This is a genomic window from Cohnella luojiensis (assembly GCF_004564235.1).
In the GTDB taxonomy this organism is placed as follows: Bacteria; Bacillota; Bacilli; order Paenibacillales; family Paenibacillaceae; genus Cohnella; species Cohnella luojiensis.
The window spans coordinates 57,672-115,342 of record NZ_SOMN01000012.1 but is presented as its reverse complement, the minus strand read 5'-3'; the positions used below and the strand labels follow the sequence as shown (position 1 = coordinate 115,342).

The following is a 57,671-nucleotide window of genomic DNA, read 5'->3' as shown; positions in this document are numbered from 1 at the left end:
GATTTTGACCGAGAGCGAGCAGATGAAATTATTCGCAAGGGTATATCGGATGCAGAAAAGCATGCGATGACTTTTTAATCACGATGTCGATTTCGACCCCCAGCTCGTGGTACTGTTTCCGAGTGCGGAGCACTGTTCGTCGTCGTCGGCCAGAAGGGATTTTTCGAACGGGAAATGGTAAATGCCCCTGCTTTGCACGACGGAGCCGGTCTCGCTGCCATTAGATGATCTCAGTCCGGATGCTCCTCATGGTGTTGTGTTCGGATACATGCTGTTCGGATTTAAGGCGATTGTTCAGCTTCATATACCGACTCCGGCGTTAAATTGATGGGCGATGTTATTTTGCTGCGGGAAACCCATATCTTTACATAAGGCACTACCCGAAAAAATAACATTCGTAATGTGAAATATTTCGCAGAAGGATTCGTCTCATTCCGGTTAAGATAAGCTCATGAAACATACATCACAACAATAAGGAGTGTCCAAGCATGAAAAAAGTAGCTATTATCGTACACGCCACGGAGAATGAAGGGGGAAGAGTGTCTCATGCCCTGCTGTATGGCAAAGAGCTGCACGAGGCTAACTTCGATGTCAAAATTTATTTCGACGGCCAAGGTACGACCTGGGTAAAAACGCTAGAGGATCCATCCCACATGTTCAATCCTCTTTACAAAGCCGCTAAAGAGCTGGGCCTCATCGCCGGAGTTTGCAATTTCTGCGCGAACGTTTTCGGCGTGACCGAGGATGCCAAATCCGCCGGCCTCCCGACATTCGCGGATGTGGAAGGACACCTCAGCATTTCGAAATTGATTACGGACGATTACCAAATCATCACCCTTTAATTTCGAGCGCCGTAAACACCGTTTGACAACAGGAAGATGGGCTGGTCAAGACACCTTGATCAGCCTGTTTTCGCTTTCGCTTGACTCTCTCCCGTTTCGGCCATCATACCGCAGGAGTTGTTTAAAATTTGCTCCTTACCGACTAAATAGTTAGAATACAGTCATGGAGAGCAGAAAAAATCAAATCATTTCGTTGGCGTTCAAGCTGATTCAAGAAAAAGGCTTTGTTGCCATGAGCTTACGACGATTTATCGAAGCCGCTCGGCGTGACCAAAGCGAGCATTCATTACCATTTCGAAAAAAAGAAGGACTTAGGAGCCGCAATCCTGGAGCGAATGATGGAGCGCTTGGAACAGCTGTTGCTTCGTATCGCTTCATTACCGCCCGAAGAGAGGCTGGAGCATTATTTTTCCGATCGATTGTCTCGCTTCGGAATGCAGGATATATGTCCCCTATCTTCCCTGCAAGCGGATTTCGAATCGCTGCCTGAGGCGCTGCAGCACAAAGTAAAAGAAGTGAGCGAAAAGGAACTCTTTATCCTGATCCAAATTCTTAAAGCGATTCAGGAAGAAGGCGGCATCGACTCTGCAGCGGAAATCGAACCGCTTGCGATCATGATATTGGCAGGCGGTAAAGGAATTTTGCAATATCAGCGAGTATTCGGAAGGAAAGGAAATTATCCCCTGTTTTTTTCAAACAAATCAATCGCCTTATTCAATACCCGGCCGTGACTGGCCGGTTCTTATGACCTCAGCGGGAGCAAGGGGGAGATGGAAATGAAGAATGTCGTATTGTACGGAGCCGATCATTGCGCCGCATGCACCGAAACCATAAAGTTCTTTCAACAGGAAGGAATTCCTTACCAATACAAGGACGTCGGAACCGACAAGGAGGCTTTCACCGAAATGCTTCGTCTCGGCGGTATCGCGACGCCGTTCATCGTAGCCGGTACGCACGTACTTCATTCGTTTGACCGCCAGAAATTGAAGGAGGCATTAAAACCGCATGGATAAGCTTTGGTATTTATCGAGAATCAGCATTTTTGACTCTCTCTCTCCGGAGGATTTTAAGGAAATCGATATGATGGCTCCGATGACCCATTTTAATGCAGTTCCCAAAGGCACGCTTATCCAAACTCCTGAACATCATCGTGACGGCTTGTTTTTCGTAAAAACAGGCAAGCTCCGGATGTACAAAGTGAACGCCGAAGGCAAGCAGTTTACGACTGCTATCCTGGGGAGCGGCAATATGTTCGGCGAAATCGACTCCTTATCGTTCGGAACGCACGACATGTACATCGAAACTATCGAAGAGACCTTGATCTGCTCCGTTCTGCGCGAGCATTTCGAAAAGTTCCTCCTGAAAAGACCGAAGCTGGCCATGCGATTTCTGAAGGTTTTAAGCAATCAGCTGAAGGAGAAAGAGGAGCTACTTGAAAAGCTGGCCATCGGTAATATCGAAGATCGCGTACTGCATTTGCTGCTTAAATTATCCGAGCAGTTCGGCACGGAAAACGACGACTTCGTCAAAATCGATTTTCCTTTGACCCACCAAGAAATTGCCAATATGATCGGCATAACGCGCGAATCGGTGACCACGATTTTGAAGGACTTGTCCAAAAAAGGCATCCTTCGAACCGGTCGAATGCAGATCTCGGTTCATTCGCAAAAAATCAAAGCATACTTGAATCATGCTGAGTTTTAACAATAACGAGCGATTACAGGCAAAACGAAACAGCCTCAATCCCATGGAATTCAGGACAAAGGCCGTTTAACCGCATTTTATTTTTCTACTGTCTACTTGGCGGGGGCAGTTTAAAACTTTGCATTGCAAGATAAATACAGTGAATTTCATCCAGGTTTTTTATTAAATGGTTTTGATAAAGATGGTAAAAAAGTGTTTCATTTTGAGTGAAATTGCCCGAGCAGTGTAATTGAGCTAACGGAGAACGATAGTTCAATTAACCGCCTAATCCGGTGGTCTTGGCCAGCAGGTTTTTTGTTGAACAGTCGTATTGATCACTCAAACAGTTGAGTACTATTAGGGTTAAAAAACATCGAAACCATTTGGTTATGATTTATGAGGATGATTTTACGTGGCTTTTAGTCATACACTGGAAGACGTCGGCGGCGTCGATCTTGTTTTCTACGTGATCGGAGGCGACATCGGGAAGCGGTCGGCAGGGCTGGTTCGGGCCGGTGGAATGCTGGTGACCATCGCCGGCCCGCCCGAGGCACAGCCGGCCGAGGGCCTGGCGGTTGATTTCGTCGTCGAGGCCGATCGCGCACAACTTGGTGAGGTCGTCCAGCGGTTCCGGGATGGTCGGCTGCGGACAAATATCGGCCAAATCGCGAACCTCGACAATGCCGTCGCTGCTTTCAACCCGACCGAGCGGATCAAGGGAAGGACGATCATCCGATTTCGTCCGTAAGGACTCAGGGATAGTGACCGGGCCTCGTGGATCATCGTCAGCAGTGAGACCCGGTCATTTCCGGTTTCGGACATGGGAACTAAATCCTTAAAGTAAAAGAAATGACCACCGGAAATCCGGTGGTCTTTGCATATCAATGTGTAGAGTTTCGAGGAATATTTTCTTCAAGTATTGTAACAGCAAGTTGAACAGACAGGCGTGATGTCTTAACTACGTTCTCCTTGGCAAGCTCGCTCATCACGCCACTAACCGCTTCGCGGCTAGCACCGAGCATATTGGCAATCTCTTGATGTGAAAGAGGCAGATCGATCAGCGTATATCCGTCTTGAATGACGCCGAATTTTCCGCTCAGTGTGGAAAGGAGATGGAGCAAGCGTTTTTTTAGACCATGAAGCGCAAGCTGTTCCAATTGTTCCTCCCGCTCATTTAACCGGTCACTAAGTGCTTTAAGAAATTTGAGCGCAAGCTGAGGCCGTTTGATCATCAGTCGTTCGAACTGAGGCTCGGACATGGTGCAAAGAAGCGACGATTCCATCGTTTCAATATAAACCCTCCTGGTTCCGAACGAGAATGAATTTAACTCTCCGAATATATTTCCTCTTGTGAGAATACCAAGCGTGAACTGTTTTCCGCTGTCGTTTAGTTTATAGAGTCTAAGCTTGCCCTCCTTGACGAAATAGAGTCCCTCGAGAGCGGACTCCGCGGTTTGGACCAATGTGTTTTTTGTGATCCAATTGAAGTGATGGATAGTATCTAGCTGATCGATCTCTCTAATTTCTTCTCGCGACATTTCTTCAAAAATGCTGATTTGCGATAAATACCAGAGCTTGTTCATTGAATATCGAGCCTCCAAATGGGTGTTAGCCAACGGGATACGGATCCTTGATAAGTTGCCATGCTTTCCTGGACCATACCGGCAATCGACTTCCAAATCGGCGAAAACGCAAACCCGGTAGACGCTGCTCTGGCATTCGACAGCTTCCATGTATAAGGCATGGCATAAGGGGACAAGTTTTGTTCCTCGCGCGATCCAACATGAAACAGCGGTTCCGTATTTAGGCATTCCCCAATATGACGACCGAGTTCCTGGATGCTCAGACTACTTCCGTTTGACGCATTGATTGGTCCGACAAAATCGGATTTTGTTCCTATAAAATGAAGAAATTCGCTTTTTGATAAATCTGGATAATCCCCCGTTCAAAGCCAATATGTTTGCCGAGTCGAATGGATAGCGGCGAAAGAAAGCCCATGCAAAGAACCGGGATAGAGGTTAATAAACTGGCTGCAAATGCATTCATGCCCAGATCTCTTCGAATGACCTCTAGTATAGGCGCGATTGAACTAATCGTAGGCCTCAGATTCAGAGATGTCATAAAGAGGGCGGCGATCGGAAGCCAGTCGGCCGCCTTCGACGGTATTCCCTGAGGCTGTGAGTTTGCTTCACTGTTTCGAACATTCCGTTCACGGGTCCGAATAAACAAGGTTCGAAGGTTCATCGGTTTCATCTTCTATCTGAAACTTTGTATTGGCAATATCCACCTTAGCATGTAAAATTGGATTCCATCAGATCCACTTTTATTTGAAAATCAGCATACCACTTATTTGAAATGAAGGAGGCTTGCTTTATGCCCCGACGCACGTTGTCTGCTACAATTGAATCGAAAACCAAACAAATCTATTCCTTACTGCGCGAACAGATATTTCAAGGTGTCTATGCAGCCGGTGTTAAGCTCCCATCGACGCGGGATTTGGCAAACGAATTCGGAGTATCGCGGGCACTCATCGTGGACGTGTTTGAACAGCTAATCGCCGAAGGGTACTTGGAGGGCCGTCAAGGCTCTGGCAGCTATGTCGTTGATTTGGGCGGAAGTAAACGACAATTCCCTTCTCAGCTCCAAGAAATCGATTCTTCCGGTGAAGCGACTGTTGCGGAACCCCCGGCTCGCTTCCAAGGCATTGATTTTCGTCCAAGTTTTCCGGCTTTGGAGCACATCCCTTTCAAGAAATGGAAAGAAACCGCCATTGCCGCATATGCAAATACTCATTCAGGAGAATTTGGCTGCTATGACGATGATCCTGCAGGCCATTGGCAGCTTCGCACGAATATTTGTCGGCTTTTGCTGCATACCAAGGGGATTCGGTGTCTGCCTTCACAGGTGATCATAACCGCCGGAGCGACTCAAGCCATAGCCATGCTGTCCCGGCTTTTATTAAAACCGGGGGACTCAGTAGTCATAGAAGATCCTAGCGCCACCTTCATTCAACATATTTTTGCATCGACAGGTGCTGATATTATACCGGTTCCCGTAGATGAACATGGCCTGCGCGTTGACGACATGCCGACTCATCGGCACCCCAAATGCGTGTTCGTCACTCCTTCACATCAATTTCCTTTAGGCAGCATTCTTTCCATTGGGCGGCGCATTCAGCTTATAGATTACGCCCGACAAACCGGATGTTATATTATCGAAGATGATTACGACAGCGAATTCCGTTATACAGGAATGCCGGTACATGCCCTAAGAGAGCTCGACTCGGAACGTATCGTCTATGTCGGGACTTTCAGTAAAAACTTGTTTCCTGCGTTGCGTATTGGTTATATGGTAGTTCCGCATGAGCTGCTAACTCCGCTTCTTCGTTTAAAGCAGCTGACAGACATGCACTGTCCGATCTTGCCGCAAATCTCTTTGGCGAGATTTATCACCGAACGCCACCTGGAACACCACATCGCCCGTATGAAGCGCATTTACAGCAAAAGACGAAAATGTCTCATCGCCGGTTTGTCCAACATTTTCGGCAGCAGAGTGAAAATATCCGGGGATGCCGCAGGCCTGCATTTGGTTGCGGAAATGGCCGGAAGCCTATACGACTCCCAAGTAGTCGCTCAACTTGAGGAACTTCATATTAAAGTATATCCAGCAGAAAGATACACCATCGCTAAAGGAAGGTACGAAGATCGACTTATTATGGGATTTGGCAATGTGGAAGAAATCAACATTTTAGAGGGAATCAAGGCGATTGCGAGTGTCTTAAGACATATGTCGTAAACGTATGTATTATTGCCGATGGCAAACTGCTCCCCGTTAATGTAACATCTAATTTTTAAATTGCTGTTTAAATACCGGTTCAGCTATCTGACACTTTCTCAAATCCTTAGGGATTTGAACAGTCTCTATAACAGCCTAATTGATTATCCACATGATGATATGACCAAACCGCTAAACAATCTTAAACAGACCGAAATCGATAAACTTATTCAATTAAGAAAGGCACTACGAGATGTAGAATGGGGGATTGGGTTTTCGAATTCAGGGAATTGGGAATCTATTATTGAGAAGGTAAAGAAGTTATTACCTCTTTTCTGCTTCTTTGCAAAAAGACGAGATAGCGGGGCTCGATGTGACGCCAATGGAACGGTCAACAAAAAATCCCCTCGAGGGGGATTTTTCGCGTCCGGCGCGTTACCAGGACGCGGCAAGTTGACGGCCCGTTCCATTGCTGCCCGGACGATCTCTTTCGCGCGCTCCGGTTAAAAATCATGGCCTTCCACGTACAGCGCTTGTATGTCGCGAATCCCGACGATCCCGAGCGAGAACGGCGATATGACTTCGTCCCAGGGTCAAATAACTCTGCGCGTCCCGGCCGTAATTTACCCCTCTCGTGAGCACCATGCGAAAGCCGTTTTCGGTCTCTTAGGGTTTTTAAAAGGGATGATCCTGGGTGTTGATGATTTTGCAATCAAGAAAGGACACAAGTATAACACTGGCATTCACAATCTGTGTGGCGAAACGATGCCGGATATGCTCCCCGGCCGTAAGTTGGACGAATTGCGGGCCTATGAATCGCAACATCCGGATTTCCGGCAACTCGCACCCTATGCGGTAGTGATGGATTTGGCCCCGACCGACCGGCTGACCGCTGCTGAGGGCGGTTGCCCTCTGTTGCGTGGCTCCGGGCAAATGATATCGATAAGTTTTTGTCCTTTCGGCTAACGATATGCAAGTTTTTGTCCAGCGCATTGGACATAAACTTGTATCGTGAAAATGAAAAAATCCGCGGTTTACGCGGATCTGCCCCTTCCTGCCTTGAGATACGGGAGCGCAGCCTTCGTCATGTAAAGATGAGGAAACACATTTGTATGATAGATATCCAACAATTGTAAGACTAAATAGACTCCCGGATGCTCTTAGGAAGGCTTTTAACAACCAAATCGTAAGAGTGGTCAATCATTGCAAAGATATCCGACTCTGGCAAAGAACCCTCGAGAATAATCGTATTCCAGTGCTGTTTGTTCATATGATAACCCGGTCGAACATCCTTATGCTGCTCTCTCAAGTTTTCCGCAATCACGGGGTCGCATTTTAGGATCAAGTACCCTTTTTCCTCATAAAAATGAGCGAATATTTTACCTGCTATTTTTATCGCGAGTGGATCGGTTCCCAAGGGATAATCCTTAATCGCTCCTTTTTTGTTTAGACAGTATTCGATGAAATTATTTTTCAAACCGGCTCATCTCCTTCGTAAATGACATCGTATAGTCCACGCCGTTAATCTAAACCGTCGGCAAGCATCTTCAGTTTCTTTATATTTAAAATATAACGCTTAACGCGAACGCCAAACGCTTCCACGGCGATTTTGGCGTCTTGAGGATTAAAGCAGATTTGATCGTATACGATACGATATCATAATGACAGTTGGCAAACGCTAATATCATTGCTTCCCGATATTCGTTCGGTCCGCTTTTATTCGGGTCACGGCGTCGCCAAAGTCATCCGGTGTCTGACCTCTTGTTGCAATGGTCACATCATGACCTTCCGCGAGCAATAGACGAACCAACCGGCGACCGAAAAACGCTGTTCCTCCCAAAACGAGTATCTACATCCGTATTCTCCTTTCACGTTTGCATTTTTATTTTTTAATTGGGGAATTTTCTCCCGCCAGGAAAAAAAGATGCGGTTAATTGATAACCCTTTGTCCATGGCTGGCTTCCTGATACTTGCAGATTAACATGCCAGCCGAATCGGTGTCTGTAATCTAATTTACATTGTTCTTCCGTATTTCGTATTTCAAAATATGATGGAGAACTGTAATTTGCATTACAGAACTCCAATTTTTTTAGAAATATAATAAAGCTATCCTTTCCATATTGGAGGTTTCAGAACGATGAGCAATCAAAAATTAACTGAACAGCTGGAAGCGGCCACACAGGAGTTTAAGGCCAATTCACCGAGCTTTGGCGGCGCTAATAGCTTCCGGACAGACGTGCCGTGCAGGCGAAGACTATACAGGGAGGTGTCCAAATGAAAGCGATTGTGGTGACGGACGAGGCCGCGGGAACGGCCGGGATGAAGCTGGTGGAGCGGCCGGAGCCGGACGCGGCGAGGCTCGCCAGCCTCTCGGGCGCGAGCATCGCAATGACGGGCCTGACCGCCTGGCAAGGTCTGTTCGAGCACGGCCACCTCCGGGCGGGGCAGAGCGTCCTCGTGCACGGTGCGGCCGGCGCAGTCGGATCGATGGCGGCACAGCTCGCACGTCAGGCCGGCGCCTACGTCATCGGCACCGGACGCGCTGCCCACCGTCAGACCGCGCTCGACTTCGGCGCGCAGGAGTTCGTCGACCTTGAGAACGACTCGCTGGAAGACGTCGGCGGCGTCGATCTGGTTTTCGATGTCTTCGGCGGCGACATCGGGAAGCGGTCAGCGGGTCTGGTTCGAGCCGGAGGAACGCTGGTGACCGTCGCCGGGCCGCCTGAGGCGCGGCCCGCCGACGGCCTGGCGGTCGACTTCGTTGTCGTATCCGATCGCGCCCAACTGAGTGAGATCGCCCAGCGAGTGCGTGACGGACGGCTGCGGACGAACATCGGCCAAATCGCGACCCTTGACGATGCCGTCGCCGCCTTCAACCCGACCGAGCGGGTCAAGGGGAAGACGATCATCCGTGTTCGTCCGTGAGGGTTCTGAGAACCAAACCCGCCCGGGCACAGCCGGCCGAGGGCTTGGCGGTCGACTTCGTTGTCGTATCCGATCGCGCCCAACTGAGTGAGATCGCCCAGCGAGTGCGTGACGGACGGCTGCGGACGAACATCGGCCAAATCGCGACCCTTGACGATGCCGTCGCCGCCTTCAACCCGACTGAGCGGATCCAAGGGAAAGACGATCATCCGCGTTCGTCCGTAAGGGCTTAGGGACAATGACCGGGTCTCGTGAATCATCGTCAGCCGCGAGGCCTGGTCATTTGGGGTAGTACCAGCGTAGCTGTCACCAAGGGCAAAGTATATGTTATTAAATGGTGAATTTACAGAAGGAACGAGCTGAAGGCTTCGCAAATCATGCAGGACCAGGCCCGCAATAACGGCAAAATCGGGTGGCGCTGGACCGGACCACGCTGGAGGTTCTCTCGGGTGAGCGCGGCGTCACCGGTTTGAAGGTGCGGAACAACGAGACTGGTGAGGCGGAAGTGATCGAGACCGACGGCATATTTGTCGCCATCGGCCATCATCCGAATACCGACTTTCTAGCGGCCAGTTGGAGACCGACCGGCAGGGCTACCTGATCGTGAAGCCGGGAACGGCGGCAACGAGCATTCCGGGGGTATTTGCCTGCGGTGACGTGCAGGACCCCGTCTACCGTCAAGCGATCACATCGGCAGGGAGCGGAGCGATCGCAGGGTTGGACACCGAACGGTTTTTGGAAGAGCTTCCGCTGCCGGCTGCGGTGGAAGCCGTGTAAGCAAGTGGAAGTGGAAGGCCATCCAATAATCATATAAAAATCACTAAGGAGAGGATACAAATGGAACGAATACTTACGGAAGAGCAATACCAACAATTGATCAACAGAGATCAGTACACTGTCGTGAAGTTTGACGCAACCTGGTGCCCCGATTGCAAAAACCTGGATCGGTTCATCGGCGGCATCATCACGGAGAACCCGGATAAGAATTTCTATGCGATCGATGTGGAGCAGCTTCAGTCGGTTGCGGAGGCGAATCAGGTTCTCGGCATTCCGAGCTTGCTCGTCTACAAAAACGGAGCGAAGCTGGCGCACCTGCACAGCAAAAATGCCAAGACGCCGGCTCAGGTGCGGGAATATCTCCAATCCATATCCTGAAGCGGAGCTCGGGCGTCCCACACGGAGGGTTTTATTCAAATTCAAAATAAATTCATATTCAAAGGAGAGGTTTGAAATGGCAGTTAAAGAACAAAATAACAAACTTACTATCGCTAATGGCGGAGGAGGAAACGTTCATGTTCAAATTATTTGAAGCTTTCGGTCAAAAAATTGAGATCATCGGAACAAAGGGTTTGTTTATTGCACTGGCCATCGTTTATATTTGGATTGGCGCGATGAAATTCACGGCCTACGAAGCGAAGGGGATTGCCCCCCTTGTAAGCAACAGCCCAGTACTTGGATGGCTTTACAACTATTTTTCAATTCATACGTTTTCTTCTCTATTGGGCATATTAGAATTATTAGTCGGCCTACTCATTCTCAGCCGCTTTGTGTCTGCAAAGCTGTCAGCTGTTGGAGCGTTTCTTTCCTGCATTCTATTTCTGACGACACTGAGTTTCATGGTCTCCACCCCGGGTGTCTTTGAGCCGAGCCTCGGTTTCCCCGCCCTTTCTGTGGCGCCAGGTCAATTTCTGTTGAAGGATCTCGTCTTGCTGGGCGCTTCTGTGTTTGCCTTGGGCGAGTCACTGAAGGCGGCTAGCCGTTGAACGTTTCATAAAACCCGGGATTTGGAAGAAAGGAGGACAACATCATGAACGTTCTATTTACAGAAAGAGCAATGGAAAGACTTAGTCAGGAGCCCGCACAGGCGTATCAGTTAAATCCTAGCCTGGGTGGATGCTCCATTGGAGCAGATTGGGTAACGTTTGTTGGGATAAAGGAACTGAGTGCAGAAATAAACGAACAATTCCTTTCAACCAACTTTAAACCAGTCCTACTGGGACATAAGTCAGACCATTTATTTGATGAAGATCTAAAAGTGGACTATAATCCAAATACATCCACGTTTATTCTAAAAAGCAACAGTCAAATTTATACGGCGTACATGAAGCTAGAATATAAAAATGAAGGATGATACAAATCAGGCATCTTGTAATCGATTTGCCCTCATTTGTATTTTTTTTTTTTGAGGTGATGAGAATTGGATACCGTAACATTTGGAATGGGTTGCTTTTGGGGGCCTGAGACGCGTTTTGGGTACCATTCAGGGATTCTTAGAACGAGAGTCGGGTACGCAGGTGGAAAAGAAGGTCAACCGACCTCGAAAAACACGTTTGACTACACGGAGGTTTTACAAGTCCAGTTTAACGCAGAGCTTTTAAGCTTAGAGCAAATCGTAAATCAATTTTTTAAGCAACATAATACAACCAGAGCACCTCGTTCCATGAAGTATCGATCTTTATTGTTGTTTGAAAACGAAGAGCAGAAGAGTGAAATGCTTCAAAAACTAGAAGAGATTAAGCATATCCATGGGAACAGCTATACCTCTGTAGAGCCCCTACATTCATTTTACGAAGCAGACCTTCATCATCAAAAGTATTACCTTCAGAGGTGGAAACCGGTCTATGAGAAGTGGCAGGAGCTACATGTGGAAAAGGAGTCACTAGTTGAATCAACCTTAGCTGCTAGGCTAAATGGTCTTTCAAAGGGTTGTGGTTCACTAGAAGAACTGATGCAAGAGTTTCCGGATTCAGCCTACGATTCCCTTTGGTCGGTAATCCGAGAAGTGAGGGAGAATTCGAAAGAGCAGTCAGAGGATATGTGTAGGTTAGATTAATAGAAAAAAATGAAAAGCAGCCCTGTTAATAGGGCTGCTATAACTTATAGGTTACTTAAAATGTCCCCGCCTACATGGTTTTTCAAAGTGAAATCCTTGGCTTTCTCACCTTCTCTTGTACCTGTGAATAAACCTGACGACGGTCACACTTTAATCCAACCCGAACATGCCGTGGTACCCAGCGGCCAAGCTCCACGTTCCACGGGCATCACGTGAGTCCGCGCCGCCCGCACTGCTCTTCACTGTTAAAGTGAGTACGGGACACGCTGGCGAATGCTCTCTCAGGTTTCCATCTACTTTGCCCCTGGTGACAGCTACGCTGGTACTCCCCCCATTTCCGGCTTCGGAAATGGGAACTAAATGGCAATTTTCGACATATGTCCTTAAAGTAAAAGCAAAGACCACCGGAAATCCGGTGGTCTTTGCTTATCAATGTGTAGAGTTTCGAGGAATATTTTCTTCAAGTATTGTAACAGCAAGTTGAACAGACAGGCGTGATGTCTTAACGACGCCCTCCTTGGCAAGCTCGCTCATCACGCCACTGATCGCTTCGCGGCTAGCGCCGATCATATTGGCAATCTCTTGATGGGAAAGCGGCAGATCGATCAACGCATATCCGTCTTGAATGACGCCGAATTTGGCGCTCAGTGTGGAAAGGAGATGGAGCACGCGTTTTCTAAGACCATGAAGCGCAAACTGTTCCAATTGATCCTCCCGCTTCTTTAACCGGTCACTGAGTGCTTTAAGAAATTTGAGCGCGAGCTGAGGCCGATTGATCATCAGCCGTTCGAACTGAGGCTCGGACATGGTGCAAAGAAGCGACGATTCCATCGTTTCAATATAAAACCTCCTGGTTCCGAACGAGAATGAATTTAACTCTCCGAATATATTTCCTCTTGTGAGAATGCCAAGGGTGAACTGTTTTCCGCTGTCGTTCAGTTTATAGAGTCTAAGCTTGCCCTCCTTGACGAAATAGAGTCCCTCGCGCGTGGACTCCGGTGTTTGGACCAATGTGTTTTTTGTGATCCAATTGAAATGATGGATGGTATCTAACTGATCGATCTCTCTTATCTCTTCTCGCGACATTTCTTCAAAAATGCTGATTTGCGATAAATACCAGAGTTTGTTCATTGAATATCGATCCTCCAAATGGTATTAGCCAACGGGATACGGATTCTTGATAAGTTGCGATGCTTCTCCCTTGGCTGTTTCGTAAATATTTGAATGTTGCAGCCATTTATTTTTCAGTGCCCAGTCGCGCCATGCTTTTCTGGACCATACCGACAATCGACTTCAGAATCGGCGAAACCGCAAACCCGGCAGACGCCGCTCTGGCATTCGACAGCTTCCATGTATAAGGCATGGCATAAGGGGACAAGTTTTGTTCCTCGCGCGATCGCACATGAAACAGCGGTTCCGTGACGTCACATAAGTAATAGGGTGCTCGACTTCCAACACGCCGATAGATTTATGTTCAGCAACATGCTTCACATAGTAATCAAAACGGCCTGTATAATCGTCGGTTCCCGATACAACCATGGCTACGCGAACCGCAACGACGGGAAATGTCGCTTTCCGGAAGAAATAGGCTTCGGCCTGACGTTTTCCTTCGGCATAATCATATTTCTCAACTTCTAAATCGTAGACGTATTGTTCCGGCGTGAAATCGTCTTCGGTGATTTCGGTATCTTTACTATTATAAACCGCCATGCTCGAGGTTAAAATATATCGCTTAACGCGGAGGGCAAACGCTTCCACGGCGATTTTGGCGTCTTGAGGATTAAAGCAGATTTGTCGTATACGATATCATATTGACAGTTGGCAAACGCTAATATCATTGATTCCCGATTCGTCCGGTCCGATATAATTCGGGTCACGTCATCGCCAAAGTCATCCGGTGTCTGACCTCTTGTTGTAATGGTCCATGACCTTCCGCGAGCAATAGACGAACCAACCGGCGACCAAAAAAACGTTGTTCCTCCTAAACCGATTATCTACATCCGTATTCTCCTTTCACGTTTGCATTCTTATTTTTTAATTAGAGAATTTTCTCCCGCCAGGAAAAAAAGATGCGGTTAATTGATAACCCATTGTCCATGGCAGGCTGCCTGATTCTTGCAGAATAACATGCCGGTCGAATCGGTGTCTGTAATTTACATTACATTGTTCTTCCGTATTTCGTATTTCAAAATATGATGGAGAACTGTAATTTACTTCACAGAACTCCGCTTTAATTTGAATTTATAATCAAGCTATCATTCGATATTGGAGGTTTCAGAACGATGAGCAACCAAAATTTAACCGAACAGCTGGAAGCGGCCACACAGCAGTTTATGGCCAATTCACCGATTGAAGCGCAGATCAAGATCGGTCAAATGATTGAGGAACTTCAGAAATCGGGGATCGCTTCCGGGAAGCAACCAGGCGAAAAGGCGGTGGACTTTAAATTAACAAACGCACTAGGCCGAGATGTAATTTTATTTGAAGAGCTCGCGAAAGGGCCGGTTGTGCTGGTCTTCTATCGCGGCGGATGGTGTCCTTTTTGCAATATGCAATTAAGGGCTTACCAGCAGATATTACCGGAAATCCAGGCGACGGGAGCGCAGCTTATAGCGATTAGCCCGCAAAAGCCGGATCATTCGTTATCCCTTCAGGAAAAGGAAGGATTGGAATTTCAAGTCCTTAGCGATCCGAACGGCTTGGTAACGGCCAAGTACAATCTGCTTTTCGATGTTCCGCCGGGAGTAAGGGAAGTCATGGAAGGTATCGGACTCGATCTTGCGGAGTACAACAATACCTCGAAATGGGTTATGCCGGTTCCGGCTACTTTCATGATTGATGAGAGCGCCATTATTCGCTCCTCCTATGTCAATCCGAATTTCATGCAGCGTCAAAGCCCGGAGGAAATTTTGCGAGAGCTAAAAAAGCTGTAACGTTCGTCATTGGCTGGGTGCTATGAAGTTCCGATTCACGGTTGCCATTTCCGGAACAGCGAGCGATTTTGCTTCATTTGATGCCGGTTACGGCGTCAGGACGCCGATCGAAATTGTATGTCACATATCGCAATTGTTACAAAACTGCTGTTCAACGATTGCCGGTTCGCCGCGCGTACGACTTGAATCTAAAGGCTGGTATGAAGAAGCGGCGCGATATTATGAAATAGTCGAACAATTGGATCAAGCCGTCTTGCAATTTATACCGGAACAAAGCGTTGTCGAAAACCTTGTTCAGGGACCGTTAGCGGACGCGACCAGCCATATCGGCCAATTGACGCTGCTTCGCAGATTGGCAGGAAGTCCGGTTGCGTACATCAATTATTCGCAAGCAACGACTTAAAGGATGGATGGCTAAGGCAGACGGACATAGATTCCTGTGTTGGCTCTGAAAAAGCGTATACGATTCCGTGAAGCCTATAACAAAACGGCTTGAAGAGGTCAATGCGTGAGCGGAGCGGCTGAAGCGGATTAATGAGGCAGACGCAGGCGGCTATCGACCGCGTAATGGCCGTGATTGACTCCGGAGAGATTGCCCATTTTTGGGCAAAGTAATGATAGAGGACCGTTACGGCGAATGCCATCCGTTCCTGAGTAAAAAGAGAGCAATAAAATCATCATCCAATAAAAACGAGGTCGTTCTCTATGAAAAAAATGTTATGGGTCATCCTCATGATGTCAACTGGAACTTCCTTTACGTCGCCTTTATTTCCGCTTTATCAGGAGCAATACCGATTAAGCAGTCTGCAAATCACCGTTTTATTCGCTGTGTATGCGGTCTTTCTACTGCCCACTTTGCTTATTGTCGGCTCCAGAGGAAGCGGTTGGGGGCTGAAGCGGGTTCTTCGCATCAGCATCCTGTTGTCGATCCTGGCCACCCTTCTCTTTATGGCAAGCCAGCAGGCCTGGCTCGTTTACGGGGCGAGAATGCTGGTAGGAATCGCTTATGGAATCTTTACGGGCACCGCAGTCGCGTTCTTGCTGAAGCAAACGTCCAAAGAGAAAGCGGGCAAAGCGATTCTGTTATCGGGTATGGCCGTTTCCATTGGTTTCGGTCTAGGACCTGCCTTGGCCGGTTTGATCATCGAGTATCTGCATCTGATGCCGCTGCGCGCGCCGTTTTGGCTTTTGACCGTTCTGTTGCTGAGCGCTTGGGTCGGTCTGGAAACGTTGCAGGACGAGGATTTTCAAGCCCGGAAGGAACGCCGTCAAGCGGCTTCGGCACCGATCTCGCTCGGGGTGTCTACGGACATTAAGCCTCATTTCTGGTCGTTCAGTGCGCTGCCCGTTTTCACGCTGTTTACCTTGAACGGAATCGTTCTCTCCTTGATTCCTTCATTCGTGAAAAACGTGATTCACACTTCCAACCTTGCCGTGTCCGGTCTCCTGATTCTACTGCTTATGGGGGGCGGCACGATGATGCAAATGCTGCCTTGGTTCAAACAGCCGGTCGTACGCCTTCGGATCGGTATCGCTTTATTGGCTTGCGGAGCCTGGCTTGTCGTTCTCTCCGGGACATCGGAAAGCATAAGCCTAATGTGGATCGGGGTGCTCGTTCAGGCGCTGGGCAGCGGTTGGACGTTCCAGATCAGCCTGCGACTGGCCGGCGAGCTTCCAAATGCATCGGAGCGGCCGAAGGTAATAACGACTTTCTACTTTGCGGGTTACATCGGATTTATTGTTCCCATCGTGGGAGTTGGTCTCCTAAGCTACTTATTTGACTTGTACGTGTCTCTGATCGTCCTGAATGTTCTCGCTTCCCTGGTAGTTCTCTACATGTTGGGTTATTCTGTAAAGTTTGCGCGGTACTATGCTGTAAGAAACGGAACGCAAGTTCAGGCGGAAGGTGTCCCATGGAGCGTGACGCCGCAGCATGAGCAGAGCTGATCCGTTTCACTGAGTTAGGTCACGGTCACAATCGGCACGCCCACGTAAATGATACGTGAAAGGAGGGATGAAGGTGGAGGAAGTGCTTACTCCGAAGAATTATCTTTGTTTTTCGCTATATGCCTGTTCCCGAGCTATTATTGGATCTGGATTCCGGGACATTGACTCCACTGCTCAAACGGATGGAAATAAATAAGCTAATTCGTCGGGAACGTTCGAAGGAAGATGAAAGAGTAGTTGTGATCAAGCTTACAAACACAGGTGCAGCATTGAAGGAAAAAGCGTTAGTATTCCCTCGTCACTGCTCTCTGCCAGCGGCATGTCGACAGATGAACTGAGAACATTGAACGAAACCATCAATCATTCATCGGACAATGTTATTCGTGTTACCGGTAAATAAAGGTGTATTTGTTTCCCAAGTTCAAATTTATGCTACTTTTATATTTTTCACCCGAATAGATTGCTCACAATATTATTTTACATCATCTAAATAAGGAGTTGCTTAACATGTACAAAGCGATTGTAATCGGTACTGGCCCAGCCGGATTAACTGCAGCGATCTACCTGGCAAGGGCGAATTTGGAGCCTCTTGTTATCGAAGGTACCCAGCCCGGCGGACAACTGACTACCACAACCGAAGTTGAAAACTTCCCCGGCTTTCCAGACGGCATTTTGGGAACGGATCTGATGGATAATATGCGAAAACAAGCGGAGAGATTCGGCGCCAAGTTTAAATCGGGTCGGGTGAGCCGAGTCGATCTGCAGAGCCGTCCGTTTCGTTTGTTCTTGGAAGGTGGTGAGACGCTGATCTCCGAGAGCGTCATCCTCTCGACAGGGGCTTCCGCGAATTTACTTCACATACCGAACGAGCATGATTATATCGGAAGAGGCGTGAGCACTTGCGCTACTTGCGACGGCTTTTTCTTTCGAGGCAAAAAGGTAATCGTTGTAGGCGGAGGCGATTCCGCGATGGAAGAATCGCATTTCTTGACGAGGTTCGCCAAAGAAGTCCGTGTCGTTCACAGAAGAAACCAACTGAAAGCTTCTCAAATCATGCAGGACCGAGCACGGCATAATGAAAAAATCGAATGGAGTTTAGATCGGACACCTCTCGAGGTTATCCCGGGCGAGAAAGGTGTGTCTGGACTTAAGGTGCGTGATAACCAAACCGGCGACGAAGAAATCTTCGAAGCGGATGGAATTTTCGTAGCGATTGGCCATCATCCGAATACCGAGTTTCTTGACGGACAGCTTCTGACCGATAGACAAGGATACTTGATTGTAAAGCCCAGAACATCGGAAACCAGTATTCCAGGAGTATTTGCTTGTGGTGACGTACAGGATCCTCATTACCGGCAAGCGATTACTTCGGCCGGCAGCGGAGCAATTGCTGCGATGGATTGCGAACGGTTTTTGGAAGAAACATCCGATAAGTTAATCAGGAAAAAGACGAATATTATGTATTGATACTCTATGATAATTAAATAAGTAAAAATGAAATCACTTTATAAGGAGCGACTAATAATGGAAAGACTACAATCGGCAGAACGTTTTCACGACTTGGTTAATCGGGATCAATATACAGTAATTAAATTCGACGCAACCTGGTGCCCCGATTGTAAAAACATGGACCGGTTTATTGGTGAGATTATAGCGGAAAATAGAGATAAGGATTTCTATGCAATCGATGTGGAACAATTTCAGACGGTTGCGGAAGAAAACGCGGTTATGGGAATTCCAATTTTACTCGTTTATAAAAACGGAGTAAAATTGGGACATTTGCACAGTAAGTATGCAAAGACACCTGTTCGGGTGAGGGAGTATCTGGAATCTCTGTAGGAAGGATACGGGGAATATCTTCACTTGTAAAATAATTCTTCGAAGGACTAAGATTTATGAGATCCGCAGTCCGCAATATCTCAAAAATATTGAAGAGGGTGCATGAAGAAATGGAAGCACGATTGAACTTAACACACAAAATCGGTCAAGGGATTTCACCTCAACAGTTCATGGATGACATGCAGATTCGGTCGATGGAAATCAGTAATATCCCGAATACCAAAGAGCAGTTGATCTCCGTTTACGAGAATTTCACATGGACGCAAGAAGATCAGAAAGTATTCTTTACCGCTTTAAACAATCGCTCCGACCTGCACTGTTTGATTCTATGCACGGATTGGTGCCCGGACGTCATCTGGAACGTCCCCTTACTGTTTCGAGTGATGGAGCAGAGCCGCATTTCGACTGAAGTGTTGCTCATGGAAGAGCATCTGGAAACCATGGATCTCTTTCTCACAGATGGCGGGCGAAATCAGCCGATCGCGGTTTTCTTGAATGCGTCCGGAGATGTTCTAGGTAGATGGGGAGCGCGTCCAGCCTATATTCAGGCCGTGATGGATCGGTTTAAAAAGAACAATCCAGATAAACAGGAAGCCGATTATAAGGAGAAATTGAACCAAACATATCGAGAGATCGGCGAGCTCTATCAAGCTAGTAACGAATATCAGGAAGTTATCCTTCATGAATTAAGAGATTTGTTTACTACCTTTCCTTCGTGAATTTTCGATCTATCTGGAAGCAGGGATGACCGAACAGCAGTCATTTCACAATTATTGATTGTTGTCCGTATCAAACCACTCGCATTCACCAGATCAACTTTATACATCAGCAATGACTGAATGGAATCCCTTGATAATATAGGATTTTTCAGTGTCCAACTTTAATGTCCACGGGCAGCGGATAGTGAAGCCGATTCTCGATCTTCGTTGCAGAAGCAGAATTAAACCTCGCGAAGGTTAAGCGATTCGTTTCGAGCCTAACGAAGAAAAAATTGTCAGAGATATCACGGAACTGCTGAACGTTAAAGAGAAGTCGCGGATGGTTTTCTCTAAGCAAGAGCTTAGCACGGCATTTCGAACGTAAACGATAACTACGCAGAAAAAGCGGTGGTGCTGAGCAATATTCAATAAAAAATAGTTGAAATAGCTGGTTACAAACTATAACTTTTTTGTTATGCGTAAAAAGTAAGGTTGCAGTACAGGTTTTCGGTTACAAGGTATATTTAACACATTCAATTTTGTTCAGCGACATTAAAGTTAGTGCCGAACGACTACTTTTTTATGTGAGGTAAACTTATGGGAACAATTAGTAGGAGCACTCATTCCGATATGGAATGGGTGCTTTGTTTTTAAGCCGAAGACGGCCATAAGCGATAGAGGCGCGGGAGCGTCCTTATTGTTCTAGTAACAGGTAGCAGTATGTAGAAGCCCGCAGGAATTTTTATTGTAATTACAACAAAAATAATGTACTATTTTTTTACCGCGTTTGAAAAATAAATATTTGTGGAGTTGCAATTATGAAGGAAATTCTGCGTGAGGTTGGGATGATTGCTAGGGCATTGGATTCTATAAGCAATATAGAATTTAAAAAGTATGACCTTACAAAAGGACAGTACTTGTACCTCGTGCGAATATGTGAAAATCCAGGAATTATTCAAGAAAAGTTAGCTGAAATGATAAAGGTAGACCGAACAACAGCTGCTCGTGCTATAAAGAAACTGGAGATTAATGGATTTATTGAAAAGAATGATGATCAATATAACCAAAAAATCAAAAAGCTATTTCCTACAGAGAAAGGGAAGACTGTTTACCCTTTTATAAAAAGGGAAAACGATTATTCCAATATGGTCGCACTATCCGGATTTTCCGAAAGTGAAGTAGAAACGATTTTTAACCTGCTGCAAAGAGTCAGGAGAAATGTGGAAAAAGACTGGGGGTTTGTAAAAAAGGGAAACAAGAGAAATTATTGATTTAGCAAAAGGAGGACAAATAAAATGACTATAATTATAAAAAAGTGCACAATTGAAGATCTAGGATTACTTCAAGAAATTAGTGTTGAAACATTTAATGAGACATTTAAGAATCAAAATTCACCTGAAAATATGAAAGCCTACTTGGAAAAAGCATTTAACTTAAAACAATTAGAAAAAGAATTATCAAATATCTCTTCGGAATTCTATTTTATTTATTCTAATGAGGAAATTGCCGGGTATTTAAAGCTAAACACCAATGATGCTCAAACTGAAATAAAGGGCAATGATTCGCTTGAAATCGAGAGGATTTATATAAGGAAAAAATTTCATAAACAGGGGCTTGGTAAATATCTAATAAATAAAGCTATAAAAATAGCGATAGAACGGAATAAAGAGAAGATCTGGCTAGGGGTTTGGGAAAAAAATGAGAGCGCAATTACCTTTTATAAAAAAATGGACTTTGTTCAAACAGGAGCCCACTCTTTCTATATGGGTGATGAAGAACAAATAGATGTTATAATGACCAAAACACTCATATAGCATTTTCTCTAAAATGATATTTAGATAACGGAGAACGTTAGTTCAGTGAGCATATGGCAACCCAGCCCGACTCTTCGATTCGGGGGAGGTTGTTTTTTTATTGTCCCGAAACCCAAAAAGTCGTAATAGTACTATTGAAAAAGTCTTGAAAGCGTTAGTGACGAAATGATTTCAGGAATGGGTAAAACTTAAGGATTTAACAAATATGAGCAAGTTTGATTATTTGACCCGATTTAAGGGTACTTTCCGTTATGAAACGGAATTTGAGTGGAGCGAATCCGAGAACCATGCTCTGTTAGATCTGGGTGAACTTATATCCGAATGTTGATGGTAATGGAATTATAAGACCGATCATAATAGAACATTGTTGGATAATAGCTGAATCGTCCTGAATCGGTTCAAAGACGATTGAATATTCCATTATATATTAGGAAGTTCATCAATGGGCTCGCTAATAAAAATAGTGTGGAAAAGTGCACCTCTTGGAATGACGTTGAATAACCTCCTGGTTAATTCGATGAAGTTCTAGGTTGCATTTCCTTTGCTAATAACGGGCTTGAGCTAAATGAACAAATACTTCGGACTTTGCAGAAAAGCGAAAAGCACCAAAGATAAGTTAAAGTTACGAAAGGCGGTAAGTACTAGATCCCAGAATAGGAGGGAAACATAATGAAGACACTGGTGCTTGTTGCTCATCCTAATTTGGACAAATCTCGCGTAAACAAAACTTGGTTGGAGGAAATAAAGAAGTATCCGGATATGATCACCGTGCATGATTTATACGCTTCCTATCCGGATTGGCGGATTGATGTTGAATGCGAACAAGAACTCGCCATGAAGCATGATCGGATCATTTTTCAATTTCCGTTCTATTGGTATAGTTCGCCTCCGCTCCTTAAGAAGTGGTTGGATGATGTCCTGACTTACGGCTGGGGCTATACGTCGAAAGGAGGCAAACTGCGCGGGAAGGAGCTTGGGTTAGCTATTTCGATAGGCGGTTCAGAAATGGATTATCAGCCTGGAGGCGGCGATCTTTATACGATTCATGAGCTCCTTAGCCCTTTCCATGCTACGAGCAATTTAATCGAAACTGAATTGTTGATGCCGTTCACGTTTTTTGATACGGATGATAAAAGCGGGGAAGAATTAGTTTCGAGCGCTCGGCAATATGCAGAATATCTGCTTGCTGATGAGATTACGAGGTTTCCAAGTCGATAACGTACAACAAAAATAAGCACAAAGGATGGGATTCAATATGACAAATCAAAAAGTTTGGTTTATTACCGGGGCAGCAAGAGGCATTGGTTTAGAAATTCTTAAGGCTGTGTTGGAAACAGGGGATAACGTTGTTGCGACGGTCCGGAGCTCGGCAGAGTCTTTAGCCGATAAACTAGGAAATCCGGAAAATCTTCGAGTTATTCTTCTGGATATTACCGATGAACAACAGGCGGTTGCGGCTGCCGATCAAGCCGTACAGAAATTCGGAAGAATCGATGTCCTTGTTAATAATGCAGGATACGGGCTGCTGAGTGCGGTTGAAGAAGCCACTGACGATGAGGTGCGGAATAACTTCGAAACTAACGTCTTCGGCTTGTTGAATGTGACCCGGGCGGTCCTGCCTCATATGCGTCACAAACGTTCCGGACATATCATCAATATCTCGTCCGTAGGAGGATTGAGCGGTTATATCGGATGGGGCGTGTACGGTTCAACCAAGTTCGCTGTCGAAGGATTGACGGAGGCGCTTGCGTTGGAATTGGCTCCGCTTGGGATTCATGCGACCGTAGTAGCCCCGGGCTTCTTCCGTACGGAATTTCTGGATGCTGCGTCGCTAACGCGGTCAAGTAACATCATTCCGGATTATGCGGAAACGGTAGGAGAGATGAGAACATTCGCTACCCAAGCGAATAAGAAACAACCGGGCGATCCCGTCAAGCTGGCCAAGGCAATCGTGCAGGTCGCGGGCGCGGAGAAGCCGCCGGTCCACTTGCCGCTTGGCAATGATTCGCTGCAAAGATACCGGGAAAAGACGGCTAATTTTGAAAAGGATATCGAAGCTTGGTATGATGTAATTACGGGTACAGATCATGATGATGTCTGATTTATAATCGAATGTGAATAATTGAACCGGGGTGCGAGTGCACTCCGGCTTTTCAATTCCGATCGGTATACGGTTTGTATCTCATTGAAAGGAGGAATACGGATTGTTTTTGCGAACAGAAAAAGTGGCAAAGGTTCCTCACGATCTAGCCCGAGAACCGGCCAATCGAGGGATTTTGAAGATGAGCGGGTTAACCGTTGTGGAGTCTTGTGCCTTTACCAAAGGTTTAAAGGGAACCATGTTTTTGGAGGACCATCTGCTGTTGTTTGTTCTGGAGGGAACCTACGTTGTAAGATTCGGCAGCCAGGAATATATTGTACGGAAGAATGAAATGGTCCTGATGCAGAAATCGATCATGGTCGAATATGAGAAGTCGGGAGAAGCGGGATCCGACTATGTTTTGGACTATATGATGTTCTTTCTTAAAGAAGAGCTGCTCACCGAATTTATCAAAATGGCAGATCTTGAAAGCAACTATCCATCGGCGTTAGTGCCGGTATCCATCAATAGAGTCAATGATCGATTAATAAATTATATCTATTCTCTGAAACCGTATTTCAAGGAATCCGATACCATTAGGGATGGATTGATTAGGGTGAAATTGTTGGAATTATTGTTTGATGTTGCGGATGCAGACGAACAGTTTTTATACCAGTGTTTACAGCTCAAACGTACAAAGAGGAAAAGCATAACCGAAGTGGTGGAGCAGAATATAACCAACCCTGTCTCCCTCAATGACCTTGCTTACCTGTCAGGCAGAAGTTTATCAGCATTCAAACGAGATTTCCAAGCGATCTACAATACATCGCCGCTGCGCTGGATCCGTAATCGCCGGTTGGATATCGCGAAAGAATTGCTGCTTCGCAACTCTTTATCCGTTACGGATGTTTGTTTTTCGACAGGATTTGAGAACGTGGCTCATTTTTCCAAAGTGTTTAAAGAGAGGTTTGGCGTGGCTCCTTCCACATTCAAGCAACCCCTGCAAAAGCCCATTCATGAGACTACCCCTTGAAACCCGATTCAAAATGTCATGACGAGGATGGAGACGGCTGGCAATCACGGCCCTCTCCTTTCTTGCGTTGTTCGACCACAATCATTCCTATTAACACTAAAGTCTGAATTGTCATCATTGGTAAAGTTCCCACCCAACTGAAGCCGTTGAACATAAGAATGAATAAAGAGAGAGCGGCTGAACCAAGTCTCGTTCCAGCTGATCCGATTCGAACCAGTCTTCTGAATAGGGCGGTCCCGACAAGGTATAAGGCTATGCCGCCATTTAAGTACCATGAATACGAGTGTACCGACTCGTCGTTAAGATGTTTAATGGCTACTTCGATACCAGCAGCAGAGATGACAATGCCGGATATCATTATTAAATGAGCATGCCAATAAGCCAGCATAGCCAGACGGGAGCGGTTCTCAGGAGATGCCTGTAACATATGATCTTCAGCCTGTATCGTATCCTTGTCAAAATAGCTCCACCATAACGTGATGACGATGGCCAATCCCAAAATCATAGACACATATAAAGTGAAGTTGAAATTCAAATAGCTGGAACCTAAACCGATGGACAAAATGGTTTCGCCTAACGCGATAAGCACAATCAAGCTGTGCCTTTCAACAAAATGCCGAGTGTTAATAACAAAATTATCTCCTCGATTTGCAAACGAAGCGGTCAGAATAACCAGGACAGCTCCAACCGTCAGCCACCAGCTCCATGCATACCAGATATTCAATATTCCGGAGGCAAGAACCAAGAGAGCTGCTGAAAGGTTAAAAGGAGCCAAGTATGTGATTGCTTTGATCGATGTTACATACGGTGAATGTCTGAACATAAGGATATGAATGACCGTAACCAGTAGAAAAGCGATGCCGAACGGAACTCCACCAGCCCCAAAAATAGATGGAATACTTATGGCCATAATAAGAAAACCTGCCATACCGCAAAACATCAGCATCCTAATAAAAATTCGGTCAGTGCCAATATTATTTGCCAGCCAAGCATATCCGCCAAACATCCACCAGATTACAGTCAGAACCATTATTGCTTTAAACACATCCAATATAGAGTGTGCATCGATGACTAAATGGGTTACCTGAGTAATGGTGAAAACAAATACCAAGTCAAAGAAAAGTTCAAGGTGGGATACTTTGGCTTCCGTATCCGCTGTTTCGGAGTTTCCGCGATGCTGCAACCGATGCATAGAGAGTCACCACCATATATTATTTGTTTTGTTCCTGTCGGTCGATCAGCTTATTATACCGATTTTTTAGGGCGTTTGCTTTTCAGAAAAGTTCTAACTTTTTATTCATTTGGCTCATACCGGAAATCAATCTTGCAAAAGTTCGACTCTCCGCGTCATTTGGTTATAGGTAAAGAGATTATAAATTCAGTTCCTTTTCTTGGTTCGCTTCGTACGGATACGGTTCCGTTCATTGAACGGATTAATTGATAAGAAAACGTAAGTCCTAATCCTGTCCCGTTGTTCTTAGTTGAAAAATAAATGGTTCCCAATCGCTCAAGCTGCTCGTTGCTCATTCCAACCCCATTATCGCGAATAGTTATCTTTGAATATAAGGATCCGTGTTCAATACGGATGTTAACCTTTCCATCTGAGACAGAAAGGCAAGCTTCTATCGCATTTTTTATAAAATTAATAAGTAGTTGTTTGATTTCATTCAGATTTGCGGATATTGTGATTTCTTGCTCCTTTATGTGCGTCTCTAGAGCGACGTTATTCATATTAGCGTAAGGTGTCATAATATCTATAACCGAGTTTAGCTGTTGCACAAGATCAATTTGCTCATAAATTGGATTATTAGGTTTAGCGATAGAGAGATATTCAGAAAGAATGACTTCCGTTCGCTTTATCTCTTCAATACAAATATCAATATAGTATCGGCTTTTTTCTATTGAGATAGAATCATTACGAATTAATTTCAAAAACCCCATGACTGCGGTTAGCGGATTGCGGACTTCATGGGCTAGGGAAGCCGCAACATGACCAATAGTTTCGACTTTTTCGCTTTGAAGATATCTAAGGTAAAGTTGCTTATCGGAAACAGCCTTATTAAAAAGGGAAATCAATAACCAAACGCCCAAAGAATTTTGTACTGGCATAACTAGGATATTGAACGTTAAGTTCTCCATTACATAATTATTCTGAGTTACTAGCATTACGCTAATAGGAATAACGGAGAAGCTTATCCCTGCTATAAAAGTGATTAGGTTTTGGTTCTCCGGACGCTTGCGGAATAAAATAGAAAGCAGGATTGATAAGTTATAAGTGATTGCAACGATTACCATCGCTGAAAAAAGTCCGTCTCCGCCTACAATAAAACGGTACGTAACAAATTCAATAAGGAGAATAATTCCCGTAACCATTCCGCCGAATATCATACCGAAAAACATGATCACGTAACGGATGTCGAATATGATTCCGTCCTGCACGCTGGAAGGAAAAGTCATCGATAAAAAAAGACAAATTACACAAGTTACGTTGATAAAATGTTTTGAATAATTTACTGCTTTATCGCGATAGTAGATGTTAAATAGAACAAAAGGCGTCAGGGCAAACAGCAATTGCAGCAATACATCTTTTATAAAAAGCATAGTAGCTCCCCCGCCATTTCGAAAAACTATTAACATTGTGCTATTCGATATATCCGTGAAATTTTCCTCCTCGGGGTTAATACCCGACTGTTAGAAATGAATTGAAGTCCCGGCATTAAGCTGTCGGGACTTTTCGGCTTATCTCCTCTGAAATTGAATATATTTTATTGAATTCAGAAAACCATGGCTAGCAAGAAAGGAGCGTTACCAGTGGAGATTAAAACCGTCATGGTGGTAGGAGCCGGTCAAATGGGCAGCGGCATTGCCCAAGTCGCGGCATCGGCAGGATTGAATGTCATACTTCATGATCTTAAGCCGGAACTGGCGGAAAAGGGCTTAGTTTCTATCCAGAAATATTTATCCCGCGACGTGGAGAAGAGAAGGAAAAGCGCGGAAGAGGCGGACGCTGTTCTACGTAAAATTTCCTCTTCCGCTGACTTGGAGGATGCCGGAAATGCCGACCTTGTCATCGAAGCCGTGATCGAGAATATGGAGGTCAAAGCGACTTTATTCAAAAAGCTAGATGGCATTTGCCCGGCTCCCGCTATCTTGGCTACGAATACCTCCTCGCTGCCGATCACGGAAATCGCTGCGGCGACCAAGCGTCCGGACAAAGTAATCGGCATGCATTTCATGCAGCCGGTACCGGTAATGAAACTGATCGAAGTGATCCGAGGACTTGCCACTTCCGACGAAACGTATCGGGCCGCCTGCGATTTGGCGATAAAAATGGGCAAGGTTCCGGTAGCGGTGAACGATTTTCCCGGATTTGTATCGAACCGGATTTTACTCCCGATGATTAACGAAGCCATCTATTGCGTACATGAAGGCGTCGCCTCACCCGAGGCGGTCGATGAAGTGATGAAGCTCGGAATGAATCATCCGATGGGTCCTCTGGCATTGGCCGATTTCATCGGGCTGGATACGTGCCTATACATTATGGAAATCTTGCATAGCGGAATGGGAGACTCCAAATACCGTCCGTGCCCATTGCTTCGCAAATACGTCAAAGCCGGATGGTTGGGCAAAAAGAACGGCCGCGGATTTTACGTCTATGACTAGTAAATCCAAAACTATTCGGAAAGAGGGGGAAATAATCAAATGAGGAAAACGGATCAACTGCTCGTCGATATTGCGGATTATATTTTGAATGATGCGGTCGAAAGCGAGGAAGCCTATCGCATCGCTCAGCATGTCTTGTTGGACTCGATCGGAACCGGTTTGTTGGCGCTGCGTTTTCCGGAATGCACGAAGCTGCTGGGACCGATCGTTCCGGGCGCATTCCTGCCGGGCGGGGCTCGAGTGCCGGGTACGAGATTCGAATTGGATCCCGTTCAGGCGGCGTTCAATATCGGTTGCATGATCCGTTGGCTGGATTATAACGATACGTGGCTTGCGGCGGAATGGGGTCATCCCTCGGACAATCTCGGCAGTATCCTTGCAACCGCGGACTACCTGAGCCGAAGCCGAGTAGCGGAAGGAAAAGCGGCTTTAACAGTGAAGGACGTTCTCACGGCCGCGATCAAAGCGCATGAAATCCAGGGCGTGCTGGCGCTCGAGAACAGCTTGAACCGCGTCGGTTTGGATCATGTTCTTTTTGTCAAAATTGCGTCGACGGCCGTGGTTACGGCAATGATGGGCGGGAACAAGGAACAGGTTGTGAATGCGCTCTCCAACGCGTGGCTTGATGGCGGCAGCTTAAGAACGTATCGTCATTCCCCGAATACCGGATCGCGTAAATCGTGGGCTGCGGGCGATGCCGCTAGCCGGGCGGTTCGACATGCTTTAATGGCGCTTAACGGAGAAATGGGGTACGCGACTGCACTCTCGGCAAAGAACTGGGGGTTCCAGGATGTATTGTTTAAAGGAAAGGATCTGGTGCTGGGACGTTCCCTCGGTTCTTACGTTATGGAAAACGTATTGTTCAAAATCTCATTCCCTGCCGAATTTCATGCGCAGACGGCAGTCGAGTGCTCATTTACCTTGCATGAATCGGTGAAGAACCGGTTGAACGAGATAGATCGAATTACGCTGACTACGCATCAATCCGCCATCCGGATCATAGACAAAAACGGCCCGCTCAACAATCCTGCGGACCGGGATCATTGCTTGCAGTATATGGTTGCCATCGGGTTGATGTTTGGAACGTTAACCGCCGAGCATTATGAGGATGAAACGGCAGCGGACCCCAGAATCGATGAGCTCAGGAGCAAAATGGCCGTCATCGAGGATGAACAGTATAGCAAAGACTACCTCGATCCGGATAAGCGTTCCATCGCCAATGCCGTTCAAATCCACTTCAAGGATGGGACGCACACGGAGAAGGCGGTTTGCGAATATCCGATCGGACATCGCAGACGTCGGTCAGAAGGATTAAAGAAAGTTATAGCGAAATACGAAGCGAATTTGTTGACCCGTTTTCCCCGGAAGAAGTCGGCCGATATCATGCGGTTGTCCTTGGATCTTGACCGCCTGATGGAGACACCGGTTCATCAATTTATGAGTATGTTTGTGATATGAAGGATGAAATTATCAAGTCTTGTTGGAGGTCATTATGACATGGCTCATTGAAGAGGTACCCGATCAAAAAAAATTGGCCGACGATTTCAGAATAATGGTAAACTCGGGACCGATCGTGAAAATTCCCGGGACGCATGATGGAATGGCTGCCAGAATAGCCAAGCAATTCGAATTTAAAGCGATCTATCTTTCCGGTGCCGCGTATACGGCAAGCCGGGGTTTACCGGATTTGGGCATTATCTATTCCAATGAGGTTGCCGATCGCGCCCGTGAGCTTGTTCGCGCCTCGGGACTTCCGCTTCTGGCGGATATCGACACCGGTTTCGGAGGGGTATTGAACGTAGCCCGGACGGCTAAGGAAATGGTGGAAGCGGGCGTAGCGGCGGTTCAAATCGAGGATCAGGAATTGCCGAAAAAATGCGGCCACTTGAACGGGAAAAAGCTTGTATCCGCCCAAGAGATGGTGCAAAAAATTCGAACGATCAAAGAAATAAGCCCTACCCTTTTCGTACTTGCCCGCACCGATGCGAAAAGCGTGGAAGGGATCGATGCGGCTATCGGTCGGGCACGGCAATATCTCGCTGCAGGAGCGGACGGCATTTTCCCGGAGGCGCTCGAGAGCGAAGAAGAGTTAAGGCACTTCCGCGCTTCGGTAAGCGGTCCCTTGCTGGCCAACATGACCGAATTCGGAAGGACGCCGTATTATACGGCGGAGCAGTTCGAAGCTTGGGGGTATAACATGGTCATTTACCCCGTCACTACACTGCGGGTTGCCGCCAAGGCTTACGAACGTGTATTTGCGGAAATCAGCAATACCGGTACGCAAGTCGGCTCGCTGCAGGATATGCAAACCAGAAAAGAGCTGTACGATACGATCCGGTATTACGACTACGAAGAGCTGGACGGGAAGATCGCGAAGACCGTTCTGCCTTCCGACAAGCAATGAAAAAAATAATGAATAGAGCCCCTCTCGCATAGCGGAGAATTGATGGCTTCCGCGAGGCAAATGGCGGAACAGATTTCTCTCGAGAAAAGCGCCGTGTCGATTTCGGCCGCGCTCGAAGCGGTGACGCGAGGAATGGAAACCACGCTGGAAGAAGGCCTTGGAAGCGGAACTTTTCGGCAACCTATTCGGAGCGGCGGATTTGAAAGAAGGAGTCTTGGCCTTCATCGAAAAAAGAAACGCGAGATTCATAGATCAATAAAGTAATCGACTAACTCGCTCCCAAGCGGGCTAGAAGCTGGGAGTTACTCGAAATAATCGACTAACTCGCTCCCAAGCGGGCTAGAAGCCGAGAGTTACTCGAAATAATCGACTAACTCGCTCCCGAGCGGGCTAGAAGCTGAGAGTTACTCGAAATAATCGACTAACTCGCTCCCAAGCGGGCTAGAAGCTGAGAGTTACTCGAAATAATCGACTAACTCGCTCCCGAGCGGGCTAGAAGCTGAGAGTTACTCGAAGTAATCGACTAACTCGCTCCCGAGCGGGCTAGAAGCTGAGAGTTACTCGAAATAATCGACTAACTCGCTCCAAGCAGGCTAGAAGCCGAGAGTTACTCGAAATAATCGACTAACTGGCACCCAAGCGGGCTAGAAGCCGAGAGTTACTCGAAATAATCGACTACAAAATTTTGTCCTAGGCAACAAAATCTGTACTTCAGCCATAAAGCTAGAAAGGAGCTATTGAAATGGAGAAAACGGTAATCGTAAGCGCGGCAAGAACCCCTTTCGGAAAATTCGGCGGAGTCCTGAAGGAGCTGCAGGCCGTCGACTTGGGGGGGATCGTGATCAAGGAGGTATTGGATCGCGCCGATGTTCGGGGTGAACTGGTGGATGAAGTGATCATGGGGATGGTCGTGCAGGCCGGCGCTGGGCAAATTCCGTCAAGGCAAGCCGCGCGGAAAGCCGGATTGCCTTGGGAAGTCCAGTCGGAAACGGTCAACAAAGTATGCGCGTCCGGACTTCGCGCGGTTACTCTCGGCGATCAAATCATTCGTGCCGGAGATGCGGACATTATTGTCGCAGGAGGAATGGAAAGTATGAGCAACATTCCTTATGCGGTACCGAATGTCCGTTGGGGGATGCGGATGGGGGACGGCGCGGTTCGCGATTTGATGCTTCATGACGGCTTAACCTGCGCATTTGACCAAGTCCATATGGCGGTGCATGGAAATAGAGTGGCTGCGGAGTATGGAATAACGCGGGCGGAGCAGGATGAATGGGCGTTGCGCAGCCACCGGCGGGCGGTAAAAGCAATCGACGAAGGAAAGTACGCCGATGAAGTGATACCCGTAGCCGTTACCGAACGAAAAGGCGCGACGAAAATCATCGATACCGATGAAGGACCGCGGCGGGATACGAGTTCGGAACGTTTGGCCGAGCTTCCCCCCGTATTCGAGAAAGATGGATCCATTACAGCTGGGAATGCGCCGGGAGTTAATGATGGAGCCGGAGCTTTGCTGCTCATGTCCGAAAGCAAGGCGAATGAGCTTGGGAAGAAGCCACTGGCGACCATTCTTGGACACGCGGACGTCGGACAGGAAGCGCCCTATATCGCCACGACGCCGGCATCAGCGATCAACAAGCTGTTAAAGAAGACCGGTTACTCCTTACCGGATATCGATCTTTATGAGATTAATGAAGCGTTTGCCTCTGTCCCTTTGATATGCGGTAAAATCGTTGGATGGGATCCCGAAAAGGTTAACGTAAACGGGGGCGCGATTGCTTTAGGGCATCCGATCGGGGCTAGCGGAGCCCGAATCCTGATGACCCTTATTTATGAACTTCGCCGTCGCGGAGGCGGTCTTGGAATCGCGGCTATTTGCAGCGGCGCGGCTCAAGGCGACGCCATCCTGGTTCAGGTGCATTAATCCGTTAGGGACGATATACTTGGTCATACCGACAAAAGTTGTATAGGAAGGCAACATCGTGAAGGCAACTTTCTAGTATGTCTTGGAATTCCGTTCGGTTGAAGATATTAATCGGCATTCTGGTCATTACTTTATTTTTAATCGCGTTATTGGTAATCAATAATTTATATGCTATCAACGTCGTTCGCAAGCAAGTCGCCAACTCGAACCAAAATATGATGTCTCTTTATAAGGGACAGATCGATAAAGGGTTGGAAGACGCCGATCAATATCTGCTATCGATGCGGCTGACGGACGACAATTTTAGTTTGATCGTAAGATCGGATTAATGAGCAATTGTCGCCGTCTACAAGCAGCAATGACAAGATTCGTAAGAAGCGCCAATTCGGCATTTAACAATTCGTCCAATCGTCAATCTACGCTTGAGCACAAAAGTTGTGCGCTAGCAAGCCAATCACGTCGTTCATTCCACTCTTTTATACGCTACCGCCGCCAACCGGCGATCGCCATTTTCCTGCGGACATAGGCAAGCTGACCTTGCAGCGGAATGCCGATCGGGCAAGTATCGGCACAGGCCATCAGGCCGACGCAGCCGAATATGCCGTCCTCCGACCCGACGACGTCGAAATACTCTTGTTCATCTCGTTCATCGCGCGGGTCGACCATAAATCTGGCAACCCGGTTGACGCCGGCCGCGCCGATAAAGTCGGGCTTGATATTGGCGGTAGCGCAACCGGAAATGCAGCAACCGCATTCGATGCAACGCTCCGCTTCGTAGATTTTAAGCGCTGTGTCATTGGACATCCGGTCTTCCGGCGAATGGGGATCGAAGTCTTTTTCCGTATGGACCCACGATTCCGTGCGAAGGGAAATATCGCGGAACCAAGTGCCGGTGTCCACGGACAAATCCCCGAGCAGCTTAAAGACGGGTAGCGGAATAAGCGAGATATCGGCTGGCAAATCCTTGGTCAATGTTCGGCAAGCTAATGTCGGTTTTCCATTAATAAGCATCCCGCATGAGCCGCAGATGCCTGCTCGGCATACGAAATCATATTTTAACGACGAATCCTGCTCTTCTCGAATTTTATTGAGCGCGATGAATAGGGTCATGCCCATTTCCTCTTGCAGTATATAGTCTTTGATGGCCGGATTCACGTTCGGAATTTCCGGATTATAGCGAAAAATATGAAAAGTCAGCTGTCGCAAACCCATCTCTATTCCTCCATTCCATCCGCGTTTCATTCATCGGTTGGCGCTCGCGCCACCCGCGCTTGCCTCGCCGTAGCCCCGATCTCCCGGAGGTAACTCCGTTATGTTGACAGGCTCGTATTTCAGCTCCATGCGATCAGCCCCTGCCGGCCAATAGGCTAAAGTCCGTTTTAACCAATTCTCGTCGTCGCGCTTCGGATAGTCCTCGCGGTAATGACTGCCACGGCTTTCCGTCCGGGCTAATGCGCCTGCAGCCGTACAATACGCCAATCGCAGCATGCCGGTAATTCGCAATGCCGCGGCAAGTTCCGGATCAGCTCCTTGTCCGCCGCTCCGCAAGCCAACGCGTAATGAGCGCTGATGAAGCTCATGAAGCTCGTCGACGGCATGCTGCAGAGGCGCCTCCGAACGGAAAATCCCGACATTCTCGCTTAACGTCGTTTCCATGGCCCGACGAAGCTCGTAAACGTTCTCGTTTCCGTTTCGACCGTGGATGAGCGCATCGATGCGATCCTCTTGCACTCGTACATGCTCTTCGATCTGCCGCGAGTTAAAGCGGAGCGTTGCTTCCTTCGCGTAATTGGCGATTTTTCCTCCGATGATCGTACCGGCGACGATCGTCTCCGCTAGAGAATTGCCGCCGAGCCGGTTAAAGCCGTGCATGTCCCAGCATGCAGCTTCGCCTAATGCGAACAATCCTTCCAATCCGTAGGCCATGCCGTCGATATTCGTGCGAATGCCGCCCATGCTATAGTGCTGGGTTGGGCGGACGGGAATGAGATTGTCGACCGGATCGATACCGGTGAAATTACGCGAAATATTGGCGATCTCCCGTAAGTTCGTGTTGATGTGCTCGGCGCCGAGATGGCGGATGTCGAGCCACACATGCTGCCCGTACGGACTTTCGACGCCATTGCCGCTGCGGATGTGCTGGATGATTCGCCTGGAGACGACGTCGCGGGAGGCGAGTTCTTTTTTCTTCGGCTCATAGTCGGGCATGAATCGATGCAGGTTTTTGTCGAGGAGGTAACCGCCATCCCCGCGCGCCCCTTCTGTAATCAGAATCCAAGAGGGAACGATGCCGGTCGGATGAAATTGCACGGCTTCCATATTTCCAAGCGGGACGACGCCCGTCTCCAAGGCAACGAACAGGCCGCTTCCTTCATTTATAATGGCGTTAGTCGATGCGCCGTACACGCGGCCATATCCACCGGTCGCCATGACGGATGTTTTCGCCGTATACACCTTGAGCTTGCCTGTACGTAGACATCTTGCAACGACGCCAGAGCAACGTTCCCCGTCATGGATCAAGGACAAGACTTCCGTGCGATCATGAACGGTTATGCCAAGCTTGATAACGACGCTATCCATCGTATAGAGGAGGGTATGGCCGGTTCCGTCGGCCGTATAACAGGTGCGCCACTTGGCCGTTCCGCCGAAGTTACGCGCGGCGATCAGCCCTTCCTTGTCCGGTTCGTCGAGGATCTCATTGCCGTCGTACATCCGCGAACCCGCTACGACGCGGTTAAAGGGGACGCCCCAATATGCCATTTGCCGAACGGCGATCGGCGCCGTATTCGCGAATAACCGAGCGACATCTTGATCGCAGCCCCAATCGGAGCCTTTAACCGTATCGGCGAAATGAACGTCAGGGCTGTCGCCCTTGCCCATGGCGCTGTTCCCGAGCGAAGCTTGCATACCGCCCTGCGCCGCGGAGCTATGCGAACGGCGCGGGGGAACGAGGCTTAATAGAATAACATGGAGGCCTTGCGTCGCGGCTTCGATTGCCGCTCGTTCTCCTGCCAATCCAGCGCCGACGATCAGCACGTCCGAAGTAAAGGAATCATACCTGCTCATGCGGTATCCCCCAGCCAATAAAAGATCCATAAGCTTACGCAGCCTAGGGCGATCGTACATACGGTTACGACACTGAGAACTCTTTTTAGGCTATGCCGTTTCAAGAAGCCCCACTTGATAAGCGCGCGGTAGATGCCTACGCTGGCATGGTATTCCGCTAAGAGGAGGAATACGAGATAGAACCAAAGCATCCACGAGTTGACCCGGTCTGCGCTCATTTTTGAATCGATGCCGGCATACACGACCGTGAACACATGAATGATGATGAGTACGAGCATCGCGCTTCCCGTTACGGCTTGAAACAGCCACGACCAGGTATCGCTGTGTTTAATCGTACGCGCATGTTTCCAGACTATTTTCTGTTCCTGCAAGCGACCGGGTATCCTCCTGAATACGGCTCCTATGTGTGCAGCAACGGTAAGGATAATAAAGACGACAGCCACATCCAGCAGCCGATATTGCTCCATGAATTGGGCCAGAGCGTCAAAGGCTTCGACTCCCAATAGGATGCTGCCTACAAAAAGCATATGTGTCCACAAGAAACCCACTAATAGTAAGCCGCTGACCGTCTGGACGAGCTCCATCACGAAATCCGCTTTGGTGTTTCGGGTCAAGGCTTTTTGCGGCTGCATAACCATTCTCCTTCCTCGGTGCGATCAAGCAGTAGCTCCTATAGCGGCTACGTTTGGTCGTCACGGTTCTTTATTCTCGTCATGAAGAACAATCGTCTTCCCGCAATTCGTACAAACGAACACCGGAATTTGCAAATCGTAAGCGTCATCATAAATAGGCGGATGATCCGATCGACTAATCACCTTCATCTCAGCGCCGCAGCAGTACGGAATATCCATAGCTACTCTCCCTCTCTAAGCGGATTTTTGCTGAAGGATCAGCTAAATCGTATCCTGTATCGTAATAATGAATATTCCATAACTCGTTCAAACATTCGCATTCGCGTAAGATAGCCCCGACTTGAAAAATCGTTTACAATAGATTCAATAATCTTACAGAAATCAGGTTAGAGCCTAAAATGGGGCACTATGAATCGGCATGAAACGGAACAAGCGCTTCAATATACCGAACTTCGTCCGGAGCGACTGAAATGTTGGGATTGCGGGGAGCGGTTTGTGTTCGAGGTGGAGGAGGATCTGATATGAACTTTGACCGAAATAAGCCCTGGACGGAAGAGGTGGAGCGCAATCTTGCTAAGCAGCTTAGCGGGTTTGCTGTACGGCAGATTTTCCAAGAAGGGGTACAACTTTTCCAGACAGGGTATGTGCAGGATGGGGAGTGGGACAACGGCATCACCTACTCGGCTCGGTTACCGCAAGGAACGAGTAATTATAAGGTGAGTATTCACTTTGGCTTTCTCCCGTTCAGCCGATGCTCATGCGGAATTAAAGGAAGCTGCGCCCATATGATTGCTGTCGTATGCGACGCGTTGTTCTCTTGCGACGTTCCTGTGTTTGTTTTTATACGCAAACATGGACTGGCTTCAGTGGAGGGCACTCCCCCTTCGACCTCCGTACAACAACAGTTAGCTGCAACCATCGAAGTATCGCAAAAGATAGATATGCCGATAAAGCCAGCAAACCCAACCTTAGCCGAGCCGCAAGCGGCTCCCGTAGAATCAGACCTACCAACCACATGGGACGGCTACCGAAAATGGCATCGCCAATTCGAGAAGAATATGCCAAGTTATTCGCAGCCAATTGCACAATTCATTAAATGGGTGGACCACAATTTACTCAGGACTTCGCTGAATTGGGCAGACGAAGAACGAAAGCTTCTGTTTTCTGCTCATGTATGGTTATATGCGTTCAAACTCGCTGACCGTTCCTTTAACCATCAACGATATGCATTCGACTCTATCGGAACGAATCTGCAAACCCTTTTACAAGAATTCAACAAGACGCTGATCAAGCTCTCCTCCCTTACGCGGGATTCCGGCCGACTCGCCCAAGATTTAGAAGGGTTATGTGCCATTGTCGGGGAATACGGATTTGACTATAGCCGGTCGTATGTGGACTGGATGGATATTTATCGCGGGCTGTGGAGTCGACTTCCAGCAGAACCGCATGCTATTATTCGCGAGAAAGCACGGCTCCTAGAGATGATTGACTCGCAAGTAGATTCAATAAGACGTGTGAAGGCATTACTTGGTATGACGCACATGATTCAGCTTGAGAAGGGACCTGAGGCGGCGACCGCTTACGTGGAAGAGTACTGGCACAGCGGACCCTCTCCATTCTATGGGTATCTCATTGCTTATAGCCGTTCGGAAAATTGGCGTTATTTAAGCATTTGGTTGAACTGCCTATCTCAGCTGGTGTCGAAGTACGGTCATGAGGGGGATGTCTATGATCTTCTGTCCTTCTGGGAACCGATGGCCGAGGCGACGTTAAGCTCGGACAAGTTCATAGAACATCTAGAAATGTTTATGGAAAACTTGCTGCCGGCAGGCTTTCAACCCTACGCGGATGTGCTGCTGAAACGAGGAGATTTCAAGAGGTGGGTGGATCTTCATCTGGCTTACGATAAGCTGCCGGACGAGTCGGACGGATATGCGCTCGTGGAACGGAAGGCTCCGGAGCTTCTATTACCGGTCTATCATCGTTACGCGGCAGAATGGATTGAAACGCGTAAGCGTGACGGCTACCAATATGCCATCGCCCATCTGAAGAGACTTCAGAAGCTTTATGGGAAGCTGAAGCAGCAGGAGTCTTGGAACGCCTATATGAATAAATTGCTGGAACGTTATTCGCGTCTGAAAGCGTTGCAAGAAGAAGTACGAAAGGGGCATCTTGTTCCGAAATGAGCAAACCAATTTGTCGCATCGATGCCGAAGTATTGGATAACGGCGATCAGAAGCTTTTTTACGCAGGCGACCCCATGCATTTCCCGGGATTTCGACAATTGAGAAGGATGCTGTTCGCCTGGCATAAACCGTCTTACTACGGCACGTTCATAGATGAATGGCCAGCGAATGGCCAACATGGATTCATATTGCCTGCGCGGTATACGGCAGGATTCTGGAGCGAGATGCCTCTTCTTCGACACGGTACCGTAATCGAATGGGGTTCGGGCGCGGAAGAGCTTCAACAAGCAGGCAAGCTTTTGACCAAAGCTTTGGCCGAAGGCTGGTTTGTCCCTGCCCTTACCGCAGGGAGAGATAATGAGGGAAAGCCGGGCTGGAGGCTGCTTCGCGGCAATGAAAGCCATCCCGAACTAACGTTTACAGTACAATGCGAGCAACTCGGGTATGAGAAGCTTGATGGGCAGCTAGGTGCCATCATAGCGGATTTGTTCACAGGTGAAGAAGAGGTGGCGCAAGCCTGGAAACAAGTAAGCGCCGCATATCCGGCGTCCAGCTATGTACAGCAAACTGCGTCGCGCCCCATGTATGTTGATGAGTACGAAATGTGGGAGGAAATAGGATTTCGGGTGTTATCGCTCCCATTTGCAATTGGACTGCGACTCGAAGAGCCATCCGCGCAAGACGGTAACTGGCGGCTTCTACCATGGGTTCACCAGCGCGGCAATCCTGCAATGGGCCACATTTATGATTGGAATGGCTCTTCGGCTGCTGGGCAGGTAGGTTCGCCTATTTCCGCGTGGCCAGAGCAGGAGGTCGCTGAGGCGATTGATAGACAGCGCGGTCGCTGGTTGGGCTGGATCGAGCAGCTTGGGGAGTTATGGAATGCCGAGCGCGTGTGGGTGTTCCTAGAACAGGAAAGCGAAGGGCTGCTTGCCCGTGGAATCCACGTACTGCTTCCATCCTGGTGGGAGGAGCTCCGGAAAACAAAGCCTTCCATGGTAGCCTCGCTTCGGAAGGAGTCTGGAGCGTCGGGGCTACTTGGCAAAGATCAGCTTCTGGCGTTTGACTGGATGATCTCCGTCGGCGGCATGCATCTGGACATGGAATCGTTCCGGGCCGCGGTCAAAGGGAATCGCAAGCTCCTATGGCATAATGGCAACTGGATGCTGCTTCATCCAAGGTGGGTCAAGCTGCTGCAAACTTTTATACAGAGGATGGGTAAACGCGATAATCTGACGTTGTCGGAAGCGGTTGAGGCGTACTTGTCGGGTGGACATTCTTTCGACCTGGGTGATCTTCAAGGCAAGGTCGACAATGCAGGTGAAGACTTCATAGAAAGCCAGCTCCATTGGCAGGTGAAGTTGAACGCTCCGGTAACAGAATGGTTAGCGGGGCTTGAAGATAAGGAAAGGCGAAGCGGTGAGATTGCGATTTCCGAGACGCTTCGACCAATTCTTCGTCCATACCAAGCTATTGGTGCGGGCTGGCTGCTGTCGCTCAGGCAAATCGGATTCGGTGCTTGTCTAGCCGATGACATGGGGCTGGGCAAGACGATTCAATTCATGGCGTACATCGCCACGTTGAAGGAGCAGGGACTTCTGACAACCCCTGGATTGCTTATCTGCCCGACAAGCGTGCTGGGTAACTGGGAGAAGGAACTGGAACGTTTTGCCCCGAACCTTAAAGTCTATCTTCACTACGGTCCACGGAGGGCGCGCGGGGAGGAATGGGAGAGCAGCCTGGAGAATAAAGACCTGGTCATAACCTCCTATGCGTTGGCAAACACGGATTCAGAATGGCTTCAAACGCTTCGCTGGAGCGTTATCGGTCTTGACGAAGCGCAAAATATCAAAAACCATCAGGGCAAACAGTCGAAAGCCATCCGCAGCTTACAAGCGGAACACCGCGTGGCACTAACCGGCACTCCAGTGGAGAATCGGCTTTCCGAGCTATGGACGATATTCGATTTTATCAATCCTGCTTACCTCGGTACGTTCAGTCACTTTCAGAAGCGGTTCGGGTTTCTTGACAAAGGTTTCGAAGCTGCAGACGATAAGCAACGCTACGAAAAAGGGGTTAATCAGCTTCAGAGGATGATTCGGCCTTTCTTGATGCGCAGGTTGAAGAACGATCCGTCCATCCAACTCGATTTGCCGGAGAAGAACGAGAATAGGATCTACATTCCGCTGACTATGGAGCAAGGGGCGCTGTACGAGGCGGAATTGCAGAACATGATGGATAAGATTGAACAGCTTGATGCGATGGAACGTCGGGGAATCATACTGGCGACATTAGGCAGGCTTAAGCAAATATGCAATCACCCGGCGCTATATCGGAAGGATATCGGGGCTTCGATGGACAAGTCAGGCGTGAAAAGAGGAGCTCGTTCGCATAAGCTATCCCGTCTGTCGGAGATGGTAGAGGAAATGCTGGGCGAACGGCGGAAAGGCCTTATTTTTACCCAATTTATAGGCATGGGAGATATATTAAGGGAAGAGTTGCAGGAAGCGCACGGCTGCCGGGTTGATTTCCTGCATGGCGGGCTGTCGAAGGAGGCAAGGGACAGCATGGTTCGTGGGTTCCAAGAGGAGAGCAACGGAACACAGATTCTCATCCTTTCACTGAAGGCCGGCGGTACGGGGCTTAACCTGACTGCTGCCTCGCACGTGTTCCATTACGACCGCTGGTGGAATCCTGCCGTGGAAGATCAGGCAACCGATCGCGCTTACCGAATCGGGCAGACTCGCGATGTGCAAGTGCATAAATTCGTCGCTCTCGGTACGTTGGAAGAACGGATTGACGAGATGATTGGGCGTAAAAGGACGCTCGGCAACCAGATTGTCGGCAGCGGCGAGCAGTGGGTAACGGAGCTTTCGACGAATGAACTAAGAGAGATGTTCGCGCTTCGCCGGGAATGGGTGAGGGACTAGCGAGAGCAGGGGGGTGTGAGGAATGTCCAAAAGCAAGCGCGAACGAATGAAGGAGAAGGCGGCGCGTCACCGCAAGGTATCATCGTCCCAAATAAAGAGCGTTCCTCGAGCTATTAAAGCAGAAGGATCCATAGGGATGCAAGCTCATCTGGCGAGTGCTTCACCCGAATGGAAAAGATGGTATGCTGAAGTGAGTAAACACTTCCGGTAGGACATTGTCCGATATACCAAATCTTGTTAATATAGAATCGAAAGAGGATAAAAGAGGGTGGGGATTGCTTGATGAAAAAACGCGATGAACAACCCATTATTCGAGAACAGACCTTTACGTATGACGATTACGCGCAGATGCCTGATGATGGGTGCCGCTATGAGTTAGCCGATGGCGTGTTAGAATTAATGTCTCCTGCTCCGACGCCGAAGCATCAAGTGATTAGCAATCAGATGCAAACCCTGCTTACGAACAGTTGCCAATTAGAGTACATCGTATTTGCATCTCCGATTGACCTTATCCTATCTGCAAAGGAAGTCCGACAACCGGATCTCGTCATGGTTCATCGCAGCAGAAAGGAAATCATCACGCGCAGGGGAATCGAAGGAATTCCTGATATGGTAGCGGAGATCTTATCGCCTCATTCTGTGAAGCGAGATAAACAAAAGAAGCTCAAAATCTACGCTGCCTATCATATTCCTGAATATTGGATTATTGATCCTGGCAATGAAGCCTTAGAGCAATATGTATTGTCTGAAAACAGATATGAGCTATTGAATATCTATGACAGAGAGGAGCCGGTTCAATCGAACCGTATCTCCTGCGTTTCATTTACAATGGGACAGATCGTTGACGCTGCCGCGGATATACCGGGTTAATGGGAAATAAAACACAGAAAAAGTCCCAATGATGTTTGACTCATCGGGACTTTTTAACGTGCTGCAAGTCGGTTATCCGGTCGTGAAATTATCGATCTGCTGCTGCAAGGAATGAGAAAGGTTTTTCAGCATATCCGCTTGTTCCGATAGTTCTTTCATGGCCGCTAGATTGCGGGACGACATATCGTTCATCTGGTCCACTTGCTCCGATGAGCCTTTCGCGATGTCGGCGATTTGTTGAATGGTTGCCGATACTTGCTCGGAAGAGGCGGACATCTGTTCCGCCGCGGCCGATATTTCTTGCATTTGGCTGGCGATGCTGCGGGTGGAAGAGAGGATGAGCTGGAACGTTAAACCGGCATCCTGAACGGTCTGGCCTCCCAATTGGACTTCCTGCTGCACTTGATTCATGGCTTGGAACGACCGCTCGCTCGTCGATTGGATTTGGTCCAGCAAGTCGGCGATCCCGTCTGCGGAGGAGCCGGACATTTCCGCCAGCTTGCGGGTTTCGTTCGCTACCACGACGAATCCTCGTCCGTGCTCGCCAGCTCTAACCGCTTCTATGGAGGCATTCAACGCCAGAATATTGCTTTTGTTGGCTAATCCTTTAATAAACTCGGCCATCTGCCCGACCTGCTTAGTTAAATCGTTCAACATACCGATGGATTGCGTCGTTCCGTTTACCGATTGTTGGATGGCTTCCATCTGGCTCACGACCCGATTCAAGGCGAGCTTGCCTTCCTCCGCATGGTCCGCGGATTCCAGCGATACCTGCAAAGCGCTTCCGGTCGTCTCGGCAATCCTTCCGATTCCGGTCGCCATCTCGTTCATCGCTTTGGCGGAGTCGATCGTGCTTTGAAGCTGCGCGTTCGTTCCCGTGGCGGTTTCTTGAATGGAGGTCGACAAGAGGGCGTTGGATTCGGTAGAATGCTTCGCGATGTCCGCCAATCTTGCAGAGGTGCCGGCTGCTTGTTCGGCGTTCCGACTGCTGGCTCCGATTAACGACCGCATTTCGGAAACCATGTGGTTAAAGGATTCGGCCGCCGATTTCATTTCATCGCGCGTGTCGATCGGCATACGGGTTTGAAGTCGGCCTTTGGATACTTCGGTCGTCGAATGGAGCAGCAATCGGATTGCCCTCATGATGGAGGAGTAGAATCCGATGAACATGTAACAGACGATCACGACAAGAACGACAACGATGGAGATCACGAACCATTTGACTTGAGAGAAGTAACTCTGTCTTGATTGAAGGAGTTCACCCAACTGCTTCGCATCAGTCAGGTACAAGTTGTTCGTGGCGTTAATAGCCGTCCGGGAAGCCTCGGCGTATTGGTCATAAGTGCCGGTTACCTCTCCGTAGGTGATAAAACCTTCCTGCAACGCGAACAGGAATTTATCTACGTCCTTACGGAATTGCTCCAAGGGTTGCTCCAAATTAGCTTTCAGCGGAGGGTTCTCTTTCACGATGATCGAATATCCGGAAGCGATTGCGTTAACTCCGATCTGTATCTCCGTAGCTTGACTAGTTAGATCCGTTAAATCTTCGCGCGATATCGCCTTCTTGTCTGTAAGCTGCTTGCCTCGATCCCTTAAGTCGCCGATTTGCTTCGCTAATAGCGGGAGACGAATGACCGTTGCATCCATTAAATAGTAAGAGTCCAGATCGGGATCCAGGATTAGTTTGGAGGTATCCCCGATATGCGAAATAAGAGCCGCTCCTTCCTGCAATAGAAAGGTATGCTCATATCCCGATTGTTCCGAGGAGAGAGTTTCGGAAGCTTTAACCTCGGCCCAGTGTTGCTTGAGTTTCTCCCAGTCTTCCGAAGCCTCCAGCTTGGATCCTAATTTAAGGTTAATCTTATCCATATCCGCTATCTTCTGGTCGACCTCGGATTCGGCAGCTTTCGCTTGTCCGTCGCCCAAGACGACCAGCCTCCGATGCTCGTCCATTGCGGTCATCACTGCATGCAGCGCCAGGTTGTATTCAACGCCTGTCCGTTCGTCGTATGCAAAATCGTATCCTTTGTTTAATTCCACCACTAAATAATACATCGTCACCGCAAGGGGGATGAGAATCAAAATGCCGATAAGTATGAATTTGTAAGCATACCTTAGGGAATTCAAAATGATGAGGGCTGGTTTCAATACGATTGACATGGCTGAGCTCCTTGTCGAGAGAAGGTTGGAATGTCTATGTAAGTTAAACTAGCACAAAATTCGATCCTATTCGACAGTTTTTGGTAAAGTGAATAAAAATACACGAATATTTGATTCCGTTTTATTGATTTGTACAAATATGGGGATGCCCGTGTCCTCTACCCAGTCGAATAAGCAACCACAACATTAACGCGGAGCGACTGCCACCGCGTTCTTCTTTTGAGCAATACTTCGAAACTGCAAATTATCCAAGCAAAAAATATAGAAAATAATATTGACAAGAATTTACCCTAATGATAGGATAAATTTATCTTAATAATAAGAAAAATAATTACAGGATAAATTAAAATAGTTCTTGTATCCTCTACGATGCCTGCGGATGAGAACCTAGCTAAAGAACTTAACGTTGACGCCGGAGGCGGCCAAACGGCTCGTTAAGGAAAATGGAGGAGGGCTTTTTATGAACGTAGAAATCATTCATCCCCAGAATCAAGGAAAAGGCGAATTCGATGGGGGCAAGATCCAGGAGCAGAAGCCGATAGGGTTCTCGGGGGAAGGATCGGCCGTCACGAGACTAGGCCCGCTATTTTATTGGGCATGGGCTCAAGCGGAGACGAATTCGGGCCTTGGTTTGCATCCGCATCAAGGATTCGAGATCATGACTTACGGAATAGCGGGCCAAGGCACCCACATAGATACACTTGGCACCGAAAGCATCCTGAGAGCGGGAGATATTCAGCTTATGCAGACGGGTTCGGGAGTTTCGCATTCCGAAAGCGTGGAGGCGGGCTTTGAAGGGTTTCAAATTTGGTTCGAACCCTACTTGAATGATGCCGTGAAACGAGTGCCTACCTATTCTTTATTTAAGCATGAACAATTTCCGGTTGCTAAGCATAACGGGGTCGAGATTAAGACGATTGTGGGTGATGATTCGCCTATTCGCTTGGTAACGGATGCAGAAATGGTTGATGTGAATGTTGACAACGGAGCATCATACACCTATCGTTTATTGCCGAATCGCTTTCTTGCGGGATTGGCGATAAGAGGAGGAGGAACCTTTTCTTCCCTTGGAAAGAAAGCTATTTCTTTTGAACATAAGGATTTTCTGGTGTTTCATGCCGAAGATGAGGATGAAATCATCTTTCAAGCAAACGGAGAAAAATTGAGAATTATTCTAATCGATATTCCAGAAAAGGTCGACTATCCTTTGTATCAGAAACGCAGATAAGGAGGCTGGCGGATGGGAATATGCGAAAATAGTCGTCGGGAGCTGGATTTAAGACTTTTTCGAGTCATATTGAACCGAAGAAGGGCAGGCCTATTTTGACGATATTTTTCCTAGACATGCAACCACGATCTCCAACAATCTTTCTTTTGTAACGGATGAGGAAAACGGGTATTAATTGATTTGCTTAAGAAAATCGGTTACGGTGCAAGGGACATCCATAGTTAAATATCATTAGATCGTCCCGTAAATGCGGGGCGTTTTTTATTTTTTCGCTTCTAATCATTCGTTAAGGTTCGTGATTTACAATGGGTATGCAGTATACATATATCAGCCTGAGACAAAGGGGCAAACCCATTGAGAATACTTGTGGTGGAGGACGACCGACCGTTGCTCGATGCCGTGGTAACGTTACTCAAGGAAGAAGCGTATCAGGTAGACGAAGCGGATAATGGGTTGGATGGATTGTATTTGGCGCAGCAATGCGTCCATGATTTGATTGTTCTGGACATCATGCTCCCCGGCATGAACGGGTTGTTCGTTCTCTCTGATCTGAGGTCGAAAGGGATCGCGATACCGATCCTGTTACTCACGGCGCGCGACAGCGTGGAGGATCGGGTCAAGGGGCTCGATTCCGGTGCCGACGATTATCTGGTTAAGCCATTCGCGATACCTGAGCTGTTAGCGCGAATTAGAGTATTGTTGCGTCGTCTGTCCAAGGGCGCGCCTGACGGGGAGCTCAATTACGGACAACTCTCCGTGAAGTGCCATCTCATGGAGGGCTATGCGAACGGCGAAGTGCTGAAGCTCACGATGAAAGAATTTGAGTTGATGGAATTCTTGCTGCTTAACCGGGAACAGATCCTGACCAAAGAGCAACTGCTAGACCGGGTGTGGGGGATCGATTCCGAAGCGGGGCTCGGCGTGGTCGACGTCTATGTGCATTACTTGCGCAAGAAGCTCGCTCCTTTCGGGTGCGACCGTTACATCCATACCGTTCGAGGAGTCGGCTATATGCTGAAGGAGATAAGCTGATGTTCAACCGAATTCATACCCAACTGACGATCCGCAACGCGGCCGTTCTTTTCGTGATATTAATCGCGTTAAATCTATCGGTCTTTTTGATCATGAAACAAATGTTGTTCGCCCAGGTCGACCGTTCGATCATCGGTCTGAGAGACAAAACGTCCATATCCGTTCCCGCGGTCACGAGCATGAGCGGTCGTTCGACGCTGTCCGTTCCCATGCAGAAAGCGCTCGTGTTCAGGCTCGGACAGATGGATCGGCCGATTGTCCAGCTTTACTGGACGAAGGATGATCAGCCGGTGCCGATGCCGGGAAGCACGGAATTTAGCGAAAGCCACTATAAGCAACTTGAACCTAGCCGATTCGGGAAAGATCCGGAGACCGTAAAGGTAGGCGATCAATATTATCGGGTGCTGAACATAGACAGTTCCGACCTCATGGCGGCGATCGGTTCGGACGGAACGACGTACGAGATCACTACGCAGCAGCTGCTCAGCAATGTTTCCGCCGAAATCGGCATGTTGAACCGGCTGCAGAACATTCTGCTGTACGGCGGTTTCGTCGGTTTACTCGTTGCCGTCGCGGCCGGATATTACTTAGCGAATCGGGCGTTGATCCCGATCCGGGTTTCCCTGGAGAAGCAGCAACAGTTCGTATCCGACGCCTCGCATGAGCTGCGTACGCCGTTATCCGTCATTCAAGCGCATACCGAACTCCTGCTGCGGCATCCCGACCACACGGTCGAGCAGGACAGCAAGCATATTTCCACCGTTCTGCAGGAAGCCAGGCGGATGAGCAAGCTGGTTGGCGGTTTGCTTACGCTGGCGCGGTCGGACTCCAACCAGCTAGAGCTTGAGCTAAAACCGGTGCAATTCGACCGGATCGTCCAAGAGAGCGTGAATAAAATGCAGATGCTGGCGGAAGTCAAGGATGTCATCCTGCATGCCGAGGTCGACCCTGCAGTCTCGATGAACGCGGACGAAGAGCGTCTCCATCAACTGCTGGTGACCGTGCTGGACAATGCCATTAAATATACGCAGGAAGGCGGAGTCGTTCGGGTTACGTGCCGTAAGCTTGCCCACTCCGTCCATCTCGAGGTGGAGGACACCGGAATCGGCATCGCGCCGGAAAATTTACCGCATGTCTTCGACCGTTTCTATCGCGGCGACAAAGCCCGTTCCCGCCAAGATGGCGGCACCGGTCTCGGACTGGCGATCGCCAAGTGGATCGTGGAGCGCCATGGAGGCAAGATCCGAGTCGAGAGCAAGCTATCGATGGGCACGCAAGTGTTGATTTCCTTTCCTTTATAGTTCAGCAGGCACCATCTACCCGCGCCAGGAACGCTTATTTCGGCGAAAGTGCCTCCAACCAACCAAATACCCGCGCCAGGAACGCTTATTTCGGCGAAAGTGCCTCCAACCAACCAAATACCCGCGCCAGGAACGCTTATTTCGGCGAAAGAGCCTCCGACCAACCAAATACCCGCGCCAGGAACGCTTATTTCGCTGAAAGTGGCACCGACTAACCAATACTCGCGCCAGGAACGCTTATTTCGGCGAAAGTTGAAAAAGCTTCGTATATTCAGGGACTTTCCGAAGGTCTTCTCAGACTTGAGGAAAGTCCTTTTTGCTTTCAATTTTTCAAGCAACTGCCTGAAGAGAGCCACGTTGAGCGTGAGTTAGTCGATTTTTTTAGCAACTGCCTACAGAGTGCCATGTTGAGCGTGTGTTAGTCAATTTCGAGAAATTACCTGCAAAGAGCCGCATTTTATGTTCTTTTCAGCGTCATTTAAGCTTCCTTTCATCTTCTCTAACCGATTTCTAAGGATTCGCCACCATACTTGGCAATGAACGAAATATGGATAAAAGGGTGATCGAAAAGATGAATCGTTGGAAGAAGAAATCAGGATTGTGGATTGGAGCTCTCGCATTGGTATTCGCGTTGTCGGCCTGCACGTCGTCGGGAGGCAAAGAGAAATCGGCAATAGACAGCTTGAACAGGGATGACAAGGGGACGTTGAAGGTCGCTTACTTTAACGAACAAGCCTTTTACATGCAATACGGCAATGCTTTTCAGGCGATGTTCCCCAATCTTGAGCTTGAAGTCGTCTCGACGGAGTCGGTGTTCCAAGCGGAAGACCCGGTGGCCGAGATGGAGAAAATCATGAACGAGCAACAGCCGGATGCCGTGTATTTGACGGAAGACCAATACGAAGCGTTGGCCGGCAAAGGCATGCTGTACGATCTGGATGCCGTAGTCAAGCAGGACGAATTCGATCTCGACAGCTTTCACCCTTCCGTCATTGAATTGTTGAAGGGCCGCGGGGCAGGCAAGCTGTACGGTTTAAGTCCGAGTTTCTCCAGCCAGGCGCTCTATTACAACAAAGATATGTTTGATCAACATGGCATTCCTTACCCTACGGACGGAATGAGCTGGGAAGAAGTCATGCAGCTGGCGGCGAGATTCCCGGTGAAAAAAGACGGAGACGATTCATTGAACGGGCTGTTCCAACCATCCCAGTGGAAAAATCCGTTCGATCTCGTACGTACGATCGGCGAGGCGAAAGGTCTGTCGTACGCGGATACGGACGCGGGGACGTTATCGATCGATTCGCCGGAGTGGAAGGCGATCTTCCAATCGGTTATCGACGGATACAAGTCGGGCAGCGTATCGATGCCTTCGGATAGCGGCGGCGGAGGAATGGGAGGCATGATTACAAGAGTAGGCGGCGGTGCAGCGATCTCGTTCGGTCCCGATTCGATGAAATTTATGTCCGGTCAGGCGGCCATGGCGATCGATGGGCCGATGGTCATGAACATGATGGGCAGGGAATCGAGAATAGGAGCGGCAGGCGCAGTGAAAAGCACCAATGGCATAGCGAGTCCTGCAAAGAGTCCGTTCAAGAAATTCGAATGGGATATCGTGACCGTCCCAGTGGACCCATCCCAGCCCGACGTCACTGGCAACATGAGCTTGGACAACGTGTTCTCGATCAACGCCTCGTCGGAGAACGTATCCGCCGCTTGGGAGTTTCTGAAGTATGCGAACGGAGAGCAGTTGGCTAAGACGAATTCGAAGTCTTCCTTTTCCCTATCTGCTAGAACCGCATTCAAGAATGAAGCGGACGGGAAGAACATCGACGCTTTCTACGCGCTGAAAATCAACTCGCAAACCTTATTGCAGACGTTGCCGGCAGGCTTTGCGGATTCCTTCTCCCAGCTTGCGGCCGAACAAATCAAGCAGGTCGTGGAAGAGAAAGTATCGCTTGACGAAGCTCTCAAGCAAATCCAGTCGAAAGGCCAGCTTTTGCTGACGGAAGCGAATACGTCGGAAGGGCAGCAATAATGACGAGCGCGAAGGAGGGGCCGCTTCTCGAGGTTCGAGGCATCCGCAAAAGCTTCTTGTCCGGCACTCGTCAGGTCGACGTGCTTAAAGGAATCGAAATGTCGGTGGCGGCCGGCCGGCTGACGATGCTCCGCGGACGTTCGGGTTCTGGGAAGACGACTCTGCTTAATTTGATGGGCGGGCTTGACCGCCCATCGGAAGGCGAAGTGTTGTTCCGAAGCCGTCCCCTTCATCAGTGGAGCGACAAACGTCTGACCGTCGTGAGAAGGAAGGAGATCGGGTTTATTTTTCAAGCGTTTGCTCTTCTCCCGCTATTAACGGCTAGGGAGAACGTCGAGCTGAGCTTGCGCATGGCTGGTGTACCCCGGACGGAATGGAAGGAGCGGGTCGCCCGTTGCCTCGATCTAGTCGGGCTGACGAAGCGCGCGTTTCATCGTCCATCCGAGCTTTCGGGAGGTGAGCAACAGCGGGTGGCAATTGCCAAGGCGATCGCCCACCGGCCGCTCTTGCTGCTCGCGGACGAGCCTACAGCCGAGCTGGATTCTCTCATGGCGGCTCGCATTATCGCTGTATTCAGGGAAGTCGTGGAAGCGGAACGGATCGCGATCTGCATGACCACGCATGATTCTACTTTATGGGGGGCGGCAGACGTTGTTTATCAGATGGTCGATGGCCGGATCGTTCCGGAATAAAGGGAAGGGAATCGCACAGTTGCTTGTCGCGGCCGCGTGCCTGTCGCTATTGGCTGGCTGCTCTCTATTGCCGCAGGAAGAAGAGCTGGAGAAGCCGCCTATGATCCGGGCTCCGAAAATTTCGCAGAAGCCGGAATATCCGGTTAAGCGCGGGACGCTGGAAACCAAAGTGAACGGCTCCGGGAAGCTGATGTCGGAGAAGGAGGAAAATCTCTTCTTTACGGAGGATAATCGCCGAATTACGGACGTTCACGTGAAAGCCGGCGACAAGGTAGAGAAAGGCCAAGTACTGGCGGAACTGGATACGGGCGATACCGAGAATCAAATTCTTCGCAAGGAAATTGACATGGAGAAAGCCGAGCTCGACTTGAAAAGCGCGATGCGCGACGGATCCGAAGCAGCCGAGGTTCAGCTCCGCAAGCAGCAGCTCGACTATAAGCTGTTGAAGGAAGAACTCGCGGAGTTGCGAAGCCGGGTAGACGAATCAAAGCTTCTTGCTCCTTACGGAGGAACTATAGTCAGCTTCACGGCGGAGGTAGGCAACCTTACGAAAGCCTATGACAAAATCGGGCAGATCGCCGATATGAACTCGCTCGTCGTCGCCGTCCAGTTCGGTTCGAGCGACCTCGAGAATATCGTACCGGGCATGGAGGCCCTGATTAGCATTAATACGGCCGGCGATCAAGTGGGGGCGGTAAGAAGACTTCCGGTTACGACATCGGAGAACGAGGAAGATTCGCTCGATACGTACGCGCTGATCGACGTGAAGAAACTCCCTGCCAAAGTACAGCACGGCACCCCCTTGTCTGCATCCGTCATCGTCGAGAAGCGGGAGAACGTGCTTTCTATTCCCGTCGCGGCGCTGCGGAAGCAGAATGGCCGAAACTACGTTCTCGTTTCGAACGCCGACGGCAGCAAAGGCGAGGTAGACGTTGAAGTAGGCGTGCAAACGGCGACGGACGTCGAAATCATCAAAGGGCTCAAGGAAGGCCAGAAGGTCGTGGGGAAATAATGCGGATCATCGTCTACCTCCTTATGAAAATGTGGCAAAACCGTTGGTTTACGCTTAGCACGCTGCTCGGGCTCACGGTAGCCGCGGCGTTCGCGATGAGCATTCCGATGTATGCCGACGGTACGCTAAAGCGGCTGGTGGCCAAGTCGCTTCAAGAGGAGACGAAAGGTCTTCCCGCGGCATCTCTTTATATGAAATTTCAATCGGGCGGAGGGGACGATACGGATTTGGAAGGCCTTGCGGAAGCCGATCGCTGGATTCGCGAGGAGCTTCCCGGCCGTATCGGATTCCCTGCGGAGGGCTTTTCCAGCCGTATGAGCCTGCCGATGTCTACCGTACGTTCAGCCGACGCGAAAGCCGGCGGCTCCAGCCGATTGGTTCGCATGGAGCTCGCGGCTCAGAGCGGATCGACCGACTTTATCGATTTGACGGAAGGGAAGATGCCCCGGGACGGCATGCAGGACGGAGCCGCCGAAGCCCTCGTGCCGAGCGAGACGCTAAGCCGTAACGGTTGGAAGGTCGGCGATTCCTTCTACTACGATTCGAAGAACGCGGACGGGAAAACGAAGCGTCTGACCGTGCGCATTACCGGCGCTTACAAGTTGAAGGACGAATCGGATTTGAGCTTGGCGATAGACGGAAAAGAAAAGCTCGACGAAACGTTGCTTGTTAACCGCGCAACGATGGTGGATACGATTCTTAAAGACAATAAGCTCGTACTGGATTCCGCAGGGTGGTTTTACGCGTTCGATCTAAAGGACATTCGCATTAGCGATTTATCGTCGATCATCGGCGAACTGGGGCGGCTGGAGATCAACCTGCACCAGAAGCTGGAAAACACGAAGGTGAATTTATCCTTCATAGATATGCTCTACGAATTCAATCGGCAGAGCCTGCTGCTTCAAGCGATGTTATTCGCGCTTGCAGCGCCGGTACTGGCCATGGTGTTATATTTCATTACGCTTAACGCCCAACAATCCCTCGCGAGGCAGCGGGGCGAAATTTCCGTGCTGCATAGCAGAGGAGCAAGCCCGAAGCAGATTACCTTGCTCTATGTGATCGAAGCGGGAATTCTAGGGGTTGTAGCGCTGCTGATCGGTCTGGGTATAGCGTGGCTCATGGCAAAAACGATCGGATCTTCCAGCGGTTTTCTCTCCTTCGTGGGCCGCAAATCGATTCCGGTCGGGTTTAACGAACAATCATGGCTGTTCGGCATTGGCGCGACCGTTCTCGCCGTCGTCGCGACAACGGCGCCCATACGCGGTTATGCCGGCGCATCGATCGTCGAACATACGCAGCAGCGGGCTCACCACGACCGCAAGCCGCTCTGGCAAAGACTTTACCTGGATGTCGCGCTGTTTGGGGCTGCGGGGGCCGGTTGGTATTTGCTGAACATCGGTCAAATTCCTTCGGTTGATCAAAGCGAAGGAGTCGCCCAAATTCAGCCGGTTATCTTCGTCGTTCCGGCTTTGTTCATTTTCGCGGCGGGGCTGTTATGCCTGAGGGTATTCCCGTTATTGCTCCGATGCTGGAACGCGCTCATGAAAAATCGCATGCCGGTCACGATGTATCTTACGATGACGCAGTTGTCCCGATCGGCGTTCACGTTCTATCCGATCATGATTTTATTGGTGCTCACGATCGGGCTCGGCGTGTACAATTCCTCCGCCGCACGTACGATGGACGTTAACGCTTCGGATCGCACGAACTATCAATACGGAAGCGACATTGTCCTGAAGGCGGCTTGGGAAGGCGTTCAAGACGAGGAAGACCAGAACAAAACCTATTATAACGAGCCTTCGTTCGGGGCTTACTCCATGCTGGAAGGCGTAGAAGCGGTCGCTCGCGTCATGAAGTCGTCGGTCAAAGCGGAGATCAGCGGCAAGTCGGCCGGCTCCGGGCAGCTCATCGGCATCGACAACGTCGACTTCGCGAAGACGGCATGGTTCCGCGAGGATTTATTTCCGATTCATCCTTACCATTATCTCGATGCGCTTGGAACGACCGAGCAAGCGGTATTGATCTCGGATAGCTTCGCCGAACGATACGGTTTGAAGGAAGGCGATCCGATACGGCTCTCGATCGGTTACGACAACGAACCGGTGGAATTGGTCGTCGTCGCCATCGTGCCTTACTGGCCAAGCCTCTATCCTGATGAGTCCCCATTTTTCATAGCGAATTTGGACTATCTCTATCAACAGATCGAGAAGATACCGTACGACGTATGGCTGAAAATGAAAGATGGCGCGAAGTTAGATCCTGTGTTGGATAAATTGGCGGACAGCGGGATTGCCATTACCCAAGTGGACGATGCTCGCGCGGAACTGTCGCAACGAAGAAATCACCCGGCCCAAGGCGGAGTGTTCGGGATACTGAGCCTCGGATTTCTTATTTCCTTGCTCGTTTCGCAGCTCGGCTATTTGATCTTCTGGTTTTTCACCCTTTCCCGGAGGGTCGTCCAGCTCGGCATCTTGAGGGCAATGGGGCTGTCGCGGGGGCAATTGACCGGCATGCTGCTGCTAGAACAGCTGTTAACGACGGGGTTGTCGGTCGCGGCGGGGCTCGGGCTAGGCTCGATCGCCAGCCGGTTGTTCTTGCCCTTCCTTCAAGGAGGAAGCGTGGAAGGAACGCGTCAGGTGCCTCCGTTCCGGATCGTGTTCGAAGCGGAAGATATGTTGAAGCTGTACATGGCCACCGGAGTCATGTTAACCGCCGGAGCGTGCTTGCTCATTCTGCAGCTTAGACGCCTGCGTATTACCCAAGCCGTGAAGCTGGGCGAAGAACGATAAGAGAGAAATAAACGAAGGAGGCCCGGCGATGATCCATTGCGAAGGCCTGGTGAAAATATTCAAAACCGACGACATCGAGGTCGTTGCCTTGCAGGGCTTGAACATGACGATCGGGCAAGGCGAGATGATGGCCATTATCGGCAACAGCGGCAGCGGAAAATCGACCTTGCTCAACATTCTCGGCGGACTGGACAGACCTTCTGCCGGTCAAGCGGTCGTCGGCAAGTGGGATTTGCTGAAAATGACCAAAGAGCAGCTCATCGAATACAAGCGCAAAATCGTCGGTTTTATTTGGCAGAATAACGCGCGAAACCTAGTGCCGTATCTTACCGCCCTGCAGAACGTCGAGCTGCCGATGCTCATTCAAGGCAAAGCGGACCGGGCGTACGCCAAGCAACTGCTTACCGCGGTCGGTCTCGAGCATCGAATGGGCAGCCGCCTCACGCAGCTGAGCGGAGGCGAGCAGCAGAGAGTCGCGATCGCGATCGCGCTCTCTAACCGGCCGCAGCTCGTTCTCGCCGACGAGCCGACGGGCTCCGTGGATAGCGCCACGGGGGAGCAGATTCTCGATATTTTCCGGCGCCTCAACCGGGATATGGGAGTGACGATCGTCATCGTTACCCATGATCTCTCCGTCGCGGACAAAGTCGACCGCGTCGTCGCCATACGGGACGGGTTAACCAGTACGGAGTGGGTGAAACGGGAGGCGGATGCGGCGCTAATCGCCAACTCGGATGAAGTTCCGGGCTCTGCGTTCGGCGCGAAACACGAGGAGTTCGTCGTCCTCGACCGAGTCGGCCGATTGCAAATCCCGAAGGTGTACTTGGATGCGATGAACGTCGACGGCAAGGCCGTTCTTGAGTTCGACGGGAAACGAGTCATTATCGGTCCGCCGGATGTTGCCGTAGAGCCGGTCCGCGATACTGCCGGTTTACCTTCTCTGAATGGAGGTGATCCGGCAAATGGAACCAACGACGAATCTGGATGAGCTCTACGTTCAACATTCCGTCCATTTGAGCAGTTTCATGTACAAGCTGACGCGCAACCAAGAGGAAGCGAAGGATTTGGTTCAGGAGATTTTCTTGAAGTTATGCCAACAGGATAGAGTGCCCGAACACCCGAAGGAGTGGCTGTCGTTAACCGGATATCGTCTCTTCGTCGATCAATGGCGCCGCAAACGGCGGATTTCCTGGCTTCCGCTTGATTATCAAGCGGCGTCGAACCATACGACCCCGGAGCAAGCCGTTCTCGACAGGGAATTCGAGCGGCAGGTGCTGCTTCTGCTATTACGGTTTACGACTCAGATGCGCACCGCGTTGTACTTGCGCATCTTCAAGCAAGCCAGCTATGGCGAAATCGCCCGTCTGCTCATGTGCTCGGAAAACACTGTCAAATCCTTCATCCGACGCGGAAAAATGCAATTATCCAAGTGGCTCGTATCCTCCGCTCAATCCGGATTGGAAATTGGAGGGGGTAACCGACGGAGTTAGCAAAGAAAGTTTGCTAACTTGCGGTTTCGTAGGCAGGATGGGCAGAGTTAGCGAACTTCGACTAAATCAAACAACGGCGCACCCGTGGGGCTTACGGCAGGTGATTAATTCGACTAACTCAAACTAAGGCGCACCGGTGGGGCTTACGGCAGGTGATTAATTTGACTAACTCAAACTAAGGCGCACCGGTGGGGCTTACGGCAGGTGATTAATTCGACTAACTCGAACTAAGGCGCACCGGTGGGGCTTACGGCAGGTGATTAATTCGACTAACTCGAACTAAGGCGCACCGGTGGGGCTTACGGCAGGTGATTAATTCGACTAACTCGAACTAAGGCGCACCCGTGGGGCTTACGGCAGGTGATTAATTAGACTAACTCGAACTAAGGCGCACCCGTGGGGCTTACGGCAGGTGATTAATTCAACTAACTCGAACTACTCGGCGCGCAAGCTCCTAGTGCAAAAAGACCTTTCCGTTAAGGACGTGAAGTCCTAACGGAAGGGTCTTTTTAACGGCATGAACCTCGTCTGCCATCCGGAATTACCGGTAACCGCCTTGCGCACGGCTCTTCGATCCTCTTTTTCCCGCAACGATAATGCCCATCATCGCCAGACCGGCAATCCCTCCGCCGATATGCGCCCAAATATTGATGTTCGGGGATAACACGGAGTATATCAATCCGAAAATCAAAGTCATATAAATTGTTTTGCGGGTGGCTTCGTCTATGGAGAATTTGCGGAATACGGCCAGAAACAAGAACGCTCCGAAAACGCCATAAATAGCACCGGACGCTCCTACGGAACCGTATTCGATCCCCGCATGCACGACGGCGCTCAAGACGTTTCCCGCCAATCCCGCCGCCAAGTATAACGTCAAGTAGCGTATTCGCCCCAGCAACTTCTCCAACGGAGGAGCAAAAACCAGGATGGAGAAGCAATTAAACAACAAATGCTCCCAGCCTGCGTGCAATACCATGGAGGTAACGTATCTCCAAGGCTCGCTCAGCCCGTAACGGTCCAGTTCCGGTTCTTGATAGAACATGCCCCGTTCCGTTAGTTGCTTATCGAGCAGGAGCGCGTCGAAGATAAAGACGATCAAATTCACCGCGAGAATCATTGCCGTTATCGGATATAAGCGAACGTAACTCCGGAAATTCTCGTTGCGCAGAAATATCATGGTCATCCCTCCAATACTAAATACGCGAACGGGTCGATAGAGTTTCCGGCTTGAGCATGGAGAGGAATAGAGAAATAGAGCGCAGAAAGTAAAATTAATAGCGAAAGTGATCAAAATACCGTCAAATCCAAACGGTATTTTTTTTTATAATGAGAACAGCAAATGATTTCCTATTAGATAGAGGTGTTACATATGGAAGAATCCGCCGGAACCCCGTTTATCGCCGAACCTAAACAAGGCAAGCGATCTTCATTGAGGAACAACGAGACGCTGGCCGGCTTTCTGTTCGTAAGCCCGATGCTGATCGGAGTCACGATACTCGTGCTGCTGCCGATCATGGCCGCGCTCGCGCTCAGCTTCGCGGACTGGAACTTCGTGCAGGGTTGGGACGGGATCCATTGGATCGGCTTCGATAATTTCGGCAAGCTGCTGGATGATCCCGCGTTTATCAGATCGATACGGAATAACTTGATTTTCCTTCTGGCCGTCCCCGTTTATATGATCGTTTCGATGGTGCTGGCGATTCTGATCGACCGGTACGTTTATTGGAAAGGCTTTTTCAAAGTCGCTTACTTCATGCCCTATATTTCGAGCATCGTAGCGGTCGCTATCGTGTGGCAGGTGCTGTTCCAGCCTTCGTATGGTCCAATAAACGAGATGCTCAAGGCGATCGGTATAG

The 57,671-nt window shown here is 49.1% G+C and carries 58 protein-coding genes and 2 pseudogenes (2 of these 60 cut by a window edge); 46 read left to right on the top strand and 14 right to left on the bottom strand.

All coding sequences use genetic code 11. The features are described 5' to 3' along the window. The 6 genes from E2980_RS11455 to E2980_RS11430 form a co-directional block, all read left to right on the top strand. Positions 1-78: the 3' end of an FMN-dependent NADH-azoreductase gene (locus tag E2980_RS11455; protein WP_135152312.1), read on the top strand. Its footprint begins 546 nt before the window's first position; only the last 78 of its 624 coding nucleotides appear in the window; its start codon lies off the left edge, out of view; its stop codon occupies positions 76-78. 410 nt (positions 79-488) lie between these two features. Continuing rightward, a complete protein-coding gene (locus E2980_RS11450) occupies positions 489-842 on the top strand; it encodes a DsrE family protein (protein WP_135152311.1) in 354 nt (117 codons plus the stop codon). A gap of 266 nt (positions 843-1,108) precedes the next feature. Next, a complete protein-coding gene (locus E2980_RS11445; RefSeq protein WP_135152310.1) occupies positions 1,109-1,573 on the top strand; it encodes a TetR/AcrR family transcriptional regulator in 465 nt (154 codons plus the stop codon). A gap of 45 nt (positions 1,574-1,618) precedes the next feature. Continuing rightward, positions 1,619-1,855 carry a glutaredoxin family protein gene (locus tag E2980_RS11440; RefSeq protein ID WP_167747084.1) on the top strand — a complete coding sequence of 79 codons (237 nt, stop codon included), beginning with the start codon at positions 1,619-1,621 and terminating at the stop codon, positions 1,853-1,855. Beyond that, positions 1,848-2,546 (top strand): Crp/Fnr family transcriptional regulator, encoded by a 699-nt coding sequence (locus E2980_RS11435; protein ID WP_135152308.1) that lies wholly within the window; start codon positions 1,848-1,850, stop codon positions 2,544-2,546. The genes E2980_RS11440 and E2980_RS11435 overlap by 8 nt, the downstream gene beginning before the upstream one ends. 391 nt (positions 2,547-2,937) lie before the next feature. Next, positions 2,938-3,273 (top strand): zinc-binding dehydrogenase, encoded by a 336-nt coding sequence (locus tag E2980_RS11430; protein WP_205699959.1) that lies wholly within the window; start codon positions 2,938-2,940, stop codon positions 3,271-3,273. Positions 3,274-3,406: 133 nt separating this feature from the next. Here E2980_RS11430 and E2980_RS11425 read toward each other — a convergent pair whose 3' ends face one another. Further along, on the bottom strand, positions 3,407-4,108 hold the full coding sequence (locus E2980_RS11425) for a Crp/Fnr family transcriptional regulator (RefSeq protein ID WP_135152307.1): 702 nt from the start codon (positions 4,106-4,108) through the stop codon (positions 3,407-3,409). A 313-nt stretch (positions 4,109-4,421) separates the two neighbouring features. After that, the gene (locus tag E2980_RS24205; RefSeq protein ID WP_167747083.1) at positions 4,422-4,571 is read right to left on the bottom strand and encodes an MFS transporter; all 150 of its coding nucleotides are present in this window, start codon (positions 4,569-4,571) and stop codon (positions 4,422-4,424) included. A gap of 309 nt (positions 4,572-4,880) precedes the next feature. On the opposite strand from E2980_RS24205, the gene pdxR reads away from it, so the two are divergent. Both pdxR and E2980_RS25140 read left to right on the top strand, forming a co-directional pair. Next, positions 4,881-6,320 carry a MocR-like pyridoxine biosynthesis transcription factor PdxR gene (gene pdxR / locus E2980_RS11420; RefSeq protein ID WP_135152306.1) on the top strand — a complete coding sequence of 480 codons (1,440 nt, stop codon included), beginning with the start codon at positions 4,881-4,883 and terminating at the stop codon, positions 6,318-6,320. 663 nt (positions 6,321-6,983) lie between these two features. Next, positions 6,984-7,172 (top strand): annotated as a pseudogene (locus E2980_RS25140) (transposase); the annotation flags it as partial. 265 nt (positions 7,173-7,437) lie between these two features. Here E2980_RS25140 and E2980_RS11400 read toward each other — a convergent pair. Then, positions 7,438-7,776, bottom strand: a complete 339-nt coding sequence (locus tag E2980_RS11400) for an MmcQ/YjbR family DNA-binding protein (protein WP_135152304.1) — start codon at positions 7,774-7,776, stop codon at positions 7,438-7,440. Positions 7,777-7,983: 207 nt separating this feature from the next. Beyond that, on the bottom strand, positions 7,984-8,139 hold the full coding sequence (locus E2980_RS25135) for an NAD-dependent epimerase/dehydratase family protein (RefSeq protein ID WP_167747082.1): 156 nt from the start codon (positions 8,137-8,139) through the stop codon (positions 7,984-7,986). 434 nt (positions 8,140-8,573) lie between these two features. Here E2980_RS25135 and E2980_RS11390 point away from each other — a divergent pair, with 434 nt between their 5' ends. The 7 genes and pseudogenes from E2980_RS11390 to E2980_RS11360 all read left to right on the top strand — a co-directional run bounded on the left by E2980_RS11390 (position 8,574) and on the right by E2980_RS11360 (position 12,057). After that, positions 8,574-9,224 (top strand): NADP-dependent oxidoreductase, encoded by a 651-nt coding sequence (locus tag E2980_RS11390; protein WP_135152303.1) that lies wholly within the window; start codon positions 8,574-8,576, stop codon positions 9,222-9,224. 44 nt (positions 9,225-9,268) lie between these two features. Next, entirely contained in the window at positions 9,269-9,457 is a 189-nt protein-coding gene (locus E2980_RS11385) for a hypothetical protein (protein WP_205699958.1), read from the top strand. 108 nt (positions 9,458-9,565) lie between these two features. Next, a pseudogene (locus E2980_RS11380) lies at positions 9,566-10,001 on the top strand (NAD(P)/FAD-dependent oxidoreductase); the annotation flags it as partial. Between the two features lie 60 nt (positions 10,002-10,061). Next, positions 10,062-10,379: a thioredoxin family protein gene (locus E2980_RS11375; RefSeq protein WP_135152302.1), complete on the top strand. Its 318-nt coding sequence runs from the start codon at positions 10,062-10,064 to the stop codon at positions 10,377-10,379. A gap of 137 nt (positions 10,380-10,516) precedes the next feature. Then, positions 10,517-10,987, top strand: coding sequence for a YkgB family protein (locus E2980_RS11370; protein WP_205699957.1), 471 nt, complete (start codon positions 10,517-10,519; stop codon positions 10,985-10,987). Between the two features lie 44 nt (positions 10,988-11,031). Further along, positions 11,032-11,355 (top strand): iron-sulfur cluster biosynthesis family protein, encoded by a 324-nt coding sequence (locus tag E2980_RS11365; RefSeq protein ID WP_135152300.1) that lies wholly within the window; start codon positions 11,032-11,034, stop codon positions 11,353-11,355. Between the two features lie 66 nt (positions 11,356-11,421). Further along, positions 11,422-12,057, top strand: a complete 636-nt coding sequence (locus tag E2980_RS11360) for a peptide-methionine (S)-S-oxide reductase (RefSeq protein WP_135152299.1) — start codon at positions 11,422-11,424, stop codon at positions 12,055-12,057. Positions 12,058-12,486: 429 nt separating this feature from the next. Here the strand turns inward: E2980_RS11360 and E2980_RS11355 are convergent, their stop codons facing one another. Continuing rightward, positions 12,487-13,188: a Crp/Fnr family transcriptional regulator gene (locus E2980_RS11355; RefSeq protein ID WP_135152298.1), complete on the bottom strand. Its 702-nt coding sequence runs from the start codon at positions 13,186-13,188 to the stop codon at positions 12,487-12,489. 162 nt (positions 13,189-13,350) lie between these two features. Then, a complete protein-coding gene (locus tag E2980_RS11350; protein ID WP_167747081.1) occupies positions 13,351-13,815 on the bottom strand; it encodes a Rossmann-fold NAD(P)-binding domain-containing protein in 465 nt (154 codons plus the stop codon). 524 nt (positions 13,816-14,339) lie between these two features. Between E2980_RS11350 and E2980_RS11345 the strand changes: the two genes are divergently transcribed. The 12 genes from E2980_RS11345 to E2980_RS11290 all read left to right on the top strand — a co-directional run bounded on the left by E2980_RS11345 (position 14,340) and on the right by E2980_RS11290 (position 24,401). Beyond that, positions 14,340-14,990, top strand: a complete 651-nt coding sequence (locus E2980_RS11345) for a peroxiredoxin-like family protein (RefSeq protein ID WP_135152296.1) — start codon at positions 14,340-14,342, stop codon at positions 14,988-14,990. 22 nt (positions 14,991-15,012) lie between these two features. After that, on the top strand, positions 15,013-15,393 hold the full coding sequence (locus tag E2980_RS11340; RefSeq protein ID WP_135152295.1) for a hypothetical protein: 381 nt from the start codon (positions 15,013-15,015) through the stop codon (positions 15,391-15,393). A 302-nt stretch (positions 15,394-15,695) separates the two neighbouring features. Then, positions 15,696-16,937 (top strand): MFS transporter, encoded by a 1,242-nt coding sequence (locus E2980_RS11335; RefSeq protein ID WP_135152294.1) that lies wholly within the window; start codon positions 15,696-15,698, stop codon positions 16,935-16,937. A gap of 119 nt (positions 16,938-17,056) precedes the next feature. Continuing rightward, complete coding sequence (locus E2980_RS25130; protein WP_420808646.1) at positions 17,057-17,275, top strand: transcriptional regulator, SarA/Rot family; 219 nt, start codon at positions 17,057-17,059, stop codon at positions 17,273-17,275. 169 nt (positions 17,276-17,444) lie between these two features. Next, positions 17,445-18,404, top strand: coding sequence for a thioredoxin-disulfide reductase (trxB, locus tag E2980_RS11325; protein WP_135152293.1), 960 nt, complete (start codon positions 17,445-17,447; stop codon positions 18,402-18,404). Between the two features lie 57 nt (positions 18,405-18,461). Next, complete coding sequence (locus E2980_RS11320; protein ID WP_135152292.1) at positions 18,462-18,776, top strand: thioredoxin family protein; 315 nt, start codon at positions 18,462-18,464, stop codon at positions 18,774-18,776. Positions 18,777-18,886: 110 nt separating this feature from the next. Next, positions 18,887-19,495, top strand: a complete 609-nt coding sequence (locus E2980_RS11315; protein WP_135152291.1) for a thioredoxin family protein — start codon at positions 18,887-18,889, stop codon at positions 19,493-19,495. Positions 19,496-20,292: 797 nt separating this feature from the next. Further along, positions 20,293-20,745, top strand: coding sequence for a MarR family winged helix-turn-helix transcriptional regulator (locus E2980_RS11310; protein WP_135152290.1), 453 nt, complete (start codon positions 20,293-20,295; stop codon positions 20,743-20,745). A gap of 24 nt (positions 20,746-20,769) precedes the next feature. Then, positions 20,770-21,288 (top strand): spermidine/spermine N(1)-acetyltransferase, encoded by a 519-nt coding sequence (gene paiA, locus E2980_RS11305; protein WP_135152289.1) that lies wholly within the window; start codon positions 20,770-20,772, stop codon positions 21,286-21,288. Positions 21,289-21,957: 669 nt separating this feature from the next. Then, entirely contained in the window at positions 21,958-22,506 is a 549-nt protein-coding gene (locus tag E2980_RS11300) for an NAD(P)H-dependent oxidoreductase (protein WP_135152288.1), read from the top strand. Positions 22,507-22,543: 37 nt separating this feature from the next. After that, positions 22,544-23,389 (top strand): oxidoreductase, encoded by an 846-nt coding sequence (locus tag E2980_RS11295; RefSeq protein WP_135152287.1) that lies wholly within the window; start codon positions 22,544-22,546, stop codon positions 23,387-23,389. A gap of 103 nt (positions 23,390-23,492) precedes the next feature. After that, complete coding sequence (locus E2980_RS11290) at positions 23,493-24,401, top strand: helix-turn-helix transcriptional regulator (protein WP_135152286.1); 909 nt, start codon at positions 23,493-23,495, stop codon at positions 24,399-24,401. A gap of 16 nt (positions 24,402-24,417) precedes the next feature. On the opposite strand, the gene E2980_RS11285 is transcribed toward E2980_RS11290, so the two are convergent. Together E2980_RS11285 and E2980_RS11280 are read right to left on the bottom strand one after the other, a co-directional pair. Then, the gene (locus E2980_RS11285; RefSeq protein ID WP_135152285.1) at positions 24,418-25,593 is read right to left on the bottom strand and encodes a low temperature requirement protein A; all 1,176 of its coding nucleotides are present in this window, start codon (positions 25,591-25,593) and stop codon (positions 24,418-24,420) included. 155 nt (positions 25,594-25,748) lie between these two features. Further along, a complete protein-coding gene (locus E2980_RS11280; protein WP_135152284.1) occupies positions 25,749-27,002 on the bottom strand; it encodes a sensor histidine kinase in 1,254 nt (417 codons plus the stop codon). 210 nt (positions 27,003-27,212) lie between these two features. Between E2980_RS11280 and E2980_RS11275 the strand changes: the two genes are divergently transcribed. From E2980_RS11275 to E2980_RS11250, 5 genes are all read left to right on the top strand, one after another. After that, positions 27,213-28,064, top strand: coding sequence for a 3-hydroxybutyryl-CoA dehydrogenase (locus E2980_RS11275; protein WP_135152283.1), 852 nt, complete (start codon positions 27,213-27,215; stop codon positions 28,062-28,064). Between the two features lie 39 nt (positions 28,065-28,103). After that, positions 28,104-29,522, top strand: coding sequence for a bifunctional 2-methylcitrate dehydratase/aconitate hydratase (locus E2980_RS11270; RefSeq protein WP_135152282.1), 1,419 nt, complete (start codon positions 28,104-28,106; stop codon positions 29,520-29,522). A 34-nt stretch (positions 29,523-29,556) separates the two neighbouring features. Beyond that, positions 29,557-30,468: a methylisocitrate lyase gene (prpB, locus tag E2980_RS11265; protein WP_135152281.1), complete on the top strand. Its 912-nt coding sequence runs from the start codon at positions 29,557-29,559 to the stop codon at positions 30,466-30,468. A gap of 742 nt (positions 30,469-31,210) precedes the next feature. Further along, a complete protein-coding gene (locus tag E2980_RS11255; RefSeq protein WP_135152279.1) occupies positions 31,211-32,392 on the top strand; it encodes an acetyl-CoA C-acetyltransferase in 1,182 nt (393 codons plus the stop codon). A gap of 77 nt (positions 32,393-32,469) precedes the next feature. Beyond that, a complete protein-coding gene (locus E2980_RS11250) occupies positions 32,470-32,721 on the top strand; it encodes a hypothetical protein (protein ID WP_167747080.1) in 252 nt (83 codons plus the stop codon). Between the two features lie 154 nt (positions 32,722-32,875). Here E2980_RS11250 and E2980_RS11245 read toward each other — a convergent pair whose 3' ends face one another. The 4 genes from E2980_RS11245 to E2980_RS24200 are packed head-to-tail and all read right to left on the bottom strand — an operon-like array spanning position 32,876 to position 36,309. Further along, on the bottom strand, positions 32,876-33,604 hold the full coding sequence (locus E2980_RS11245) for a fumarate reductase iron-sulfur subunit (RefSeq protein WP_135152277.1): 729 nt from the start codon (positions 33,602-33,604) through the stop codon (positions 32,876-32,878). Between the two features lie 30 nt (positions 33,605-33,634). Continuing rightward, positions 33,635-35,458: a fumarate reductase flavoprotein subunit gene (locus E2980_RS11240; RefSeq protein ID WP_135152276.1), complete on the bottom strand. Its 1,824-nt coding sequence runs from the start codon at positions 35,456-35,458 to the stop codon at positions 33,635-33,637. Further along, positions 35,455-36,090, bottom strand: a complete 636-nt coding sequence (locus E2980_RS11235; RefSeq protein ID WP_205699956.1) for a succinate dehydrogenase/fumarate reductase transmembrane subunit — start codon at positions 36,088-36,090, stop codon at positions 35,455-35,457. Before E2980_RS11235 ends, E2980_RS11240 begins: the two co-directional genes overlap by 4 nt. Positions 36,091-36,150: 60 nt before the next feature. Then, complete coding sequence (locus E2980_RS24200; protein WP_167747079.1) at positions 36,151-36,309, bottom strand: hypothetical protein; 159 nt, start codon at positions 36,307-36,309, stop codon at positions 36,151-36,153. A gap of 302 nt (positions 36,310-36,611) precedes the next feature. Between E2980_RS24200 and E2980_RS11230 the strand changes: the two genes are divergently transcribed. The 4 genes from E2980_RS11230 (at position 36,612) to E2980_RS11215 (ending at position 42,076) form a co-directional block, all read left to right on the top strand. Next, positions 36,612-38,276: a hypothetical protein gene (locus tag E2980_RS11230; protein WP_135152274.1), complete on the top strand. Its 1,665-nt coding sequence runs from the start codon at positions 36,612-36,614 to the stop codon at positions 38,274-38,276. Continuing rightward, a complete protein-coding gene (locus E2980_RS11225) occupies positions 38,273-41,206 on the top strand; it encodes a DEAD/DEAH box helicase (RefSeq protein WP_135152273.1) in 2,934 nt (977 codons plus the stop codon). Before E2980_RS11230 ends, E2980_RS11225 begins: the two co-directional genes overlap by 4 nt. Before the next feature lie 22 nt (positions 41,207-41,228). Further along, positions 41,229-41,417 carry a hypothetical protein gene (locus E2980_RS11220; protein WP_135152272.1) on the top strand — a complete coding sequence of 63 codons (189 nt, stop codon included), beginning with the start codon at positions 41,229-41,231 and terminating at the stop codon, positions 41,415-41,417. A 71-nt stretch (positions 41,418-41,488) separates the two neighbouring features. Next, on the top strand, positions 41,489-42,076 hold the full coding sequence (locus tag E2980_RS11215; RefSeq protein ID WP_135152271.1) for a Uma2 family endonuclease: 588 nt from the start codon (positions 41,489-41,491) through the stop codon (positions 42,074-42,076). Positions 42,077-42,148: 72 nt separating this feature from the next. Here E2980_RS11215 and E2980_RS11210 read toward each other — a convergent pair whose 3' ends face one another. Then, positions 42,149-44,236: a methyl-accepting chemotaxis protein gene (locus E2980_RS11210; protein ID WP_135152270.1), complete on the bottom strand. Its 2,088-nt coding sequence runs from the start codon at positions 44,234-44,236 to the stop codon at positions 42,149-42,151. A gap of 460 nt (positions 44,237-44,696) precedes the next feature. Between E2980_RS11210 and E2980_RS11205 the strand changes: the two genes are divergently transcribed. From E2980_RS11205 to E2980_RS11165, 9 genes are all read left to right on the top strand, one after another. Further along, positions 44,697-45,464, top strand: a complete 768-nt coding sequence (locus E2980_RS11205) for a pirin family protein (RefSeq protein ID WP_135152269.1) — start codon at positions 44,697-44,699, stop codon at positions 45,462-45,464. A gap of 354 nt (positions 45,465-45,818) precedes the next feature. Then, positions 45,819-46,496, top strand: coding sequence for a response regulator transcription factor (locus E2980_RS11200; protein WP_135152268.1), 678 nt, complete (start codon positions 45,819-45,821; stop codon positions 46,494-46,496). Beyond that, entirely contained in the window at positions 46,496-47,797 is a 1,302-nt protein-coding gene (locus E2980_RS11195; RefSeq protein WP_135152267.1) for a sensor histidine kinase, read from the top strand. Before E2980_RS11200 ends, E2980_RS11195 begins: the two co-directional genes overlap by 1 nt. Positions 47,798-48,368: 571 nt before the next feature. Continuing rightward, complete coding sequence (locus E2980_RS11190; RefSeq protein WP_167747078.1) at positions 48,369-49,832, top strand: extracellular solute-binding protein; 1,464 nt, start codon at positions 48,369-48,371, stop codon at positions 49,830-49,832. Beyond that, entirely contained in the window at positions 49,832-50,524 is a 693-nt protein-coding gene (locus E2980_RS11185) for an ABC transporter ATP-binding protein (RefSeq protein WP_135152265.1), read from the top strand. Before E2980_RS11190 ends, E2980_RS11185 begins: the two co-directional genes overlap by 1 nt. After that, complete coding sequence (locus E2980_RS11180) at positions 50,484-51,536, top strand: efflux RND transporter periplasmic adaptor subunit (protein ID WP_167747077.1); 1,053 nt, start codon at positions 50,484-50,486, stop codon at positions 51,534-51,536. The genes E2980_RS11185 and E2980_RS11180 overlap by 41 nt, the downstream gene beginning before the upstream one ends. Next, complete coding sequence (locus E2980_RS11175; RefSeq protein ID WP_135152263.1) at positions 51,536-54,325, top strand: ABC transporter permease; 2,790 nt, start codon at positions 51,536-51,538, stop codon at positions 54,323-54,325. The genes E2980_RS11180 and E2980_RS11175 overlap by 1 nt, the downstream gene beginning before the upstream one ends. Positions 54,326-54,353: 28 nt before the next feature. Beyond that, the gene (locus E2980_RS11170) at positions 54,354-55,313 is read left to right on the top strand and encodes an ABC transporter ATP-binding protein (RefSeq protein WP_135152262.1); all 960 of its coding nucleotides are present in this window, start codon (positions 54,354-54,356) and stop codon (positions 55,311-55,313) included. Continuing rightward, complete coding sequence (locus E2980_RS11165) at positions 55,288-55,815, top strand: RNA polymerase sigma factor (RefSeq protein WP_167747076.1); 528 nt, start codon at positions 55,288-55,290, stop codon at positions 55,813-55,815. The genes E2980_RS11170 and E2980_RS11165 overlap by 26 nt, the downstream gene beginning before the upstream one ends. A gap of 541 nt (positions 55,816-56,356) precedes the next feature. Here E2980_RS11165 and E2980_RS11160 read toward each other — a convergent pair. Then, the gene (locus E2980_RS11160; protein ID WP_135152332.1) at positions 56,357-56,992 is read right to left on the bottom strand and encodes a rhomboid family intramembrane serine protease; all 636 of its coding nucleotides are present in this window, start codon (positions 56,990-56,992) and stop codon (positions 56,357-56,359) included. Between the two features lie 192 nt (positions 56,993-57,184). Here E2980_RS11160 and E2980_RS11155 point away from each other — a divergent pair, with 192 nt between their 5' ends. Beyond that, positions 57,185-57,671, top strand: partial view of a carbohydrate ABC transporter permease gene (locus E2980_RS11155; RefSeq protein ID WP_135152260.1) — the 5' portion only. 449 nt of this gene lie beyond the right edge of the window; only the first 487 of its 936 coding nucleotides appear in the window; its start codon is at positions 57,185-57,187; the stop codon falls past the right edge of the window.

Excerpts from the sequence above, each read along its gene's own strand:
- E2980_RS11450 (WP_135152311.1), top strand. The coding sequence starts at position 489 with ATGAAAAAAGTAGCTATTATCGTACACGCCACGGAGAATGAAGGGGGA.
- E2980_RS11440 (WP_167747084.1), top strand. The coding sequence starts at position 1,619 with ATGAAGAATGTCGTATTGTACGGAGCCGATCATTGCGCCGCATGCACC.
- E2980_RS11435 (WP_135152308.1), top strand. The coding sequence starts at position 1,848 with ATGGATAAGCTTTGGTATTTATCGAGAATCAGCATTTTTGACTCTCTC.
- E2980_RS11425 (WP_135152307.1), bottom strand. The coding sequence starts at position 4,108 with ATGAACAAGCTCTGGTATTTATCGCAAATCAGCATTTTTGAAGAAATG.
- E2980_RS24205 (WP_167747083.1), bottom strand. The coding sequence starts at position 4,571 with ATGAATGCATTTGCAGCCAGTTTATTAACCTCTATCCCGGTTCTTTGC.
- pdxR (WP_135152306.1), top strand. The coding sequence starts at position 4,881 with ATGAAGGAGGCTTGCTTTATGCCCCGACGCACGTTGTCTGCTACAATT.
- E2980_RS11390 (WP_135152303.1), top strand. The coding sequence starts at position 8,574 with ATGAAAGCGATTGTGGTGACGGACGAGGCCGCGGGAACGGCCGGGATG.
- E2980_RS11375 (WP_135152302.1), top strand. The coding sequence starts at position 10,062 with ATGGAACGAATACTTACGGAAGAGCAATACCAACAATTGATCAACAGA.
- E2980_RS11370 (WP_205699957.1), top strand. The coding sequence starts at position 10,517 with ATGTTCAAATTATTTGAAGCTTTCGGTCAAAAAATTGAGATCATCGGA.
- E2980_RS11365 (WP_135152300.1), top strand. The coding sequence starts at position 11,032 with ATGAACGTTCTATTTACAGAAAGAGCAATGGAAAGACTTAGTCAGGAG.
- E2980_RS11355 (WP_135152298.1), bottom strand. The coding sequence starts at position 13,188 with ATGAACAAACTCTGGTATTTATCGCAAATCAGCATTTTTGAAGAAATG.
- E2980_RS11345 (WP_135152296.1), top strand. The coding sequence starts at position 14,340 with ATGAGCAACCAAAATTTAACCGAACAGCTGGAAGCGGCCACACAGCAG.
- E2980_RS11340 (WP_135152295.1), top strand. The coding sequence starts at position 15,013 with ATGAAGTTCCGATTCACGGTTGCCATTTCCGGAACAGCGAGCGATTTT.
- E2980_RS11335 (WP_135152294.1), top strand. The coding sequence starts at position 15,696 with ATGAAAAAAATGTTATGGGTCATCCTCATGATGTCAACTGGAACTTCC.
- E2980_RS25130 (WP_420808646.1), top strand. The coding sequence starts at position 17,057 with ATGCCTGTTCCCGAGCTATTATTGGATCTGGATTCCGGGACATTGACT.
- trxB (WP_135152293.1), top strand. The coding sequence starts at position 17,445 with ATGTACAAAGCGATTGTAATCGGTACTGGCCCAGCCGGATTAACTGCA.
- E2980_RS11320 (WP_135152292.1), top strand. The coding sequence starts at position 18,462 with ATGGAAAGACTACAATCGGCAGAACGTTTTCACGACTTGGTTAATCGG.
- E2980_RS11315 (WP_135152291.1), top strand. The coding sequence starts at position 18,887 with ATGGAAGCACGATTGAACTTAACACACAAAATCGGTCAAGGGATTTCA.
- E2980_RS11310 (WP_135152290.1), top strand. The coding sequence starts at position 20,293 with ATGAAGGAAATTCTGCGTGAGGTTGGGATGATTGCTAGGGCATTGGAT.
- paiA (WP_135152289.1), top strand. The coding sequence starts at position 20,770 with ATGACTATAATTATAAAAAAGTGCACAATTGAAGATCTAGGATTACTT.
- E2980_RS11300 (WP_135152288.1), top strand. The coding sequence starts at position 21,958 with ATGAAGACACTGGTGCTTGTTGCTCATCCTAATTTGGACAAATCTCGC.
- E2980_RS11295 (WP_135152287.1), top strand. The coding sequence starts at position 22,544 with ATGACAAATCAAAAAGTTTGGTTTATTACCGGGGCAGCAAGAGGCATT.
- E2980_RS11285 (WP_135152285.1), bottom strand. The coding sequence starts at position 25,593 with ATGCATCGGTTGCAGCATCGCGGAAACTCCGAAACAGCGGATACGGAA.
- E2980_RS11280 (WP_135152284.1), bottom strand. The coding sequence starts at position 27,002 with ATGCTTTTTATAAAAGATGTATTGCTGCAATTGCTGTTTGCCCTGACG.
- E2980_RS11270 (WP_135152282.1), top strand. The coding sequence starts at position 28,104 with ATGAGGAAAACGGATCAACTGCTCGTCGATATTGCGGATTATATTTTG.
- prpB (WP_135152281.1), top strand. The coding sequence starts at position 29,557 with ATGACATGGCTCATTGAAGAGGTACCCGATCAAAAAAAATTGGCCGAC.
- E2980_RS11255 (WP_135152279.1), top strand. The coding sequence starts at position 31,211 with ATGGAGAAAACGGTAATCGTAAGCGCGGCAAGAACCCCTTTCGGAAAA.
- E2980_RS11250 (WP_167747080.1), top strand. The coding sequence starts at position 32,470 with ATGTCTTGGAATTCCGTTCGGTTGAAGATATTAATCGGCATTCTGGTC.
- E2980_RS11245 (WP_135152277.1), bottom strand. The coding sequence starts at position 33,604 with ATGGGTTTGCGACAGCTGACTTTTCATATTTTTCGCTATAATCCGGAA.
- E2980_RS11240 (WP_135152276.1), bottom strand. The coding sequence starts at position 35,458 with ATGAGCAGGTATGATTCCTTTACTTCGGACGTGCTGATCGTCGGCGCT.
- E2980_RS11235 (WP_205699956.1), bottom strand. The coding sequence starts at position 36,090 with ATGCAGCCGCAAAAAGCCTTGACCCGAAACACCAAAGCGGATTTCGTG.
- E2980_RS24200 (WP_167747079.1), bottom strand. The coding sequence starts at position 36,309 with ATGGATATTCCGTACTGCTGCGGCGCTGAGATGAAGGTGATTAGTCGA.
- E2980_RS11230 (WP_135152274.1), top strand. The coding sequence starts at position 36,612 with ATGAACTTTGACCGAAATAAGCCCTGGACGGAAGAGGTGGAGCGCAAT.
- E2980_RS11225 (WP_135152273.1), top strand. The coding sequence starts at position 38,273 with ATGAGCAAACCAATTTGTCGCATCGATGCCGAAGTATTGGATAACGGC.
- E2980_RS11220 (WP_135152272.1), top strand. The coding sequence starts at position 41,229 with ATGTCCAAAAGCAAGCGCGAACGAATGAAGGAGAAGGCGGCGCGTCAC.
- E2980_RS11215 (WP_135152271.1), top strand. The coding sequence starts at position 41,489 with ATGAAAAAACGCGATGAACAACCCATTATTCGAGAACAGACCTTTACG.
- E2980_RS11210 (WP_135152270.1), bottom strand. The coding sequence starts at position 44,236 with ATGTCAATCGTATTGAAACCAGCCCTCATCATTTTGAATTCCCTAAGG.
- E2980_RS11205 (WP_135152269.1), top strand. The coding sequence starts at position 44,697 with ATGAACGTAGAAATCATTCATCCCCAGAATCAAGGAAAAGGCGAATTC.
- E2980_RS11195 (WP_135152267.1), top strand. The coding sequence starts at position 46,496 with ATGTTCAACCGAATTCATACCCAACTGACGATCCGCAACGCGGCCGTT.
- E2980_RS11190 (WP_167747078.1), top strand. The coding sequence starts at position 48,369 with ATGAATCGTTGGAAGAAGAAATCAGGATTGTGGATTGGAGCTCTCGCA.
- E2980_RS11185 (WP_135152265.1), top strand. The coding sequence starts at position 49,832 with ATGACGAGCGCGAAGGAGGGGCCGCTTCTCGAGGTTCGAGGCATCCGC.
- E2980_RS11175 (WP_135152263.1), top strand. The coding sequence starts at position 51,536 with ATGCGGATCATCGTCTACCTCCTTATGAAAATGTGGCAAAACCGTTGG.
- E2980_RS11170 (WP_135152262.1), top strand. The coding sequence starts at position 54,354 with ATGATCCATTGCGAAGGCCTGGTGAAAATATTCAAAACCGACGACATC.
- E2980_RS11165 (WP_167747076.1), top strand. The coding sequence starts at position 55,288 with ATGGAACCAACGACGAATCTGGATGAGCTCTACGTTCAACATTCCGTC.
- E2980_RS11160 (WP_135152332.1), bottom strand. The coding sequence starts at position 56,992 with ATGATATTTCTGCGCAACGAGAATTTCCGGAGTTACGTTCGCTTATAT.